Consider the following 56,793-nt stretch of genomic DNA (forward strand, 5'->3'; position numbering starts at 1 on the left):
GATCGGTCAGTGCCTGCGCGTTTGCTGCAAGCGCATCGGGATGATCGATCCGCTGCATGATCTGCCAGGGCGCGGCCGCCGGCCGCCCCGCCACCGGCGCTGCCCCCCTCGCGCGCGGATAAAGCGGCTCGATCTTGAGGCCGTCATAGGTCTTGCCGACTAGCTTCTCGAACGGCGCGCCCTTCAGCACGCCGTCGACCAGCTTGCGCCAGTCCGCGTCCGTCGCCTTGGGAAAATCGGCGGCCAGCGGCAGATCGTCAGTCACGGAGGTCATACGGACAAGGGCTCCCGAACATCTCGACATGCGCAGGCGAATTTGCCACGGCGGCCCGCTCCTGCAAACGGTCGATTTTGGTTAACCGGTATCCGGAAGCTGCTCAATGCCTTGCGTCGAGACGCTGGCGAGGGCATGACGCACACGAATGCCCGAGATCACGCGCTCCGGTGCGATCTCGGCCAGCGGCACCAGCACGAAAGCGCGCTCGAACAGGTGCGGATGCGGCAGGGTCAGGTCGGGCTTGTTCATCGACACATCGTCATAGGCGATCATGTCGAGATCGAGCGTGCGCGGGCCCCAGCGCCGATCCTGGTCCCGCGTACGACCGAATTTCTGCTCGACTTTCTGCATCACGAACAGCAGCGCGTGCGGATCGAGACCGGTCTCGATCTCGACGCAGGCATTGACGAAGGGATCCTGGTTCTCGTCGCCCCAGGGCGGCGTCGCATAGTCCGAAGAGCGGGCGATCACCGTGGCCTGCGCCATGCCGCAGATATGGGCGATCGCCTTTTTGAATGTCGTGCGGACATCGCCGACATTGCCGCCGAGCGCGATCAGCACGCTTGCCATATCAAGGATGCCGCGAGCGCGTCAGCATGACGCCGACATCGTCGAAGATCGCCGCGATCGGCGCATGTGGCTTGTGCACGGTGATCTTCACCGCGCGGATGCGCGGAAAGTGCGACAGGATGGCATCGGCGACCGCACCGGCCGCGCGTTCCAGCAACTTGTAATTGGTGTTCTTGAACGCCGCCGTCGTCGTCGCCACCACGTCGGCATAGGAGACGGTATCGACCAGACGGTCGCTGCGCGAAGGCTCCGACAAATCGGTGTAGAGCTCGAGGTCGATGACAAAACGCTGACCGACTTCGGTTTCGTGATCCAGCACGCCGTGGCGCGCATGGATAGACAGGCCGGTGACGAAGATCGTATCGGTCATAGCTTGCTCTCGATTGCGTTGGCGACCCGCAGGGCCTGCAAGGTCTCGGCGACGTCATGGGTCCGGATGATCTTCGCCCCCTTCTGCGCGGCAATCAGATGTGCGGCGATCGAGCCGGCCAGCCGCTCTTTCGGCTCCGACGGCGACACCGAGGCGATGAAACGCTTGCGCGAGGCTCCGACCAGGATCGGCAGACCGAACATCTCGAGCTCGCGCAAGCGCGCCAGCGCGATCATGCTTTGCTCGGCGGTCTTGCCGAAGCCGATGCCGGGATCGAGCACGATCTTGTCCCGCGCGATGCCGGCCTTCGCGGCAATGTCCAGCGAGCGCATGAAGAACGCCTTCATATCAGCGACGATGTCGATGGCGGAATCGGCGCTCTCGCGGTTGTGCATGACGATGACAGGGACGCCTCTCGCGGCCAGCAGCGGCGCCATGCCGGCGTCGCGCTGCAGGCCCCAGACGTCGTTGGCGATGGCGACACCCTGGTCGAGCGCAAAGGCGACAACCTCCGCCTTCATGCTGTCGATCGAAACGGGCACGCCGAGTGCAACGATGTCTGCCAGCACCGGCTTCAGCCGGGCCAGCTCGTCCGCGGCCGTCACCGGCTGCGCACCCTTGTAGGGCCGGGTGGATTCGGCGCCGATATCGATGATGTCGACGCCATCGGCTATCATTGCCCGCGCCCGCGCCCGCGCCTGATCCGGCGCGATGAAATCGCCGCCATCGGAGAAGGAGTCGGGCGTCACGTTGAGCACGCCCATCACCGCCGGCAGCGGCCGGCCCACGAGCGTCCGCAGCACATCTGGCCCGGCCGAGCCGGCCGGCGGGACGGATGGGGAGGGCGAGGCATTCATGCGCGTGGCTTTGCGCGGTCGGGCAGGGGGAGTCAAGACGGGATTGGAGAGCAGCGCGCGCTGCTTTTTGACCGTCACCCTGAGGTGGCCGCTTCTTCAGCGGCCCTCGAAGGGCGACGGCCCGGCTGTCTCCGCCTAGCGGCAGCATGGCCGTGCATCCTTCGAGGCTCCCGGCGCGATGCCTCGCATCGCGCCACTCGCGCCTCAGGATGACGGGGAGAGTGTGTTGGTTAGTACGTAAGGGGGGCTAATACGTGATCTTCGGCGGCAGCTTCCTGGCCTTGGCGATGATGTCGCCGACCGACTTCTCGGTAGGCAGGATGCGGACAAGCTTCTTGCGGTCGTTGGCTTCGCGCATGCTTTGCGCCAATCTTGCCGGATTCCGATAGGCGAGCTCGCGCACCGTGGTGACACCGGCGGCGCGGACCAGTCCCACCTTGGCCCGGCCCATGCCGGGAATACGCATGTAGTCGGAGACGTTGGCCCACTCCAGCAGCAGCTGCTCGCTGATGCCGGTCTTGGCTGAGAGCGCCTTGCGGCCCTTGGCGGTGCTCGCGGCTTCCAGCAGTGCGTCGGTGGTGCGGATACCCTGCGCCTTCAACTTGTTGGCGGCAAAGGCAGGCAGGCCCTCAATCTCGGAGATCGGATATGTCATGATACTCGGTATGAAAAGCGTCGCTCAGGCGAACTGGCTGAGGCCCGGCGTCCCCGCGATGATCTTGCCCATCTGATCCGCTCCGATTTTGTCTCGGCCGAAGCGGAAAAGTTCACGGGCAATGGTCTGGATGTCGGACATGCCAAGCCCGAGGCCCATCAGGCGCGTGCCGACCGCCATCAGGCCGCCGCCCATCAGCCGCGACAGCCCGCCGCTGCTCCTGGACGCCTCGATCGCCCCTTCCGCACCAGGAATCTGGTCGATCAGGGCCTGCACGCTGTCGGAAGGACCTTCACTGCGGAGGAATCCCAGAATAATGCCGACGGTCTTTTCAGCGACAGCACTATCTATGCTGGCGTTTGTCGCCAGTCGTCCGATCAGCTCGTCCATATTGACCCGCCCCTCAGCCGGTTCACATGCCGGAGATTATTTTCGAAAAGTGATCTTGAGCCCGTGCGATGTGAAATACAAGCAATGAACGCATGCAACACTCTCGAAGACAGGAGAAGTGTTGCAGCAATGCAAGAGCGGAGACGAAATTCACGAGAAATCGCCGCGGTTCGATGCGCGCGTCCGACTTTTGGCGCCTGCCGCGCGCGGAGTCTCCGACGATGTCGCATGTCGACGGCGCCCTGAAAGGTTTCAATCGGCGTGCGACATGCGTTAAACTGCGGAACTGGCGGGTTCGAGTTTTCGATACGCGAAACCAACGATAGAACCGACAATAGAGAGTGTGATGACGGCGCAGGACAACAGGCTCGGCGATACCGACGACAAGATTTTCGTCGGCAAGGGAGACGAGCTGGCCTGGCTGACGCTGGCGCTCGCCAATCGCCACGGCCTCGTCACAGGAGCCACCGGAACCGGCAAGACGGTGACGCTGCAAGTGATGGCGGAAGGATTTGCGCGGGCCGGTGTTCCAGTGTTCGCAGCCGACATCAAGGGCGACCTCTCCGGTATCTCCGAGGTCGGGGAGGCAAAAGACTTCATCGTCAAGCGCGCCAGCGAGATGGGACTGAATTTCCAGCCCGACCAGTTCTCGACGGTGTTCTGGGACGTGTTCGGCGAGCAGGGCCATCCAGTGCGGGCCACCATTACCGAGATGGGGCCGCTGCTGCTCGCGCGCATGCTCGATCTCAACGACGTTCAGGAGGGCGTGCTCAACGTCGCCTTCCGCGTCGCGGACGACAATGGCCTTGCCCTGATCGACCTGAAGGATCTGCGGGCGTTGCTCGATGCCATCGTGCCCGACAGCGGCAAGAAGGGGCCGGACGCGGAAGAGGATCCGCTCGCGCCCATCCGGAAAGCGGCGCAAGGGTTCGGCAACGTCACCAAGGCCACCGTCGGCACCATCCAGCGCCAGCTCCTGGTGCTGGAGAACCAGGGTGGCACCAAGTTCTTCGGCGAGCCGGCGCTGACCTTGAAGGACTTCATGAAGACCGACCGCGACGGTCGCGGCATGGTCAACATCCTCGTCGCCGACAAGTTGATGCAGAGCCCACGGCTTTACGCGACATTCCTGCTGTGGATGCTGTCAGAGCTGTTCGAGGAACTGCCCGAGGCCGGCGATCTGCCCAAGCCCAAGCTGGTGTTCTTCTTCGACGAGGCGCATCTGTTGTTCAACGATGCGCCGAAGGCGCTGATGGACAAGATCGAGCAGGTGGTCCGCCTGATCCGCTCCAAAGGCGTCGGCGTCTATTTCGTCACACAGAACCCGATCGACGTGCCCGACCGTGTGCTCGGGCAGATGGGCAACCGGGTGCAGCACGCCTTGCGCGCCTTCACACCGCGCGACCAGAAGGCGGTCGCCGCTGCCGCCCAGACCTTCCGGCCCAATCCGAAGCTCGACACCGCCAAGGTCATCATGGAGCTCGGCAAGGGTGAGGCGCTGGTGTCATTCCTCGAAGGCAATGGCACGCCGGCGATGGTGGAGCGGGTCATGATCCGGCCGCCATCGGCCCGCATCGGGCCGATCACCCCGGAAGAGCGCAAGGCGATCATGGATGCAAGCCCGCTCAAGGGCAAATACGACACCGCCGTTGATGCCGAGTCGGCCTATGAGATCATCCAGAAGCGGATCGCGGGCACCGCGGCCCCGGCCGATGGTCAGGCGGGGAGCGGTGGCGGTCTCCTCGGCCAGATCGGCTCGATCGTCGGCACCGTCTTCGGCACCAATACCGGGCGTAACCGGCTGACGACCGGCCAGCGCATCGCGCGCGACGTCACGCGCACGGTCACCGACAAGGTTGTCGGCGGCGTCGTGGCCGATCTCGGCAAATCGGTCGGCGGCCAACTCGGCAGTTCGGTCGGCCGCGCGCTGGTCCGCGGCGCGCTCGGCGGACTGCTCCGACGGTAGGCAGGCAAGGACATAATTGAAGCGGATTTCTGGGCCGCTGCAGCTCCCCTCGCCGCCTGTGAGGAGAGGGACAGACTTGCGGCCTGTGTCTGGGTCGACATATATCGACACTCTCCCGGCCGCAGATTGAAGGCATTGTGACCACAGCCCATTCGCCCAACAAACCCGGCGCACTCCGAGCTCTTTCGCTACGTGCGCCGCTCGACCTGCTCTTCCTGTTCTGCTGCCTGATCCTGACCGCCGATGTCCTCGGGCCGGAGATCTTCGGTCACGGCAAGACCAAGGACTATGCCCTGTGGTACTGGGCCGGGCAGCAGGTGCTGCATGGCGGCGCGCTCTATCCCAGCGACATCCGCAACCAGTTCGAGTTCATCTATCCGCCATTGCCTGCGATCCTGCTGGCGATCCCGAGCTGGTTCGGCAAGATCCCGCTCTACGTCGTGCTGTCGATCCTGAACGCCGTGGCGTGGTGGTACACGGGGATGCTCTCCAATGCGATGACCGGGGCGGACCGCAAGCCGGGCCCGTGGCTCGAAGCGCTGCCGGCACTGGTCACCGTGACTTTCGTGTTCGACATGTTCGATCTCGGTCAGCCGAACCTCGTTCTGCTGGCGATGATGCTGTGGGGCTTCCGGTTGTTACAGCATCGGCGGTCCTGGTCTGCGGGCTTCATGTTCGCGCTCGCCACCGCCATCAAGGTGTTTCCGGTCGCGGTGCTGCCTTATCTGGTCTGGCGCCGGCAATGGGCGGCGGTCGTCAGCATGCTCGCCTTCATCGGCATCCTGCTCTACATCGTGCCGGCACCGATCCGCGGCTTCGAGCGCAATGCCGCCGAGCTCAACACCTGGTACCAGGGCATGGTCGGCTCGAGCTCGGAAAAGGGCTTTGGCCAACGCGACGAGCAGAACTGGTCGTGGGTCAACCAGTCCATCATCGCCGTGACGCATCGCCTGGTCCGGCCGATCAACTTCAATCTGGAGGATCCCAGCAAGCCGGTGCGCACGATGAATATCATCGACGTCGACTACAAGACGGCGAACTGGATCGTGCTCGCGGTATCGGTGTTGCTCGGGCTCGGCTTCATCGCAGTGATGCCGTCACAGCGGCAACGAACGCCGCGATCGGATGCCGAGGAGCTTGGCATTCTGTTCTGCCTGATGACGGTGGCCTCGCCGCTGGCACGACAATATTACTTCATGTGGCTGTTCTTCCCGCTGACTGTGCTGATGCATCGGGCCGCCTTCGACGTGAGGCCGAAGGTGCAGCTGGGAACCTGGCTTGCGCTTGGCGCGGCCGGCATCCTCATGCTGCTGTCGCTGCCGCCATTTCCCAATGCCATTCAGGCCTGGGGCAACAACCTTGCTGCCACGGCAATTCTCGCCGTTACGCTCGCCTGGCACATCGGGCATCCGCCTGATGCGGCTAGCTCCGACGCTGCGGCAGAGCTAAAATCACAGCCATCTTGAGACTCCAGCAAGCGGAACATCCGACCATGGCCAATGCGCAGCTTCAATCCGTGCTCGACCACATCGACAAGGACTTCGACAACAGCCTCGAGCGCCTGTTCTCGCTGCTGCGGATCAAGTCGATTTCCGCCGATCCGGCCTTTTCGGGGGATTGCAAGGCAGCAGCCGAGCATCTGGCCAAGGACATTGCGAGCCTCGGCGTCGCGACCGAGGTGAGGCCGACCGCCGGCCATCCCGCTGTCGTCGGCAAGGTCAAGGCGGGCGGACGGCCGCATGTAATCTTCTACGGCCATTACGACGTGCAGCCGGTCGATCCGCTCGAGCTCTGGCACCGTCCGCCGTTCGAGCCTGCAGTCACGGATCACGCGGACGGCCGCAAGATCATCGTCGCGCGCGGCGCCGAGGACGACAAGGGCCAGGTGATGACCTTTGTCGAAGCCTGCCGAGCCTGGAAGACAGTGACGGGCTCGCTGCCGATCGACGTCACATTCCTGATCGAAGGCGAGGAAGAGGTCGGCTCCAAGAACTTCGTGCCGTTCGTTGAGGCCCACAAGGACGAGTTCAAGGCCGATTACGTTCTGGTCTGCGACACCGGCATGTGGGACCCCAGCACGCCGGCGATCACCACGGCGCTGCGCGGCCTGCTCTATGAAGAGGTGAAGATCACCGCGGCCAGTCGCGATCTGCATTCCGGCGTATTCGGCGGCACCGCGATGAACCCGATCCGCGTGCTCACCAAGATCCTGGGCGGGCTGTTCGACGACGACAATCGGATCACGATTCCCGGCTTTTATGACGGCGTGAAGGATACGCCGCCGGAGATCCTGGAGCAGTGGAAGAAGCTCAACTTCACGCCCGCGACCTTTCTCAAGCCGGTCGGCCTGTCGATTCCCGCGGGCGAGAAGGGGCGCTTGATGGTCGAGCAGGCGTCCACGCGTCCGACCTGTGACGTCAACGGCATCTGGGGCGGCTATATCGGCGAGGGCTCCAAGACGGTGATCCCGTCGCATGCCTCGGCCAAGGTCTCGTTCCGACTCGTCCAGGGACAGGACCCGCAAAAGATCCGCAGGGCCTTCCGCGATTACGTCACCGCCCGGATTCCCGGCGACTGCAAGGTCGAGTTCGGCGACCATTCCGCCGCGCCCGCCGTGGCGCTCGACTGGAACATGAAGCCGCTGGCTGCGGCCAAACAAGCGCTGACCGAAGAATGGGGCAAGGAGACCGTGCTGATGGGCTCCGGCGCCTCGATCCCGATCGTCGCCGATTTCAAGCGAGCTCTTGGGCTTGACTCGCTGCTGGTCGGCTTCGGCCTCGACGATGACAACATCCACTCGCCGAACGAGAAGTACGATCTGCGCAGCTTCCAGAAGGGCATCCGCTCCTGGGCGCGGATCATCGCGGCGCTGGCGGAGGTGAAGTGACCACGTAGCGGTCGTTCCGGGGCGCCTCGGAGAGGCGAACCCGGAATCTGGAGATTGTAGCGAGTGCTGTAGGGTGGGTTAGCCATGCGACTGCGCGAAGCGCGGTTGCAGGGCGTAACCCACCAACCTGGTTCGGCGGGCGTGGATGCATGGTGGGTTACGCCTTCGGCTAATCTTACTGCGTCATGGGCGCCGACGACCATTCGATGCTGCGCGGGCGCCACAACAGGGACATCGCGGCAGAGTTTTGATGAGCGCACGGATCAGTCGGGCGCGCATGGTTGCGATCGAGTTCGTGACGTGGCGTTCAGGCCGCACGGGCGGAGCCTCTGGGTCGATAATCTTCGGGTAGATCAGGCACCGCGATTGGCGCGGTGGAACGAGGTCCTGAGGGGGGAATCGTCGCCTGCTCGGCGATCAAGAAGGCGTAGGCCGCGATGCACAGAGTGGCGTGGTGATGGAAGCCACGCCAGCCGCGTCCCTCGTAGTGGCCGAGCCCGACCTCCTGCTTGAGCTCCTGATAGTCGCGCTCGATGCGCCAACGCAGCTTGGCAAGATCGACGAGCCGCTCAAAGCTGATGGTCTCCGGCAGCGTTGCGAGCCAGTATTTGGTGGGCTCGGCTTCACCCTCCGGCCATTCGATCAGCAGCCACTCCGGCGACAGCTTTTCGGGGATCAGCTTGTTGTACCCGACACGGACGCGCACACGCGCAAAGCGCGAGGACAGCTGGTCGGCCGAGCCTTCCCGCCACGTCACCGTGCGCCAAGCCTGCTTCGGCAGAGCAAGCATCACTTCCTTGGCCGAGACCAGATCTGGCTCGTCGCGTCGACCGGTGTTGTTCATCGGCCTGTCCTTGCGCCGCGGGCCGGTGCCGGGTCGCCACATCAAGGTGTTCGGCAAGATACCGGCCACATAGAGCACGCCCAAAGCCGTCATGCCCGCGCGGAGCCGCGAGTCATTGCCATAGGCCGTATCCATCAGGCCGACGCCGCGCGGCAAGCCGGCTTCGCAAGCCCAACGTATCTGCTCCAGCGCGATCTCCGGTTTGGTCCTGAACTTGATCTCCTTCGGAACACCCGCCTTCTTCCGGCGTGCGCGATCCTTCGCCCAGGGTTCCGGCAGGTACAGCCGATAAGTCACGGGAAGACTGGCGGTATGGTTGGCAATCGACAGAGACACGGCCACCTGGCAATTGGCCTGCTTGCCGAGCTGACCGCAATATTGGTGGTGAACGCCAACCGAATGCTTGCCTTGTTTGGGGAACGACGTGTCGTCGATGATCCACGCCTCGATCGGCCCGCACTTCTCAATCGCTGGCAGAACCATCTCGCGCACCTTGGCCAACACATCCTCGTCCGACCAGGTCGCGTTGCTGACAAAACGCAGCAATGATTGGTGCTGTGCGGCCGTCCGTGCCGGCGCCGTTCGAGCCGCCATCGGCTCGACGCTCTTGCGCTCGCCCGGCAGCATCAAACCCGTGCAATAATCACGCAGGGGCCTCATCCGCGCTGCCTGACCTATTACACTTCCGAGCCCCGCTACATACGCGGCAAACCGTGCCTCGCTGTCTCCAACCCGATTGAGATCCATCTGGCCCTCCGCGTGCCAAATAATGAATCTCTTCAAATATTTGATTCTCTGCCCTTGCGGGGCGCGGCCGAATGACTCAGTAAGACTAACCCACCCTACAAAGCTCAACAAAATAAAAACGCCGCCCGTGATTGGACGGCGTTTCATTCCAGAATGTGCAGAGGTAGTTCGACAAAGACACTACCTCACATTCATGAAAATCTCAAGACCGGTAGCCCGGACTCTCGCGGTCGAGCTTGCGCAGCAGCGGCGGCCAGACGAGGTTGTTAGCGCGCAGCTCGGCGCGGTCGCGGTTGGCGAGCAGCTCGGTGTTCTTCTCGATCGCGATCTGCTCGACCGGATAGACTGGCGTCCCCAGCGCACGCGTGCGCACCTGCATCGAGCAGGCGCGCTCGAGATGGTACATGCGCTCGAAGGCGGAGGCGACCGAGCGGCCGACGGTCAGCGTGCCGTGATTGCGCAGCAGCATATGGTTGTGATCGCCGAGATCCTTCTGCAGCCGCGGCCGTTCGTCATGATCGAGCGCGATGCCTTCATAGTCGTGATAGGCGAGGTCGTGGGTGACGAGCTGCGCGGTCTGGTTGAGCGGCAACAGGCCTTCGGCGCTGCTCGACACCGCGGTGCCGTCGAGGGTGTGGAGATGCAGCACGCAGATGGCGTCCTCGCGCACCTCGTGGATCGCCGAATGGATGGTGAAGCCGGCCGGGTTGATGCTGTACTCGCTCTCCGAGAGCTGGTTGCCGTGCAAATCGACCTTGACCAGGCTCGAGGCCGTGATCTCGTCGAACATCAGCCCGTAGGGGTTGATCAGGAAGTGATGATCAGGGCCGGGCACGCGCGCGGAGATGTGGGTGTCGACCAGATCGTCCCAGCCATACAGCGCGACGAGGCGATAGCAGGCGGCGAGATTGATCCGTTGCTGCCACTCGGCCTCCGTCATATCAGACGGCACTTCCTTCAGGCGGGCTTCCGCTGGCGACATGGCAAATCTCTCCGAACCTCGTTATTGTGGAGAGGGAGCCTAGTCGCGGCTGAGGCCGGCAGCAAGGTGACGAAATCGCAGCAGCCAAGCGCAGCCCGCATGCATGTCCGCCGTAGCTCGAAGAGCGAAGGCGGAGAGCGAGACGGCCCAGGAGACGAATTTTACGGCGCCGGGATCGACAGCAGGCTGGAAATGCTGCGGCCGCGGATGTCGTAGACGCGGGCGAACACCACGTCGTCGCGCTTGATCTCGACCATCACGGGGGCGGTGAGTCCCTTGCAATAGAACTCGCCGAGCGTCATTGCGAAATCCGCCGCGTGGGAATCCCACCCGATGGTGAAATCAGGACCGAGCGCGACCTGCGCCGGGCGCTGCGGACCGCACACCGCGACCTTCCATTTGCGATTGCGCGGCGGAACTTCCTGGCGCTCGACCAGCTGCTCGCGCAGTTCGTCGGAGGCCTGCTTCAAGGCGAGGCCCCAATAGTCCAGCATGAAGCGGTCGTCGGCGGCGCGCACGGTACCGGCGATGTGGTTGAAGTGGGTGTATTGATAAGGATGCAGCCGGATCATCTCGGCCAGCGGCAGCGCGAGACCGAAGCAGAACAGTGCGAGCATGGCCGGCTGCCAGGCGCGATGGTTGGTGCGCAAGCGCTCCATGGTCCAGGCGAAGGCGACGCCGCCAAGCACCGCCATGGGCGGGATCACGAACACGAAATGGCGGATGCCATTGTAGAGCGCCGGCCGCTTCACCATCGCGATCGCGAGCGGCAGGGTCGCCGCCAGCGTCAGCATCAAAAGGATGGTCTTGCGGCGCGCCGGAACCTCGCGGCGCGGCAGCATGGCGAAGGTGCTGAACATGGCGCCGGCCATCAACACCAGCATCACTTCGGGAAGTTGCAGGGCAAACAGCGTCGGCAGATACGACCATGGCATGTCGGGCACGGACACGATCGCGCCGTCGAACATTTCCTTCCAGGGCTTCTCGAAGAAGTGCGAGAAATAGGTCAAGGCCTCGAAGGGATTGCCGGGCTCCATGATCGACCACGGCCAGATCAGGCCCATCACGAGATAGCCCAGCACAAGGCCGGGCAGCAGCACGTAGACGACATGGGCAAAACGCCTGACAGCCTCCCGGACGCCCTCGCTGCGCAGCTCCTCCAGGAACAGGGGCACGAAGCCGATCATGGCATAGACCAGCGCGAGCCCACCGAGAATGCGCGAGCCGATCGAGAGGCCTGCTCCCAGGCCGACGATCAGGATCGTGCGCGGCGAGGGCTTTGGATATTCCTCGGCGAGCCTGACGAGGCCGAGCATCAGGATGATCATCGCCACCGCGAAGGGCGCATCCTTCGGGTTCATGAACATGTGGCCGTAGAAGATCGGGCAGAGCGCCAGCAGCAGCAGCGCGGCGAGGCCGGCAAGAGGTCCGCCGATGCGACGTCCCAGCCGCCACGTCACTGCAAGGCCGATCACGCCGACAACAGCGCCGACCAGGCGTCGCGTCTCGAACAGCTCGAGCGGAATGATCTTGTGCAGCAGCGCCGCGGCCATGTCGAAGCCGCCGCCATACATATAGAGATTGGCGAAGGAGAGGGCGGAGGTGTCGCTGAAGCCGGAGCCATACATGCGCAGCAGCAGGTCGGCATATTCTGCGTGGGTGTAGTCGTCCCAACCGAGCCCGTAGTCGCGGAAGGTCAAGCCTGCGATGACGGCGACGGCAGCCAGCACCAGCATGGCAAGGTCGTCGCAAGTCCGTTCAACCGAGCGCCGCTGAGGCGTGTCGATCGCCGAAGTCGTGATGGATGTCATGGCAATTGGTGACCCGGAATCCCCTCGTGGCCCAGCTGGTGCGCGCGGGCCTCAACCCCGGACTCCCTATAGCGCAGTTCCATGACCAAGTAATTGGGCATTATGGCTAAATTCCTGATGCGACGCAGCAATTTCCAACTTGGCACCCCTTCAGAGCTAGCGGAGCATTGCTGAAGGGAATGTGAATAAGTCCCTGATATCCTTCCCTTTAGGAACAGTGGCGGCAATTTGGTCGTTGGCGTGGAACGCAGTAAGACGGTATCGTGGCGTAGCGGGTATCGCGCATGGTTGCGCGCCGGGGGTGTGTTCGATGAGTGTGGCTCTGTTGATCGCTGGGATTTTCGCCATTCTGGCGGGCCTCCTTGCGATCGCGTTTGGCTATTCCATCAGGGATTTCAGCCTCGGCAGCACGCTCATAACGAGCGGAACGATCGGCGTCTGCTCCGGTATGCTACTGATAGGCCTCTACGTCGTGCTGCTTGAGCTGCGGGCCATCGCTCGCAGGCTGGCCGGCGCAGCCGCGGCCTCGGAGGTTCGCGTCAGGCCGGTGCTGCCGCCGGGCCTGGCATCGCCCAACGGGCTCGGTGCGTCTGTGCCGGAACCCGCTCCCGCAATGCGGGTTGAGTCGCCGCCATCGCCGGCCGCGCCGCCAACTCTGGCTGCGCCGCCTTGGCAGGCCGAAGCGGCCGCGCGCCCCCGTGTCGAGCCGCCGGCCGAGCCGGAAGCACCTCCGCTACCCTCAGCAGCGCCGGAAACACCGCGCAAGCGGAACCTGCTGTTCGCCTCGAGCTCGCGCAAGGAGCGTGAGCGTGCCGAGGCGAAAGCCGCCGAGAGCGCACCGCCGCAGGCATCTCCTGCCCCCGCAGAGCCCGCCGCGCCGGATGCGCCGCATGCAAGCTTCGACGATGCCTGGCCGAAGCCGGACCGCGCGCGGCCGCCGGAGCCACCGGTGGCGCGTCGTCCACCGCCGCCGCCCCCGCCGCCCCGCCCGTCATCGACCTTCGAGCCGGCGGCGCCTCAACCCACCGCAGCTTCGCCTGCGTCCGAGCCGCCAGCCGAACAGCCGCAGGTGACGGTGCTGAAATCCGGCATCGTCGACGGCATGGCCTATTCGCTCTATTCCGACGGCTCGATCGAGGCGCAGATGCCCGAGGGCATGATGCGCTTTGCCTCGATCGACGAGCTGCGCGCCCATCTCGACCAGCGCGGTGGCTGAAGGTATCTCGCATTTCAAGTAAAGCCTCGCCGCTATTGTTGCCAGATCAGTAATCGGCTCATATTCGCCAGTCGTCGTATTTCGGCCAAACGTATTGTTGACAGAGAATACTTCATCGCCGCCAATGCAGCGCGACGGAGCCGGATTGGAGAGAGGTCGCGCCATGTCGGATGCCGCGGGCAAGAATTTCATCGAGCTGACGGCGAACATCGTCTCGGCCTATCTCAGCAATAACCCGACGCCGGCCGGCGAGATTCCGAACCTGATCAGCCAGGTGCACGGTGCGTTGACGCGGGTATCGTCGGGCCGCGTCGAGGCGCCGCTCGAACCGGCAAAGCCCGCGGTGTCGCTGAAAAAGTCGATCGCGCCGGACTATCTGGTGTGTCTGGAAGACGGCAAGCGCTTCAAGTCGCTGAAGCGCCATCTGCGCACCCAGTACAGCATGACGCCCGAGCAATATCGCGAGAAATGGGGCCTGCCGGCCGACTATCCCATGGTCGCCCCGAACTACGCGGTGGCCCGTTCGCAACTGGCAAAGAAGATGGGCCTGGGACAGCAGCAGCGGAAGAAGGGGAAGTAGGGCGGCGCCCAAGATCTCGTAGTGTGGGCAAAGGCGCACTTGCGCCGTGCCCACGAATTCTCTCCGTCACACGCAAAGGGTGGGCACGCTTCGCTTTGCCCACCCTACGGCAGCTCACAATGAGGCGCTAAGATGCCTCCGCCAGCGCCTCTCTCGCATCGGTCTTGATCCGCTCCACCATCGAGCGCAGGCCGTTGGAGCGCTGCGGCGTCAGATGATCGCGGAAGCCGAACTCATTGAACACGGAAATCGCATCGGTCTCGAGAATCTGCTGCGGCGTGCGGCCGGAATAAAGCGCGAGCACGATCGCGACGAGCCCGCGCACGATATGCGCGTCGCTGTCGCCGCGATACCGCAGGATCGGTGCACCACCGTCGGGTTCGACCAGCTTCTGGAGCCAGACCTGGCTGACGCAGCCCTGCACCTTGTTCTCGGCCGAATGTTCCGCCTCGGGCATCGGTTCCAGGGTGCGGCCGAGCTCGATGACGTACCGGTAACGGTCGTCCCAATCGTCCAGAAGCTCGAAATTCTCGCGGATATCGTCGATCGAAGTCATTGATGGCCCGTGGTTCCCGTTCAGGCCAATATAGGCACGCGAAGCGTCGAAATCGATAGGATTCGGGCCTAATTCGCCGTCGCCTCGGGGCCGCGCCATTCCAACGCAAGATCGTCCTGGGTCAGCGTGTCGCGAGGCGCCTCGCTCGCCATGGCGTCGCCTTCGCCGGCCACCGCAATCGAGCCGGTATGGTCGGGCGCCTTCTTGTCGGTCTTCTCATTCTTGTCGTTGGTGATCTGCTCCTTCTTGTCGTTGATGATCTGGTAGATCTTCTTCGCGCCGTCCTGCGCCCGCTGGCCGATGATGGTTGCGGCCTGTCCGCCGACCTCGCACGCCGCTGGCTGGCGCTTGCAGAACTGGCTCACGTCGGAGACGGCCGCCGTCGCGGCCTGCACCGCGTCGGCAGCGCCGATGTTCGGCAGCTTGCCCGATTCGGGCGTCTTGTCCCGCGGCAGGAGCACCAGCACCAGCCCGAGCCAGAATGTGATGCGAAGCAGAAAGCGCATCTTATCGACCTGTAGTTAGATCTGGCACGCGGCGATCTCCGCGCGGCGCCAGCGACCTAGCAGCTCTCGATAAATCGCAAGTGATTGCCTTGAGCTTAATTCGCGGAAAATTTACGCAAAAAACTTCGCAGGGCGGGGTCGCGTCAATTTTCGATTGATCGGCCCGTCCGTGGTGTCCGGGACCTGCACATCCACCAATTCGAAACCATGAAGGGCAAGGCGAAACCCTGTGTTCACCATCACCGATGAATGACATCGCCAAATCGCCTAAAAATCTCAACGAAAAGACGGCGTCCTGCCGCGCGCCGATCCGCCTTAGCACTCGTTTAAGGTCGCTCTGACACGGTGGCTCAACGACAAGGAGGCGTTCCGGCGCGTCTTTTGACGAGTGAGCCGAAGCGCGAGACCCGTGACAGTTTTGAGTATCATCCGCGATTGTCTCGATGCACTGCTGCATCCCTCCGCGCGTTACGATGCGCTGACGCGTGCGCGGCATCGGGCCTTCATGGCCCCGCGGCTTCTTGGAAGCCTGGCCGCTTTTGCCGCATTTCCCGTTTATCTTGTCCTGCGCGGCGCGCCGAGCGCGATCGAGGTCGCGGCCCTCGCCTGGCTGATCGCGCCGATTCTGCTGTCCTGGTTCCTGTCGCGCACCGGGCGCTATGAGGGCGCCCATGTGCTGTCGTCGCTGGCGCTTGCCGGGCTGATCATGGCAATCGCGGCCACGACCGGCGGTATCGAATCCTTCGCGGCGATCTGGCTGGTCGTGGTTCCCCTGGAAGCCGCCTTGTCGGCCTCGCGCCGTGTCGCGGCCTTTGCCTCGCTGCTCGCATTGTCCTGCGCGGCCGTCCTGATCCTACTCAGCTTGCTCGGCTGGCCGCCTTCTGGCGAGCTCAGCGGAACCCAGCGCGGCGTGATGATGGCGTTCGGCGTTGCCTCGGCGACGCTTTATGCCGCGGGCCTTGCTTTCGGCGCCGAGTCGCTTGCGCGCACCAGCGTCACGCTGCTCTCGCGCGAGGAGGAGCGCTATCGCCTGCTCGCGCGCAACATGAGCGACGTGATCTCGCGGCATCAGCGCAACGGCGCGGTGCAGTTCATCTCGCCGGCTGCGGAAGCCATGCTCGGCATGCCGGTCGCGCAACTGCTCGGCCACGGCCTGTTCGATCGCGTCCATGTCGCCGATCGTCCGGCCTATCTCACCGCGCTGTCGGACGCCGCGCGTGGCGAGGTCCGCAGCGTCGAATTCCGGCTGCGTCGCGATCCCACCGGTTCCGAGCGCGGCCAGATCGACTTCATCTGGGTCGAGATGCGCTGCCGTCCGCTCGACCAGGATCAGCGCCAGAATTCTTACAGCGACGTCACCGCCGAGCTCGAAGTCGTCGCGGTGATGCGCGACGTCACCGATCGCAAGCTGTCGGAGCAGGCGCTCGATCAGGCTCGCAGCGCGGCGGAAGCCGCCGACGCCGCCAAGACGCGCTTCCTCGCCACCATGAGTCATGAGCTGCGCACGCCGCTCAACGCCATCATCGGCTTCTCCGAGATGATCGCGCAGGAGCAGACACTGATGCTGGCCGCCAGCCAGCGCAAGGAATATGCCGAGCTCATCAACGCTTCCGGCCAGCATCTGCTGTCGGTAGTGAACGGCATCCTCGACATGTCGAAGATGGAATCGGGCAATTTCGAGATCGCCTCCGAGCCGTTCGCGCCGCGCGCAGCGCTGATGCATTGCTGCAATCTGCTCGCGCTTAAGGCGCGCGAGAGCGGCATCGACCTCATCACCGACGCGCCGCAGGATCTGCCTGTCATGACCGGCGATCCCCGCGCTTTCAAGCAGATCGTGCTCAATCTCGTCGCCAACGCCGTCAAGTTCACCGAGCGCGGCGGCCAGGTCACGGTATCAGCATCGGCATCGGCTTCGCAGCTGACCCTGCGCATCAGCGACACCGGCGTCGGCATCGCGCCCGACGATCTCAAGCGCATCGGCGCGCCGTTCTTCCAGTGCGGCAAGACCTATGAGCGCCGGCACGAAGGCACTGGCCTTGGGCTTTCGATCGTGAAGAGCCTGGTGGCGTTGCATCTCGGCGAATTGACGGTACAAAGCAAGCTCGGCGAGGGCACCGCCGTCACGGTCAAGCTGCCGCTCGTCTATACGCCGCCGCAAGCCAAGCCGGTGGCGAGCAAGATCGCGACGTTGACGCCGGTGCTGCGTCATGACGTTCAGGACCAACCTGCTCTGGTGAAGAAAAGTGCCTAAGAAGTCTGCCAACGACGAAGCCGCTCCGCGCCGCCGTGGCGCCAAGGCCAAGGCTGCGGTCATCGATGTCGAGACCGAGCGCAACCTCGTCTTGCGCGTGCTCTTGCATAGTCCCAAGGACACGCTGGCCGGCCTCGTCGCCGCCGCCACCATCAGCGCTATCGTTGCCAACGCGCTGTTCCTGCAGACCGGCCGGCATCCGGCGCCGATGTTCGGCACCGTGATCAATCTTCCTGCGCCGTCGCCGGCGTCGCTCTCAAGCCCCATGCCGCGCCCGCGCCCCGTCGGCGCCGATACCTCGCCGCTCGAGCCGAAGGCGACCGAGTTTCGCGTCGAGGCCAAGCCTGCCGAGAAGCCGCCGGAGAAACCCGCCGAGACGACCGCCTCGACGCCGCGCTCGGGCGATCCCATGACCAATCTGGTGCTCAAGGCCACGGCACCGACGCCGGCCCCGTCCTCGGTTGCCGTCGCGCGGCCACCGGCGCCGATCCCGCAGCAGAGCCCGGCGGCGCGTCGCCTCGCCGGCGTGCAGCGCGCGCTGTCCGAATACGGCTACGGCAATTTGAAGATCACGGGCACGATGAGCGGCGAGACCCAGTCGGCGATCCAGACATTCGAGCGCCAGCACAAATTGCCCGTCACCGGCCAGGTGTCGGACCGCCTGCTGCGCGAGCTCGCCGCCGCGATCGGCCATCCCGTCGAATAATCGTCGTCGCTTGTCAAAGGCTCAAGGCTGGTGCTGCTTGCAGCACTGGCCTATCGTGCGCCCATGCGTTTGAAATCGAATATCTGGGTCTCAGCCTACTTGCGCCGGTGCCAGACCGAGGGCGTGTTCGGCGCGGTGCGCCATCGCGGCGCCGAGGAGGCGGGCGCGGTGTTCGTCAAGGTGTCGCTGCTCGACGGCAACGCGATGCTTTACGTGCCGGCTCCGCAGACCTCTTATGACGACGGCCGCCCGGTCGATCGCTTCTTCGTGCCGATTGCGCCGCAGCCTGTGCCTGAGTCTGCCGTCGAAGAACGCCTGACCAAGGAGCTCCGCTTCGATCCGGATGCCTGGATCGTCGAGACCGAAGACCGCGCCGGGCGGCACTTTCTGGAATTGGCGAAGACCTGATCCATCCTCACCGTCATTGCTTCGCTGCGCTCGCAATGACGACGTGGAAAGTTTAGCGTTCTGATCCGCTAGAACCCGTGCGCACCGCCGGGCTCGATCCGGGCTGCACGCTCGGCCGCGACGGGCTGGACGCGCCGCGTGCGCGCTGCCGGTCGCTGTCATGCAGCGACGGCTGATATTTCGTGCGCGTGACGGCGAGCGTCGAGCCGCGCCAGGCTGCGAGCATCACCAGCGCCGAGCGGTCGCTGATGCGGTCATAGAGCCGCGACAGCCGATAGACCTCGTTCACGGAGGTGCCGATCGCGGGCTTGAAGAACAGCAGGATGCGCTGGAAGTTCGGGCTCGGCATGTCGAGCGCGCGCGCGGCAACCGCCAGCGCCTCGCCGCCGGCATCCTCGACGATCTCAGTTGCGACGCGCGAGGGCAGGATCAGGGTGTCGCCGAGCTCGTAGGTGAAGCTGTCGACATCGCCCGCGATCGCCGCCATCTCCAGGACCTGGATCGCGCGCTTGGCATGCACGGTCGGAATCCGCGGCGCGGCCTTCAGCGGCGTCTGCGCCAGGTTTTGCAGCATCAGCGCGCGCTGGCTCGCATCGGCGCCGAAGAACATGTCGTGGATCTCGGCCGCTTCCTTCGGCTGCATCGCCATGTTGGCGGCCATGCGCCCTTCCGTGTCCGTCGGCGTGCGGGCGGGCGAGGGGCCAAGCGCAGCTTCCGGGATTGTGCGCGCGAGCGGCACGCGGCGGCCTTCCTGCGCCGCGACCAGGCCGAGCTTTTGCAGTACGGGCACGGGCGTGTGCGGATAGATCGCAAGCTTCGCCTTGACGGCCGCGCGCGTCGCGTCGTCGACCTGATCGATCAGCCGCGTCGCAAGCTCGATGAATTGACGCTGCTCGTCCTCGGTGTGGGTGCTGGCCTGGACATAGAGATCGGTCAACACGCGCAGCAGGGTGGGGCGAACATCGACGCCCTCGCGGCGGGAGAGTGTCATCAGCCCGTCGAATCCGGGAAACAGCGACTTGGTCATGGAGGCGTACGCAACTTCGGAAGAACTGTCGTCACAGCCTATCAAGGGTTCCTTTAAAGGTTGCTTAAGGAAAACGAAATGTGAAGCAAACCCGCTCAATTTTAGCCATCTCGTCTCGCTGCGGGACGGCGGCGAGGGCAACGGTCCGTGCGGTTACGGTCCGAGAGCCGCGTTTACACCCCGTTAACCATAAACTGATCCTAATGACCCCCATGTTGCCGGGGCGCGTTCGGTCGCGCGGCAGTCGAGAGAGCTGACATGGGGACCATCATCGAATTTCCGGCCGGTCGCCGGGTGGGCTCGTCGGGGGACGTCACACCGCGCGCGGACATGGGAACGATCCTGATCCTTCCCGTCATCCGCATCGAGCGCGACAGCGACGAAACCAGCGGCGACCGTGGACCGGAGCAGGGCACCGCGCCGGGGCGCCGCCGCCGCCGCCGCTGAATTGCGGCTTTTGCAATGCCGGGCTCCATCCATCAGATCCGCACCATTCGATCGGCCATTCTGTTCGCAGCCCTGGGCACCGCGCTCGCTGGCTGCAGCGGCGGTGATTTCGGCCGCACCCGCGCCGACATGCGCAGCGACGATATGCACAGCTGGCTCGGCCTTGAGGCCACCGGCAGCCTCGGCCTGAAGTCCTCCCAATTCCAGTTGACCGACGAGGAACGCCAGCTTCGCGACCTCGCCTATCCCATGATCGAGCCGCCGCTGTCCCGGCCGGCCTGGAAGAGCGTGTTCGGCGATTACAAGGCCCTGCCGGCACCGTGGCGCCAGAAGGTGGTGTTCGACCGCACCATGTACGGCCGTACGCTGATCGACGAGCCGCATCGCTCGCACGCCTCGCGCTATGCGCAGCTGATCGAGGACGTGCGCAACGACATCACCCGCTTCGAGCCGTTCTTTGCCTGCGCGATCCGCGTCATCGATCTCGACAGGAGGCGGGACGCCAGCATGGCGCGCGTCTCCGCGCTGTCGCCACGGGAAAAGGCGGACGCCGTCGCGCGCATGCAGGAGAACTCGCTGATCGTCCAGTGGGTGCAGCAAAGCCTCGAGCAGCGCGTCTCGTCCTATCGCTGGGCGCTGGAGCGGCTGGTGATCCAGGCGCCAGACGGCATGGCCGCCGACGCCGACCGCCTGATCGGCGAACTCGCCGCGCAAACCGCCAATCCGCCTGTCATCTCGCAGCCGCCTTACGGCCGCGCGGTCGTCTCGAAGGGCTGAGCGCGGGGCCGCGGCCGCCGTCCGGGCACGAGCAGCCCGACAATCCGCGCGATCAACCCGCGCCGCCCCTGCTGGCACGTCCGCCCGGGGAACCGGTGCCCACGGCTGCCGCCACCCCTCTTAAGCATTCCGCCACCCTACCGATTGGTGATTGTCCTGTCGCGCAATAGGGGTAGGATCAGCTCGTTTCTTCAAGTGATTTCACTCAAAGGTCCTTCGCGATGAGCCTCAACGCCGCGAGTCCGGTCAAGAGCCGTCTGGAAGTTCCCCTGCCGCGAAAAGTGCTGGTCCTCGCCGTTCTCCTGGGATCGACCGGGACGGCTGCCGCGCTGACCAAGGAGGCGGCGATCGAGAATTGCAGGATGACCGTCGGCAAGCCGATCGTGCAGGCCTGCATGCATGCGGGCGGCGGTGCCGATCGGGAAGCATGCCGCGCCAAGGCCTCGCCGCAGGTCAAAGCCTGCGTGATGGCGGCGCTCAATGCCGCCAACGGCCGCGCCAATGTCGCGGTCGAGGTACCGAAGGAAGAGGCGCCCAAGCTGGCGCCGGGGACTGCGCTGCCCAAGGACTTCATCGCGCCGCCGCGCACCATCTCCGACATCACCGCGATCCTCGACAGCGAAAAGCCGAACGAGAAGCTGATTGCGGAGCTGAAGGCGGACGCGGATTCGACGCCCACGGGCAAGGAGTCCCGCGAGGATCTCGCCCAGTTCTATTTCGATCGTGCCAATGCGCGCGCCCAGCTCGGACGGCTTGCCGAAGCCATCGCTGACGCCAACAAGGCCATCGAGGTCGGACGCGGCGCCATCAGCGCAAACATGATGGGTCGGCTGACACAGCTTGCCGCCCTGCAATATTCGAACGCCGGCGATCCGAAGCGCGCATTCGAGATCATGCAGAGGCAGTTGCGCGAGGTCGCCACTGCGCCGGGCGCGAAGGGGTATCTGTTCAACGCCAATCGCTCGATCGCAGGCATTCTCATTCAAATGGGCGACATCCCGCAGGCCGAAGCCTATCTGCGCCGCAGCCTCGCCGGGATCCAGGAGGCTCGCACCAGCGGCCTTCCCGGATGGCGCGCCTCCTATGCGAAGATGGGGCAGAATTGGGAGGGTGAAATCGAGGGCACCCGCGCCATGATCTTCGAGGCGCGCGGGCAGTTCAAGGAAGCCGAAGCCTCCTATCGTCTGGCCGAGCAGCGCAAGCGCGCCGGCATGAAGGCCGTGATGGAGTCGGACAATCCTCCCGCTGAAACCGTCGTCTTGCAGACCATCGACTATCTGGTTCTGAGCCAGGCGCGCATGAAGGCGCGGCAGGGCAGGCTCGCCGAAGCCGAGGTCGACGCGCGCCGGGCGCTGTTGTCGCGCCTGAAGGACACTGGCAAGTACAATCCGGTGATGCCGCGTTATGTGATGGGATTGGCCGGCATCCTGGTCGATGAGGGCCGTTACGAGGAAGCGGAGCAGCTCGGCCGCGTCGCGCTGGAGATCAACAAGACGGTCGGCGTGCCGGAAGACTCGCAAGCGACCGTGCAGCTGCTGTCGCAGCTCGCCGGTATTCTCAACCTGCGGCGCAACAATGCCGAAGCCAGCGACATGTTTGCGCGGATCGACAAGGCGGTCGCCAATTGGGATCCGCAGCGCCGCCAGGTCATCGAGCTCAATCCGGCGCGCATCCTCGCGCTCTACAATTCCGGCCAGCTCGACGCCGGCATCGCCGCCGCCGAGCAACTGGTCAAGAAGCAGGTCGGGCGGGTCGGCGAGAACCATTTCGATGCGGCGTCGGCGCGTGGCACCCTGGCGATCGGCCTGATGCGCGCACGGCGCGATGCCGACGCCATCAGGGAGTTCAAGGCCGCCATTCCGATCATGATGGCGAACGCGAACGAGAACGCCGACGACGAGAACACGACCGTAGTGGCCGCGCGCAGCCAGCGGCTGCAGGCCATCGTCGAGAGTTACCTGCTGCTGCTGGCGCGGGCCGAGGGTACCAGCGGCGCCGTGGGCGAGGAGACGTTCAGTCTTGCCGATGCCATCCGTGGCCGCTCCGTGCAGCAGGCGCTCGCGGCCTCAAGCGCGCGTGCCGCCGCCAAGGATCCCGCGCTCGCCGAGCTCGTGCGCAAGGAGCAGGATCTGACAAAACAGGTCAACGCCCAGTTCGGCACCCTCAACAACGTCCTCGCCATTCCCTCGGCGGAGCGCGACGAGAAGGGCGCGCAGCAGATCCAGGCGTCGATCACGGCCTTGCGCGGTGAACGCGACAAGGCGCGCCAGGAGATCAAGCAGAAATTCCCTGTTTATGCCGATCTGGTTTCGCCGAAGCCGCCGAGCGTTGCCGAGATCCGCGCGACCTTGTCGGACAACGAAGCGATGTTGTCGTTCTATTTCGGCCAGAACGGCAGCTTCGTCTGGGCTGTGCCGAAATCGGGCCCGGTGGCCTTTGCCGCCGTCAATGCCAGGGGCGGCGACATCGAGACCAAGGTCCGCAAGCTGCGCGAGGCGCTGGAGCCGCAGGCGGCAATGATCTCGGACATTCCGCCATTCGACCTGAAGCTCGGTTACGAGCTCTACGAGCTGTTGCTGAAACCGGTCGAGAGCGGATGGAAGCCCGCCAAGAACCTGATCGTGGTGACCAACGGCGCCCTCGGCCTGCTGCCGCTGTCGCTGCTGCCGACCGCAGCGGCGGAGGTAGCGGCCGAGGAGGATCCGCTGTTCGTCGGCTATCGCAACGTGCCCTGGCTGGCGCGGACCCATGCCGTGTCGACGGTGCCGTCGGCTGCGGCCCTGCGCACGCTGCGGCAGCTGCCGCCCGGCAAGCCCGGCCGCGGCGATCTTGTGGCGTTCGGCGATCCCTATTTCAACAAGGATCAGCAGGCCGAGGCAGAAAGCGCCGACGGCAAGGTGCAGGTCGCCGATGTCGGCGGCAACGTCACCCGCGGCATGCCGCTGAAGCGTCGCAGCAGCCCGAAGCTCGAAGGCGTCGACAGCGCCGAGCTCGGGCTCTTGCCGCGTCTCCCTGATACGGCCGACGAGCTCAAATCGATCGCGCTGGCCCTGCAGGCAGATCCCTCGAAGGTGCTGTTCCTCGGCAAGAATGCGACCGAGAGCGCCGTGAAGACGATGAATCTCTCCGGCTTCAGGATTCTGGCGTTCGCTACCCACGGTCTCGTGCCGGGCGAGCTCAACGGTCTGACGCAGCCCGCTCTTGCCTTGTCGTCGCCGGCGGTGACGGGCGAGGGCGGAGACGGCCTCCTCACCATGGAGGAGATCCTCGGCCTGAAGCTCGACGCCGACTGGGTGATCCTGTCTGCCTGCAACACCGGCGCCGGTGCAGGCGCCGGCGCGGAGGCCGCCTCCGGCCTTGGCCGTGCATTCTTCTATGCGGGAACGCGCGCGCTGCTGGTGACCAACTGGTCGGTGCATTCGCAATCGGCCCGCCAGCTCGTGACCGATCTATTCAAGCGGCAGGCCGACGATCCAAAACTGTCGCGGAGCGAAGCGCTGCGGCAGGCAATGATGGCTCTGGTCGATGGTCCCGGTTACCTGAACGGCGAGGGCAAGACCGAGTTCGCCTACGCGCACCCGCTGTTCTGGGCGCCCTATACGATCATCGGTGATGGCGGCGTGCGATGATTGACACCGGAAGGTTGGGAAGAACAATGACGCGGAATTTCTTGCTGGGGCTGGTTGCGGCAGGTCTTTTGTTTTCGGGAGCCTCGCGGGCGACGCAATTGATCACTGAAGAGGAGGCCAAGCTGCCGCCACCGAAGGGCGCGGTCGCGGCGGACCGGCGCGGCATCCTGCGCGGTCCCAAGGTGGAGTTCGTCTCGCCCGGAGAGTCCGTCGCCTCTCCCTTGAAGCTGCAGCTGAAATTCGAGTCGTTCGGCGGCGCCAAGATCGATCCTGATTCGGTCAAGGTGATCTTCCTGCGCACGCCGAACGTCGATCTGACGCCCCGCATCAAGCCGTTCGTCCAGGCCGACGGCATCAACATACTGGACGCGGAATTGCCGCCCGGCGATTACACCATGCGGGTCGATATCAAGGACAGTGACGGGCGGCCCGGCACGGCCATCTTCACCCTCAAGGTCGCACCCAAGTGATGTGTCCCTACTGCCAGGCCGAGAATGCCGATCGCGCGCTGGTCTGTGCGTCCTGCTCGCGCGACATCGCCGTGCCCGCGACACTGATTGCCGAGCGCGACGATCTCCTGCGCAAGCGCGACCAGCTGCGCGATGAGCTGGCGCGCGCCAGAGACGAGATCGAGACCATCATGCGGCGCAGGACGTCGCGCTGACGATGGAGTGTCCATTCTGCGCCGAGACGATCAAGGACGAGGCCATCGCGTGCAAGCACTGCTCGCGCGATCTGCGCGTGGTGAGACCGACGCTGCTGGAGATCGACGACATCGTCGCCGAGCTGGACAGGCTGAGGCGCGATCTCGATCGCGTCAATGTCCGGCTCGAGCGCTACAAGAATCCGCTGCGCTATTACGGGACGCATGCCGTTCTCTACGTCGTCATTCCGTCCGTCCTGCTCACGCTCGCGCATGTTCTGGTCACCATCACCTTCAATCTGTCGCCAATTCCGCTCCGCATCGCCTCGATCGTCATCCCGCTGCTGTTCGGGTTCGCAGCCTATCCCCTGCATCGGGTCTCGACATGGGGGGCGTTCGTGCTGGCGCTGCTGCTCGCCAGCCTCAGCATCCAGGCGATGCTGACGGTGACCGGATTCCACGACGACGTTCCGATCCTGCCGACGGTGTGGGTCGAGTGGCGCGAAGTGTTCGAATACGGCGCGAGCATCCTGCTCGCCTTCGTGTCCGGAAACATATTGGGGGTCGTGATCTTTCAGGTCTTGCCGCGCGTCCTGGGCCAGGGCGGCAAGCCCAATGCGTTCGCCTTCAAGATGGCGCGCCTGCTCGGGCAGCATGTTGGCGAGGAACAGCTCCGCCGCCGCGCCCGCCTGATTCAGGACCTGATGCAGACCATCGGCCCGCTGGCCGGCGTCGCCGCGACCGCGGTGGGCTCGATCTATGCCGGCCTGAAGGGCTTGCTCGGATAGTTATTGCTGGTTGCGCCGGCGGCTGGACTGGTTGCGGGGCTTTGCGCGCCCGCGCTGCAGCTTCCCGACAAAATCCTTCAACGCGTCCGCCAGTGGCACGGATGCGCGATAGGCGAGCCCGACCTCGCGCTTGATCTTCACTTCGATCGGCCTGATGGCGACATCGGAAACGCCTTTCGCCACGCCTTCCGGGATGATGGCGACGCCGACGCCGGCCGCGACCAGCGCCATCGCCCAGTCTTCCGATTGCGCGATCGCCGCAGATTGGCGCCGCTGCGCCGCCCGGCCGAAGAACGCGCTCTGCTCGCAATGGCAGCGGTCGATCATCGGCACGTCGGCGAGATCGGCGGCGCGCAGCTTCTCCTTCAGCGTCAGCGGATGCGAGGCCGGCAGCGCCGCGACATAGCGCTCGCTCCAGAGCGGGACGAAATGCTCCTCCTCGCGCAGCATGCTTTTCGAGATGATCCGTGCATCCGCACGTTCGTCGCTGCCGACGAGTCGGAGCGCGATGTCGCTGCGCGCCGTCAGCGGCTTCAGCAGCGCGATCGTCCTGGGGACGTCGAGCGTCCGCATCAGGCCCAGCGTGACGGAGGTCTTGGTGCTGGGCTTGCGGAACAGCTTTCGCGCGGCGTCGGCCTCGTCGATGATGCGGCGGGCGACGGTGTGAAACTGCTCGGCCGAGGCCGTCGGCGCGACGCCCTTCTTGTGCCGGATGAACAGCGTGGTGCCGAGCTCGGCCTCCAGATTGGTGATCGCGGTCGAGATCGACGGCTGCGACACGAAGCAGGTGCGCGCCGCGGCCGTGAGGTTGCGTTCGCGATAGACGGCGGCGAAGTAGCGGAGCTCGCGGATGTCCATAGGATAGGCCTAGAGATACCATCAATATCAGATATTTTACCTATGGATTGGAGGATGACAAGAAGGCGCTGTCCACAACAGGCGAGCGTCATCCATGAAGATCCATCACCTCAACACCGGCACGATGTGCCCCATGGGCGGTCGGCTCGTGAACGGCACCGGCGGCCTGTTCCAGCGCGCCCGCATGGTCTGCCATTGCCTGCTGATCGAAACCAATGGCGGCCTCGCGCTGGTCGACACCGGCATCGGGCTCGGCGATATCGCCGCGCCCGAAAGGCTCGGGCGGCGTTGGCTGCGCCAGACGGCGCCGAGGCTCGATCCGGCCGAGACGGCGGTGCAGCAGGTGAGGGCACTCGGCTATTCACCCCATGATGTGCGCCACGTGCTGCTGACGCATCTCGATCGCGACCACGCCGGCGGCGTGCCCGACTTTCCCCATGCTGCGATCCACGTCCATCGCGCCGAATACGACGTGGCCGTGTTGCGCAAGCCGGCACCGCCCGAAGGGCGTTACGTCACGGGCCAATGGAGCCACGGGCCGAGCTGGAGTTTCTACGGCGAGACCGGCGAAGACTGGTTCGGCTTCAAGGGCGTGCGCGCGCTTGGCGACCGCGATGCTGATATCCTGATGATCCCGCTCGCCGGCCACACGCTTGGTCATTGCGGCATCGCGGTCCGCTCCGGCGACGCCTGGCTATTGCATGCCGGCGACAGCTATTTCCATCACGGCCAGCTCGACGCATCGCCGCGCGCGCCGCTGATGCTCCGCTATTTCCAGCGCAAGGTGGATATGGACCGCAACGCCCGCATCGCCAACCAGGCGCGCCTGCGCGAGCTGAAGCTGAACCATGGCAAGCGCGTCACGATCTTCAACAGCCACGATCCCGTGGACTACGAGAACTGCCGCTGCGGCACGAATTAGCGCAGCTCGCGCGAGGCCGGTTCCGTGCTAGTCATCAGTCACGTTGCAATCGCGAGAAGCGGAAATTGCAATGGCTCGCGCCGCCGGCCAGCGTTTGCGTCCGTTCCAGGCGGATGCCACGGGTGGCATAGGCGTCGAAATCAAGCCCGCAAATGTTGGGCAGGATCTCCCTGTCGCCATGGCGGCCTGCGAACTTGCAGAAGCCACAGGCCCGATAATTGATGCCGAATTCAAAACTGTCATTCGGGGCCGGCTCGACGAAATCGTAGACAAAATCCTCCGGAAATTCGGCCTGGTGGCTTTCTGTGACGCTTCTCGCCGCCTGCTCGCGCAGCAATATCTGGTTCTCCGCCGACATGAAGTGATCTCCCGCGGCGAGGCGTTCCGCCTCCGGTTGAGTGAGCAGCTGTGCCTTGTAGGTCTGCCGCTCGATCTCGCCGATCACGGTCACCGGCACGCCGCGCCGGCGCAGCACGCGGCTGATGGCCATGAAGCCGGTGAGGCGCATGAAGAAATCGCTCATGCGGCTGGCGGCGCCGCCGACATAGGGCATCTGGGTCAGCACGATTGCGAACTCGTCCATCACCTTCTGCCTGACAGCGTCGACGTCGGACAAATGCGCGCGCTCGCGCAGCATCGGCTCGGCCAGGTCGAGGCGCTGGCGCATTGCGGATTCCATGTCATCGCGATGGGCCTCGTAGAAGGGATGGATCTCGGCCATAAGGGACCTCCTGATGTTGCGGACCGACCGTATCCGGCGACATCACTGCGGTGCAAAGCATCATTCCTGCAGTTCAGCGCAAGAAAATCTATTGCAAGAAGTCGGCCCATCGGTGTCAAACTGATGCGCCATGACCTACGCCCTTCCGCCACTCAACGCGCTCCGCGCCTTTGAGGCCGCCGCGCGCCATCTCAGCTTCAAGCTGGCCGCGCACGAACTGCACGTGACGGCAGCCGCCGTCGGGCAGCAGGTCAAGGCGCTGGAGGCGCGCCTCGGCGTGCAGCTGTTCGAGCGGCTACATAAGCAACTCATTCTGACCGCGGCAGGTCAGGCCTATCTGCCCGGGGTGTCCGAAGGCTTTCGCCACATCGCGGACGCGACCTCGCAATTGAAGCCTGAAGGTGCGGTGCTGTTGCAGCTGGGCGTCCACGCCAGCCTTGATCTGCGCAGACTTGATCTGGCGGCATTTCGGAGTGCGCATGCGGAGATTGGCTTGCGCGTGCTGCAGCCTGCCGGCCTGCATGAGCTGGTCGAGGGCAAGGTAGATCTCTTGATCGCCCGCAGCCTCGGTCATCACCCTGGTTATCGCTGTAACAGGATCGCGGAGGGGACAGGGCTCGGCGATTGGCTGATCGCACCCGAGGGCACCGCAGATTGCCCGGAGATCGTCAGCTTTCGCGAATGGCTGCGCGCTCAGGCAGTCGAGAGGGCGCGCACAGGCTGCCCGCCGCGACTGGTCGGGGGCGTCGGGGGCTGATTCTTATCGGCGATGAGACCGGCCATAAGTACGGCAGTTCGGATTGATCAGCGCTGTCCCAGAAATGCATTGAGCGGTATTTGCGCTTCGTACTGGCGAGCCTTTTCCAGGAGAACATCGCGCAATTGTCCATCCGGCAGAAGCCGCGCCTGCGCGCGGGCTTCGCGCGCAGCGTCAGCGAGCCTTTCGCTCAACGTCTTTTCCTGCCGTATTCTTCGTCGGACCTGGCTCATTTGGTCCGTAACGCAGGATAGGCCCTTGCGTTCCCAGGTCACAGGATTCGCAATACCGGAACGCCAGCTCCGCCCACGCGTTACCTTCCATATCGAAGGAGAACCTCAGGGGCGGTTTTGTATGAGCGCAAAGACGCACCGCGATATCCTGACGCCTCGGTCACGAACCCTTGATCATAATCAATGACTGGTTTCCCGACCCGGATATGGTACTGAGGCCGTGGTCCCGGCCCGAGAGGCACGTCGTTTTCGATGCAGTTTGTCCGTACCATGCTGGCCTTCGCTATCGCCGTATCCTTGGCGATGCTGCCGGTTGGCGCGTCCGCGTCTAGCATCGCGATGTCGTCGGACGACATGCAGACAACCATGCACATGAGCGGCGATGCCGACATGTCGATGGACGATTGCTGTCCCGACATGAAGAAAACGGGCTCTCATGCCGGCGGCGCCAAATGCGGTATGGGCTTCTGCTGCGTCGGCGGGATCATCATGCTCGCTGACATCAGGCCGGTCGCCTTTGCATATCTCGCTGCCGTCGCCGGCAAGATGGTCCTTCCTGAGGATCAGGTCGCCTCTTACCGTGGCGGCAGTCCTCCCTTTCGGCCTCCTCGAATCTGATCCCGCAAAGCCTGAGACGTGAGCGGCAAGCCTGCTTTCGATGACCGCTGCTCGCGACGATGACTGACGTGCGCGCGCCATGCGCCACGGCGGAAGATCAATTCATGAGGACAGAAGATGCTTTCGAAATTCAAGACCGCGGCTCTCGCCGCCACCGTTTCGCTTGCCGCTTCCGCCGCGACGGCGGGCGCGGGCGACTACACGTTCGAGCCCATCAAAGCGGAGATGAAGAAGGGCGACGACGTCACGCTCGCCGTTCGCCTGATCAACAAGCAGACCGGCAAACAGGTCCCAGATGCGGTCATTTTCAAGACCCGCGTCGATATGGCGCCCGACGGCATGGCCGAGATGGAGTCGGCGGTTGCGCCGCTGCCGTCGAAGGAGCCGGGCGTGTACGCCTTCAGGACGGACCTGCCGATGCCCGGCCGCTACCAGATGACGCTGTCCGCGAAGGTGCAGGGCGAAGCTGAGACCGTCACCGGCAAGGTGATCGTCACGGCGACCAAGTGAACCATCGGGCGCTGCGAGGCGGCGCCCGATAGTCCCTCTCCATTCACACGGACGCGCGCTCCCGGGTGCGCGAAAGACACGCCATGAAAACGCTGCGTCTTCTGACGGCTGTTGCGCTGGGCTCTGGCCTTGGCTTGATCGCTGAGGGCTATTCGAACGGGGAGTTTGCCGCGAGGGCATCGGCCGCGGACCGAACGCCGCTCTATTATCGCGATCCCAGCGGCGCGCCACTCTGGTCATCGGGTCCGAACAAGGATGACCGCGGGCGGGACTATCTGCCGGTCTACGACGACGATCGGACGACGGCATCGCAGGCGAAGCCGCCGCAGCAGGCGCTTTCCTCGCGGAAGATCCTCTATTACCGCAATCCCATGGGCCTGCCCGACACCTCGCCGATGCCGAAGAAGGATTCGATGGGGATGGACTACATCCCCGTCTACGAAGGCGAGGACACCGACGACGGCACCGTGAGGCTGTCGCCCGGCAAGATCCAGCGCACGGGCGTGAAGTCCGAGCCGGTCGAACGGCGCGCGATCCGCGTCTCGGTGAAGGCGCCCGGCACGATCCAGCTCGATGAGCGCCGCGTCTCGGTCATCGCGATGCGCGCCGAGAGCTTTGTGCAGAAGGTCGCCGACGTCACCACCGGCACCCGCGTCAAGGCCGGGCAGCCGCTGATGGACATCTACAGCTCGGCCGTCGCGTCGGCCGCTGCGGAATATCTTGCGACGATCACCTCCAAGGTGGTCGGCGGTGTCGAGATGTATGGCCGCGGTTCGCGCCAGCGGCTCGTCAATCTCGATGTGCCGGAGCCTGTCATCGCGGAGATGGAGAGGACGCGGACAGCGCCGGTCACCATCGGCTGGTCGGCGCCGCGCGACGGGATCGTGCTGGAACGCAACGCCGTCGAAGGTATGCGCGCCAATCCCGGCGATGTGCTGTTCCGCATCGCGGACACCTCGATGGTCTGGGCGCTGGTCGATGTGGCCGAGCGCGATCTCGGCACTATCGCCGTCGGGCAATCGGTGGCGGTCCGCGCGCGCAGCTTTCCCGGCCGGACGTTCACCGGAAAGATCGCGATCGTCTATCCGCAGGTCAATCGCGACACCCGCACCGTTCGTGTCAGGATCGAGCTTGCCAATCCCGATGCGATGCTGCTGCCGGACATGTATGTCGATGCCGACATCGACACCGCGGACGCCGCGCCCGTCCTGGCGGTGCCCGACAGTTCGGTGCTCGACACCGGCAGCCGGCAAGCCGTCCTCGTCGACAAGGGGGAGGGGCGCTTCGAGCCGCGGCAGGTCACGCTCGGCCGTCGCGGTGGCGGCTATATCGAAGTGCGGGAAGGGCTTGCGGATGGCGAGGCGGTCGTCACCTCCGCCACCTTCCTGATCGATGCGGAAAGCAATCTGAAGGCGGCGCTGAAGGGGTTTGACGCCGGCGCGATGGGAGATCGCAAATGATCGCCCGCATCATCGCCTGGTCGGCGCGCAATCTGCTGCTCGTCTTGTTCGGCACTGGTTTTGCGGTCGCCGCCGGATTCTATGCGCTGGTTCATCTTCCGCTGGATGCGATCCCCGATCTCTCCGATACGCAGGTTATCGTCTACACCGAATATCCCGGCCAGGCGCCGCAGGTGATCGAGGACCAGGTCACCTATCCGCTGACGACGGCGATGCTGACTGTGCCGAAATCGAAGGTGGTGCGCGGCTTCTCCTTCTTCGGCGTGTCGTTCGTCTACGTGATCTTCGAGGATGGCACAGACATCTATTGGGCACGCTCGCGCGTGATGGAATTCCTCAATGGCGCGTCGTCCAGGCTTCCCGCCGGCGTCACGCCGACCATCGGGCCCGATGCGACCGGCGTCGGCTGGGTCTACCAATATGCCGTGATGTCCAAGGAGCTGAACCTTGCGGACACGCGCACGATCCAGGACTGGAATTTGAAGTTTGCGCTGGCCAAGGCCGAAGGCGTTGCCGAGGTCGCCAGCATCGGCGGCTTTGTCAAGCAGTACAACGTGGTGCTCGACCCGCAGCGCATGCGCGACCGTGGCATCAGCATGGCAAAAATCCGTGAGGCGATCCGTGCCAGCAATGCCGATGTCGGCGGCCGCACCGTCGAGCTTTCCGAGTTCGAATACGTCATCCGCGGCAGGGGCTACATCAAGAGCATCAACGATCTCGGCAATATCGTCCTGAAGACCTCTGGCGGCACGCCGGTGCTGCTGCGGGACGTCGCTGCTGTCGAGCTTGGCCCCGACGAGCGGCGAGGCATCGCCGAGCTGAACGGCGAGGGCGAGGTCGCCAGCGGCATCGTGCTGCAGCGGTTCGGCGTCAACGCCCTCGACGTCATCGAAAACGTCAGGAAACGCTTCAAGGAGATCGCGAGCAGCCTGCCGAAATCGGTCGAGATCGTGCCGGTCTATGATCGGTCCAATCTGATCTATGCGGCGATCGATACGCTCAAGCACACCTTGTTCGAGGAGAGCGTCGTCGTCGCCCTGGTGTGCATCGTGTTCCTGTTGCATGTCCGCAGCGCCCTGGTCGCGATCCTGATGCTGCCCGTGGGCGTGCTGATGGCCTTCGGCGCCATGAAGCTGCTTGGACTCGGCTCCAACATCATGAGCTTGGGTGGCATCGCGATCGCGATCGGCGCGATGGTGGATGCCGCCATCGTCATGATCGAGAACGCCCACAAGCATCTCGAACGTGCCAGGCCCGATCAGCGGCGCATCCAGGTCCTGATCGACGCCGCATCCGAGGTCGGCCCGGCGCTGTTCTTCAGCCTGCTGATCATCACGGTGTCGTTCATGCCGATCTTCACCCTGGAATCGCAGGAGGGGCGGCTGTTCAGCCCGCTGGCGTTCACGAAGACCTTTTCGATGGCGGCGGCGGCGCTTCTGTCGGTGACATTGGTGCCGGCGCTGATGGTGATCTTCGTCCGCGGCCGGATTGTCCCGGAGAGCAGGAACATCATCAACCGCGTTCTGATCTGGATCTATCGCCCCGTCATCAAAGGTGTGCTGCACGCCAAGACGCTGGTGATCCTGGCTTCCGTCGCCGTTCTCGCCGTCACGATCTGGCCGGCGCGCCAGCTCGGCACCGAGTTCATGCCAAACCTGAACGAGGGCACGCTGCTCTACATGCCGACGACGCTGCCCGGCATCTCCGTCACCAAGGCGGCCGAGCTGATGCAGATGCAGGATCGCATCATCAAATCGTTTCCCGAGGTCGCTTCGGTCTACGGCAAGGCGGGACGCGCTGCGACTGCGACCGACCCGGCGCCGACCGAGATGTTCGAGACCGTCGTCAATCTGAAGCCGAAGCAGCAATGGCGCGCCGGCGTCACCGTCGACGGCCTGATCGCCGAGATGGACAAGGCCCTGCAGTTTCCCGGCGTCTCCAACGCCTGGACCATGCCGATCAAGGCGCGCATCGACATGCTCTCCACCGGCATCCGCACGCCTGTCGGCATCAAGGTGATGGGCACTGATCTCGCCGAGATCGACCGGCTGGCCAAGCAGATCGAACGCGTCATCAAGACCGTATCAGGCACGTCGTCCGCCTACGCCGAGCGCGGCATTGGCGGCTATTATCTCGAGATCGTCCCCGACCGCGAGGCACTCGCCCGTTACGGCCTCCTGATCCAGGACGTCCAGGACACCATCGCGGCTGCGCTCGGCGGTCAGACGGTCACCACCACGGTGGAGGGACGGCAGCGCTTCACGGTGAACATGCGCTATCCGCGCGACCTCAGAGACAACCCGAAAGCCATCGCCAGCGATATCCTGGTGCCCATGCAAGCGGGCGGCGCCGTGCCGCTCGGCGAGGTGGCCAATGTCGAGCCCGCGCGCGGTCCGACCTCGATCCGGACCGAGAACGGTCAGCTCGCGACCTACATCTATGTCGACATCAGGGATCGCGACATCGGCAGCTACGTCGCTGACGCGCAGCGCGCCGTGACGGAAAGCATCCGGTTTCCCGCCGGCTATTACGTGGTCTGGAGCGGGCAATATGAATATCTCCAGCGCGCCGCGGCCCGGCTCAGAATCGTGGTGCCGGTGACGCTGACGATCATCTTCCTGCTGCTCTACCTGAATTTCCGCGCCATGACCGAGACCCTGATCGTGATGCTGTCGCTGCCGTTCGCGCTGGTCGGCGGCATCTGGATGATGTGGTGGCTCGGCTTCAATTTGTCAGTCGCCGTCGCTGTCGGTTTCATCGCGCTCGCCGGCGTTGCCGCCGAGACCGGGGTCGTGATGCTGATCTATCTCGATCATGCGCTGGAAGAGGTGAAGGCCGCGTGCAGCACCGAGGGAAGGCCGTTGACGCGCCACGATCTCCATGAGGCCATCATGGTGGGCGCGGTCGAACGGGTGCGGCCCAAGATGATGACGGTGGTCGCCATCATGGCCGGTCTGCTGCCGATCATGTGGAGCACCGGGGCCGGATCGGAAATCATGCAACGCATTGCGGTGCCGATGATCGGCGGTATGATGTCGTCGACGCTGCTGACGCTCGTTGTGATCCCCGCCATCTTCGGCCTGGTGAAAGGGCGGGGGCTTCCTCCGGGGGAGCGGCCGGCTCTTCATGACGATCGTCCCGTGCAGGCCGCGCAGGCGGCCGAATAGACCTATCCCTCGAGCATGATCCGGAAAAGTGTGAAACGGTTTTCCCTCGCGACATCAGCGGAACGCGTTTGCGCGGGGATCATGCTCAAATAAAGAGCTAAAGCGCGATGACGAGTCACCCCAATCTCATCGCGCTTTAGGTCACGGCGATGTCGCCACTGCGTCAGTTGTCCACACCCACGATAGGCAGTGGCGGCCTCCGGATCCGACCTACCAGCAATCGATAATTTGCCAACGCGCGTTCACATTGCTTTGATCGCGGCATGAGCACCAAATCACGTGAGGTCATCTGGAGCGGCCGCATCATGGGGGCGGAGATTTCCGCCAAGCATGCGCGCGCGGAGGCGAAGAAGGCGGTGCGCGAGGCCGATCGTGCCGAGGCCGAAGCCTGGTCGGTGCGCATGGAAGGTTACGGCGGTCCCGCGCAGCCCTCGCCGACCATCGGGCAGTGCCTCAACGGCGGCATGGGCTGGCTCGAGGTCGAGTGCGTCAGGTGCAAGTCGCGCGCGAGCCTGCCGCTCGATGCGATCCGCCGTCCCCGCGATACGCCGATCTGGAAGCTGGAGGCTTCGCTGAAGTGCCGCTCATGTTGCAAGGGCCGGTCGGCGCCGCGCGTCCACATGATCAAGCTCACGCAAACGCGGAGCATCACGCCGTACAAATGGGTGCATCCGACCGAGGAGCGGTAGGATGAGACGAAGCAGAGGCTTATCTGTACAGCAGGGATCCGAGGCACATGATGAGCATCGCGGTGCTCAGTGCGATCGTCACGAGGGCTCGCTCTGCCTTGCTGGATAGATCGTCTTCTGACATTACGCGCCCCGCTGCGATGGCGCGAGGTCAACTTAACAAATGTCAAGTTGTTCCTCAGCGGTATCATTCTATCGGTTATCGAGGCCTCCCGGGGGCAGAAGAGCCCGCAGAAATCCGGGAACTCGTCAGCCCGCGGCGAAGGCAGAGCCGGAACACAGTTCCTAACGGACCGCCATCCAGATCGCCATCGCCACCATCATCAGGTTCTCGGTGAGCGAGACGAAGCCGAGGGGCACGCTGCTGCTGCCTCCGACACAGGCGCATTTGAGCTCGCGCCGGTCGATATAAACTGCCTTGAAGACCGAGATGGCTCCGATTCCGCCGATGAAGAGTGCGATCGGGATCGCGATCCACTTGAAAGGACCGCCCGCGATCATGAACACGCCTGAAATCGCTTCGCCGAACGGATAGAGATAGGCATAGCGGACGACGCGCTGCGCCAGGAGGTCGTAGCCGAGAAACATGTTCGAGAACGTGTCCAGATTCTGCAGTTTCAGGATCGCGAGAATGCACATGCTGAAGGCGATGAACCATTCCCCTGCGCGAACCGTCATCACTGTGCCCATGGCTGCCCAGCTCGCCGCCAGTGCCATCGCGAGTGCCGTGGCGAAGACCGCGATCACAGGCTGGTAGCTCGTCGCGTTGGGATCGGCCACGGGTTTATGGAAGTATCGGCGCAGGTCGTCGTAGCCGCCGACGCGACGGCCATCGATGAATGTCTGCGGCGTCGTATCGACGTGCTGAGATGCCATGAAGGCGTCTGTTTCGGCTCTGCTCTTCAGTTGATGGTCCTCGACCGCGAAGCCCTCCCGCTGCAGCAGATCGAGCGATTTGAGGCCGAAGGGGCAAATGTGCTCGGGCGTCACCATGCGGTAGAGCGCCGCGGTCTTGGGAAGTGGCTGATCCATGTTGCCTGTTTCCTTGATAGGAACCGAAGCTGCAGATGTCTGCCATGAGGAGCGCCATATAGACCCGCGTCTCGCTGAAGCGCAGACAGGACCTCGGCCCCCCAGAGCAGACGCATTGACCTTCGTGCGGTTCCTCGGCAGGTGTTCATTGACGGCACCGCGGTTCATGATCATGCCGACCGTGACGCGGACCATCGCGCCCTACAAAGGGAAGCCACCGGGATGAAGAGCGCTAGGAATCGTTGCGGGCTCTTTCACGGATCCGAATTCGCGCGTCCCGTCGGCCGCAACGAAGGCTCTGGACCCGGATGCCGCACCATGGCGGTGCGTGCAACGCTCATGCAGCCCTCGCGCGGACGTCAAATTTGAGTCGAGTGATTGGCTACGATCGACCGGTGATGCGATAGACTCGTGCGTTACCTTCCACGCCGCGCAGTGGCGCATCGAACTCCTCGACGTCGTGTCCCGTCAGCAGCTGGCGGACATCAGGCGCCGTGTAGAGCGCTTCCGTCAGACAGATTTCACCGGCATCCGCGAACGACTGCACCCGCGCCGCTATGTTCACCGTTTGGCCGAAATAGTCGAGATTTTCATTGAGGGTCACCGCGATGGATGGCCCGCAATGTGCGCCCATTTTGAGGATGATGGCGGGCTGGTCTCGCTCGAAGTTGAACTGGCCGATTCCTTGCAGCATTTGGAGCGCCGCTGCGACTGCGTCTGCCGGCCGGGAGAACGCAGCCATGACGGCATCTCCAATGGTCTTCACGATAGCGCCAGCATGCCGTTGGGCGACTGCGTCGAGCAGAGCGAAATGTTCCCTGACCAGCGCATAGGCGTTGAGATCTCCGAGATGCTCGTAAAGAGCGGTCGAGCCCTTCAGGTCGGTGAACAGGAGGGTCACCTGCCGGACGCCGAGGCCTTCCTCCTCGTCCACCCGCTCGGAGCGGAAGAGCTTGCGGAAAGTCTGCCGCGTCAGCAGCATGCCGCCAGACACGTAGGGGTCAAACTCGAGTGTCGGCTTCTCTGGCATAGCTACGATCTCAGGTGGCCAGTTAATCAGGAGCACCGAGCCGCGCTTCGTGCCCGTATTGCTGATCTCGAAGACGGCACGTCCCGACGGCACAGCCGAAACAGCGGATGTGAAGCGTTGCCCATCGTAGGTGATGCGAATGACTGTCGGAGTGCCGGGCGGGGGTACCGAGGAGTCCGCGACTGGAAGTGCAAAGCCAGCCTGCGTCTGGACGTTAACGCCTGAGAGGGCGCCGGGGTTAATCTCGGTCTGCAGGGTCGTGGTCACGCCTGGTGGCAGATATGTCATGCCGCGCACGAGGGTGCGCAGAACATCAACAAATCGGGTTTGTCCGCCGGGCAGCCGCCCGCTGTCGGCAAATTTCAGCTTCCAATGCAGGTCTTCGATCGAGAGGTTGTCAACGTCGTGCAATGCGAGGCGCCGTACTTGCGGCGAGACGCAGAAGGAAGCTTGGATAAAGTCGTCGAGGTCCGTCTGACCGTCGATATCGCACAGCCCGCAGACGAAATGACTCCGGAGTGCTCGCAGCTTGCCGAAGCTTTCCAGCACCAGCCCGGAATGGGGGCATAGAATGTCCCAATGCAGGTCGACCAGTCCGGCGCGAGCGGCGTGGAGGAACAGGTCGATCGCTTCCGGCTCAGCCACGCCGCGATCCCGAGCGAACGCCAAGGGGTTAGCGCGGAAGATGCTGACCTCGTCGCCGCTCCGGATCAGGGTTTCAAACTTGGAAATGACCCGCGGACTCCAGGCCCTGGCCTGCTCGATCTGGGTCATCTTGCTTTCGAGAAGCCGTTCGTCAATGGATGTCATCGACAGCTCCTGACGGTGCCGATCTAGCAAAAGATATCAACCTCGCAGCGCGGGCGATCCGGCTGGCGATCCAAGCATAACACAATGGCAGTCCGTTGCTGTGCACTAATCCGGTCGGACAGGGCCGTCTTCGTCGCTAGAGCATGATCCGGAAAAGTGCGAAACGTTTTTCCCTCGCGACAAACGCGGAACGCGTTTGCGCGGAGATCATGCTCAAACAAAGAGCTAAAGCGAGATGACGATTCAACCCAATCTCATGGCGCTTTAGTCCGACGCGAGCTTCGATCTTCCAAGCAAATAGTCTTGATTGAACTCCGCAATGAATTCCAGCTCTGCACGCTCCAGCAATTCCAGCGTTTGGCTTTGCCAGTCGATCAAGCGCCGACGTCGTAGTTCCTGGATTGTGCGATTGACGTGCACGGTCGAAAGGCCGCAAGCATCGGCAAAGTCAGCTTGTGTGAATGGCAAGTTCATTCTGCCACCGGTTGCCAAGCCGACCTGCTGCAGTCGCGTTGCAAGTTCGCAGAGTAAATGGGCAACGCGCGGAAGGGCAGCGCGTGCCCCGAGGTTCTCCACCCAGTTTCGATAGATTGCCGCTTGGATAACGGTCTCTCCCCAGAGAGCGTAGGCGAGTGCAGGGAAATCCCGTAAGACCTGCCTCAGCGCAAGGTGGCTTACGGTGGCGATCGTCGACGGGCCCGTGCTGCACAGATCGTGATCCATGATCGGTACATGCAAACTGTGAAGATCCGGGATATCGCCGGGCACGTAAAATGCCGATATCTGATTTCGTTCTGAAATGACCCGTTGCCGCGACAGGAAGCCGGTCATTAATACGGTGCAGCAGGAGGCGCGATCACCCTGATGCACTGCAATGTCTCCGTCGGCCAGATCGCGCACGGCGTACGGCAAACCAACCAGCGCTTTCTGCTCGCCATTCGACAGTCTGCTGACTGCAAGCAAACGCTCAATGAGTTTTTGGTGCGGCATTGGCTGCGCTCCCCGTTGCAGCTGCAGGCGGGAGCACGCTCGGTCTCTCAGCCACCGACGCCTACGGCAAAGCCTGGCCGGTGGTACCGGTAAAGTAGCGCAAGTCGTACTGGTTCAAAGGACTTTCGACGGCGGCAAGGACAGCGGCGAGGCGCTCAACTTACTCATTTGGGTAAGAATACACCAAGTGCTCAAGTCGCTGTTGGGTCGAAGGCTGCCTTTGTGCAATCTGCCCCGATTTGTCGGCTTAGCGTCTCAGAGCGACGTCGTCCAAAGCCCGCGGTGGCGTCGACCGCAGGCCAGAAGCAGGTCAAGCTAGCCCGTTCGCGGTAACGCTGCTGACCTTGGGTTCATGCGCTCGAATGACTAAGCCATCGAATTCCGAGCAGTCGATATCAGGCTGAGCGCGGAGCGACCGATCCATGCGCAGGCGAACGACAACGCGCCGAGAACGAACAAGTGATAGTTTTCTGTCGCATCAGCGACAGGAACGTCGCTGACGCGAAGAGCGCCAGCAGACACCTGAAATAGATCACTCCACTTCGAATGTCGCCCGCGACCTACGGTATTTCGAATATTCTAGAAATACAGTTGACAGCCAGTCTGGACGGGCGCATGATGGTCGTCATGAAGATCGACGACGCAGCGGCGCGCTTGGAAGCTTTGGGTAACCGGACCCGGCTGCAGATTTATCGTGTCCTGGTTCGGGCAGGACACTCCGGCATGCCTGTCGGCCGCTTGCAGGACAAGCTGAAGATCCCGGCATCGACGCTGTCCCACCACATCAAGTCTCTGGTTGCGGTCGGGCTCGTCAGCCAGATCAGGGAATCCACGACCCTCGTTTGTCACGCGAACTTCGACGCGATGCGCGGGCTGGTGGATTTCCTGGCGGCGGAGTGCTGTGCGGACGAAATCGGATGCGGAGGCTCTCAATCGGCGGCCTGATTTTTTTGGTCGCTTGTTCGATGATTCTAGAATGATGGGAGTAAGGAAATGCGCCAAGCAAAGACGATTGCGATCATCGGGGCCGGGCCTGTCGGCCTCGCCGCGGCCGCGCACGTGCTGGAGCGCGGCATGTCGCCGATCGTGCTGGAGGCCGGACCGGAGGCGGGACACGCCATCCGCCAGTGGCAACACGTCCAGCTGTTTTCGCCCTGGGAATACAATGTCGACAAGGCCGCAGTGCGTTTGCTCGCGCCGACGGGCTGGAATTCGCCTGACCCCCAGGCTTATCCGACCGGCGGCGAACTGCTTGAGGGATATCTCAAGCCGCTCGCGACGAGAACGCCATTGCGCGAGGTGATCCGCACCTCGAGCCAGGTCTCGGCCGTCAGCCGCGTCGGCTTCGACAAGGCGAAGACGAAGGGCAGGGAGCAGGCGCCTTTCGAAATCCGCTACCAGAACGGCAAGGGGCCCGAGGTTCTGCGCGCTGATGCCGTGATCGATACGTCAGGCACATGGTTCTCTCCCAATCCGGCCGGCAGCAACGGCCTGCCGGCGATCGGCGAGGCGGAGTGCGCCAGCCGCGTTGCCTATGGCATGCCCGACGTGCGAGGTATCAATCGTTCCAGATATGCCGGAAAGAAAGTTGCTGTGCTCGGCGCCGGCCACTCCGCGGTCGGCACGTTGATCGATCTTGCTCGACTCGCCGAGGAGGTGCCGGAAACGCAGCCTGTCTGGCTGTTGCGCGGCGCTGACCCGGCAAAGGCCTTCGGCGGCGGTCGCAACGACAAGCTTGCCGCGCGCGGTGAGCTTGGCAGTGCCTTTGCCGCGCTCGTGACGTCAGGAAAGATCAGGGTCGAGAGCGAGTTCGGCGTCACGCATCTCTCGGAGTCCGAGGGCCGCCTGAAGGTCTCGGCCGGCGCCGGCTGCGCTGCGCGAAGCGTGGTCGTGGACGAGCTGATCGTATCGACCGGCTTCCGTCCCGACTTTTCGTTTCTGTCCGAGCTGCGCCTGCGGCTCCATCCGGCCATCGAGGCGCCGGTCGCACTGGCGCCGCTCATAGATCCCAACGAGCATAGCTGCGGCACCGTGCGCCCGCATGGCGCGCGCGAGCTCTCCCATGATGAGCCGGGCTTCTACCTCGCCGGCATGAAGTCGTATGGCCGCGCGCCGACCTTCCTGATGATGACCGGCTATGAGCAGGTGCGCTCGATTGCGGCCGACATCGCCGGCGACAAGAAGGCCGCGGCGAGAGTCGAGCTTGTGCTGCCGGAAACCGGTGTCTGCACCCGCGGCGGCGTCGAGACGACGAGTGCCGCGGGATGCTGCGGCGGGCCGGCGAAGCAAGAGGCGTCGGCCTGCTGTGCCGCCGATGAAACGGCAAAGAAGGCCGGCGCATCCGGTTGTGGTTGCGCATGAGCCATGCCAGTTGGGACGCCGTCGTCTTGGTCGTAAGAGGGGGAAGCTATTCATAGTCTGAGCGGTCGGTCTCTGATCGCGGTAATGTGCATCGGCCAGGTCGGCAATTTGCTGCCGCATGTCACGTTGTCCGCGAATCTGGCGCAGCATCTGATGCCGGCGTGGGGACTCTCCGCCGCCGAAGGTGGATTGATGGCGAGCGGTTATGCCTTCGGCTACATGCTCGCGGTGCCCTTGCTGACAACGTTGACCGACCGCATCGATGCGCGGCTTGTGCTGCTCTGGGGCTCGATCGCGAGCGGGCTTGCGACCGTGGCGTTTGGCATCTTCGCGCAAGGATTCTGGTCGGGCGCGGCGATCTGGTCCCTCGCAGGACTCGGATTTGCTGGCGCCTACATGCCGGGTTTGAAGGCGTTGACGGACCGGCTGCCAGCCGGCGACACCTCGCGGGCCGTCACGTTGTACACGTCGAGCTTTTCGGTCGGCGTCGGCCTGTCGTTCCTGGCGGCGCAGCTGATCGCCGATCGTTGGGGATGGCGGACCGCCTTTGTGGTGACCGGGCTCGGTCCGGTCGCGATGGTCGTGGCGTGCCTTTTTTTGCTGCGGGAGCAGCAACCCGCCCCGAAGGCAGGGCGATTGCTCAACTTCGTGCCCGTCTTCGCCAACCGCGAGGCGCTCGGTTACATCTTCGGCTACGGCGCGCATTGTTTCGAGCTCTACGGCATCCGCACCTGGCTGGTTGGCTTCTGGACCTTCGTCGTTGCGCGTCAAAGCGCACCCTCGTGGTTGACGCCCGTGCTGATGAGCTTTTGCTTTGCTGTGATCTCGATGCCGGCCAGCATCCTCGGCAACGAGGCCGCATTGAAATTCGGACGACATCGCGCCATCACGATCGTGATGCTTGCGTCGGCCTGCGTCGCGATCATCATCGGTTTCAACGCGTCCGCGCCGGCGTGGGTGGTTGCGTTGTTGCTGATGATCTATGGCCTGACGGTCCCGGCGGATTCCGGCGCGTTGACGGCCGGCATGTCCGCTGCGGCCGTGTCCGAGCATCGTGGCGCCACGCTGGCCCTGCATTCCACCGTCGGCTTCGGACTCTCTGCCCTCGGTGCCTGGGGGACAGGCGTCGCGCTCGACGCCGCAGGCGGCCCGCAGAGTGCGCGTGGCTGGCTGCTGGTTTTCGTCGTTCTTGCTGCTGGAATTCTGCTCGGACCATTGGCGCTGCTGTGGGCGCGAATGGCTCGCCGGGAAAAGCAGCCATCGTGAGTGCGGGGCTCTGAAATGAAGACACCCGCGACGGACTTCTCCGCGCGGGTGTCAAAATCTTTCGATGATGCCATTCTGCCAGTGTTTTGCCCGACGTGTCAAAGCGGAAAAATGCGGCGGGCAGGGCGATGCGCCGACCCTGCAAGCGCCTGCCCGGCGCGAGGTCGAAATTGCCAATCGCTTCAATGTCCCCGCTACTGTGCATGGGGTTGTTTTCGAAAGTCTGGCGTCGAGGGCGTCTCAACGCCCGCGCGTCAGCGCCGGCCGCGCGGCGTCTCTGCCTTGGTCGGCGCCTCGGTCTGCGGCGCGCAGGTCGCAGCGGCAAGAGTCGCCTGCGCCTGCGGCATCAGGCCGGGCTCGGCGGCCAGCGCCTTCATCAGGATCAGGCCCGTCGTGCTGGGAGAGTCGATGATCAGGCGGTCGGCCGCGGTGATCTCTTCGTCCTCGGGCAATGCATCGTGCTGCGCCTGCGTCATCAAATCGAGCTCGATCACCTTCTTGCCGGCCGAGCGGTCGTTGATGGCGTAATAGGCGATCTCGTTGCGGGTGTAGAACGACACCGACGTGTAGGCCTGGCTCACCGGCACGGTGAGCTTGATCGGCCCGCCCGAAAGATCATAGCGGCAGATCGCGAGCGCGAAGGCCGGGTCCATGAACGGCATCGGCGAGGTCTGCGGATCGGCCAGCGGCAGCTGGGTCACGCCGTTGAGCTTGGTCATCGGCGTCAGGCGCGAATAGGCGTCCTGCGTCGCGATCCGCGGCAGCGCCAGCACGCTGACGAGATGGACCACGAGGCCCAGCACCACGCCGGCAATAATGGTGAACGCGAGGCGGATCATGAGCAGCCCACCGTGGCGATGCTGGGCATCGGCGCATCGCGCTGGGTGCGCGTCGCAACGCCAACCGGCGTGTCGTAGAGGCGGAACATCAGCGCGTAGCGCTCGATGCCGCCGGTCGGCAGCCAGTTGCCGGCGCGCGAGCGTGCGGCGATGTGGATCTCGAACGAGCCGTCGGAGGCGCGCACGATCTCCTGGCTGGTGAAGCCGTAGCGGGCAAGCGAGTTGGCGACGAGATGGCCCTTGCGATCGTACAGCGTCAGCGTCCAGAACCGCGCCGGCGGGGTCACGCCCGACACGACGACGTCGCAGCGGCCGTCGAGCGACTTCTTCTTGTCGTCGGTCGTTGCGGTGAAGGCGACGCCGTCGCCGGTGCCGATCGGCAGCTCGCCGTTGCGCACGATGGTGGCGCGCGAATAGGGATCGACGTCGGCGGTGCCGGTGCGCGGACGCGCGGTCCAGGCGCCGATGGTCAGCGCGCCGATCTCGGTGCCGCGCGTCGTCGTCATCCAGGTCGCACCCAAGCCGACCACGGTCGCGAGCAGCAGGGCCGTCAATGTGATCAGGAGCAGCCGCACGGGATCAGATCAGTTCTTGCGCGGGGTGGATGCGCCCGCGTTCTCCTCCGCCGCATAATTCTGCGGGAAGGCAAGCGCGCTCGTCGACGATGCCGGCTTGGCCGGCTGGCTGGTGTTGTCGGTTGATTTGGTCGCGGTCTTGGCCGCGTCGTCGAGCAGCTTCTCGACGCGCACCAGGATGTCGGCGCCGCGCTTGGTCAGCACCGGCGGCGGACCGGGCTTGGTCTCGAGCACCTTCGGTCCTGCATTGGCCTGCGCGTTCGCAATCTGCTGCGGCGGCAGCTTCTGGCCCATGCCGATGCCGGGGATCTCCCTGACCTCGACGCCCTGATGCGCGGCGACCATGATGTCGTGCCAGGTCTGCGCCGGCAGCGAGCCGCCGGTCATGCGGTTGGTCGGCGAGTAGTCGTCATTGCCGTACCAGACTGCGCAGGTGAAATTGCCGGTGTAGCCGACGAACCAGGCGTCGCGATACGCGTTGGTCGTGCCGGTCTTGCCTGCGGTCGGAATGCCGTCGAGCGCGGCGCGGCGCGCGGTGCCTTCGCTGACGACATGGCTCATCATGCCGGCCATGTCGGCGGCGATATTGGCGGGAATGGCCTGCTTCGGCTTCGGACCATCGCGGTCCCAGCGCCAGACGAGATCGCCAGCGCCAGTGCGCACTTCCAGCACCGAATGCGGCGTCACCGACTTGCCGCGGTTCGGGAAGGTCGCATAGGCCACCGCGTGCTCGACCACGGTGACTTCGTCCGAGCCGATCGGCAGCGACGGCGTGTCGGGCAGGGGCGCCTTGATGCCGAAGCGGCGCGCCACCTCGACGATCTTGGCGCGGCCGATCTTGGCCGGGTTCGGCGCCTTCGGCTGCTCCTTCTGGCCGATCGCGATCGACAGCTTCACCGGCACGACGTTGATCGAGCGGGTGATCGCCTGCGTCAGCGTCACCGCGCCGGAATAGGAATGGCCATAGTTCTGCGGACACCAATTGCCGATGCAAACAGGGCCGTCGACTACGACCGAGTTCGGCGTGAAGCCGTTCAGGAGCGCGGTGGTGTAGACGTAAGGCTTGAACGACGAGCCAGGCTGGCGATAGGCGTCGGTGGCGCGGTTGAACTGGCTCGCGCCATAATCGCGGCCGCCGACCATGGCGCGGATGCCGCCGTCGAGATCGGCGACGACGGTCGCGGCCTGCGTTGCGTGGTAATCGCGGCCGAACTGGCGCAGCTGGTTCTCGATCGCGTCTTCCGCCGCCTTTTGCACGTTGGTGTCGATGGCGAGGCGCACGACGAAGACGCGCTCGGTGTAGGATTTCGGGAAGGTGTCGACCAGCTTGCGCATCTCGTCGAAGGCGTAGTCGAGATAATAGTTCGGCGAAGCCTCGTCGCGGCGGTCGACGGCGAAGGCGGGGTTGCGGCGGGCGCCGAACACCTGGCCCTCGGTCATGAAGCCGGCATCGACGAGGTTGTCGAGCACGACGTTGGCGCGGGCGCGCGCGGCGGGCAGGTTGATGTGGGGCGCGTATTTCGTCGGCGCCTTGAACAGGCCGGCGAGCATTGCCGCCTCGGCCAGCGTCACGTCGCGCGCCGACTTGTTGAAGTAGAAATGCGCAGCGCCGTCGACGCCGAACGTGCCGCCGCCCATATAGGCGCGATCGAGATAGAGCTTGAGGATCTCGTTCTTGGTCAGGCGCCATTCCAGCCAGACCGCGAGGAAGGCCTCGTTGATCTTGCGCTCGATGGTGCGCTCATTGCTCAGGAACAGGTTCTTGGCGAGCTGCTGGGTGATCGAGGAGCCGCCCTGGCGGACGCCGCCGGCTTGCGCGTTGGTGACGAGCGCGCGCGCGGTGCCGGCGATGTCGATGCCGAAATGCTCGTAGAAGCGGCGGTCTTCGGTCGCCAGCGTCGCCTTGATCAGGACGTCAGGAAAATCTTCCAGCGGGATCGAATCGTTGTGCTTGATGCCCCGGCTGCCGATCGGATTGCCGTAGCGGTCGAGGAACGTCACGGCGAGGTCCGACTTCTTCAGCCAGTCCTCGTCTGCGGTCTCGCGGAAGGCGGGGATAGCGAGGATCAGCATCAGCACCATGCCGCCGAGGCCGATGGTTGCGGCTTCCGACAGCGGCTCGACGAACACCCAGCGCTTCCACCGCCCGACATAGAAGCGGTCCATGAAGGTCGAGTAGCGCTCGTAGAGCTCGCGGATGCCCTTCGCCGAGGAGAACAGCGAGGAGTCGATGCGTGCATCGAGGTCCAGGAAGAAGTTCCTGATACGACTCTTCCAGTTGGATGGTGTGTTCTGGACCACCTAGAACCCTTGAGGCTCGGTTCGAAAGCGTTCAAGCACCCGGCCGGGGCGGCATCGAGACGTCTTGCGGAATTGTTGCGGCAAACCCAAGGCGCCCGGTTTCGCGCACCAAAGGGGACTTGCTGTTCTTCTAGCCGAGCGGGGCCTATAAACCAATGGTCAGGCTCGCAATTTTGAACAACAGGCCTAATTGAACCCCGGTTCAATACGGGCCCCGCAAGGGTGTTCCTTGCAGTCTCACGGCCGCGCGCCCTACATGGCGCTCGCCCCAGCTCTTTGGATCAGTATCAGTCGCATGACCGCAGCACGTAAACCACCTTCGGACCAGGATGGATTCTTCTGGAAAACCAAGAAGATGGAGGAGATGTCGACGGCCGAATGGGAGAGCCTGTGCGACGGCTGCGGCCGCTGCTGCCTGAACAAGCTCGAAGACGAGGATACCGGAGATATCTATTTCACCGATGTCAGCTGCAAGATGCTCGATTCCTGCACGGCGGGCTGCAAGGACTACGCGAATCGCTTCGACTTCGTGCCGGACTGCGTTGTCATGACGCCGGAAAAGGTCCGAACCTTGTCCTGGCTGCCGCCGAGCTGCGGCTACAGGCTGGTCGCGCAAGGCCGCGATCTCTACTGGTGGCACCCGCTGATTTCAGGCGATCCCAATACGGTGCACGAGGCCGGCGTCTCCGTGCGCGGCCGCGTCGCGGGCACCGAGGACGAGATTCCGGACACCGAGCTCGAGCACTATTTGGTGCAATGGCCGGGGCAGGTGCCGAAGCGGGCACGCCTGAAGCGACGCCCCAAGGACTGATCAGGCCCGGCCCACTCTCATCACGTGTTCGGGATGGCCGCGACGCGGGATGCACCCATGCGCCGCGATGCCTGCCTGAGGAGAAGTTTGCTGTTTAGATTGTTCTGATAGAACGAATCCTTCGCGGCATTGCACCGCAACACGCCCGATCCGACAGCCCGAGATGAACCAGTTCACACGGCAAAGCAGCCAGGCTGCCGATATCCAGACGTTGCCCGACGACATCGCCGAGGAACTGGCCCGTCTTCCGGGCGAGGTCATCAGCATCAGCGAGGCGCCCCCGATCTCGCCGCCGGCGCCGCTGACCTCTGATGAGGTTCGCACCATCGTCATCAGCCTGATGCTGACGATGTTCCTGGCCGCCCTCGACCAGACCATCGTCGCAACCGCGCTGCCGACCATCGGGCGCCAGTTCCAGGACGTCTCGAACCTGTCCTGGGTGATCACCGCCTATCTGCTCGCCTCGACCGCGGTTGCGCCGGTATTCGGCACGCTGAGCGACATCTACGGCCGCAAGGCCATGATCATCGTGTCGCTGAGCCTGTTCGTCGCCGGCTCGATTCTGTGCGCGATCGCGCCGAGCATGCCGATGCTGATTCTCGCGCGCGGTCTTCAGGGACTGGGCGGCGGTGGCATCATGCCTGTCGTGCAAACCGTGATCTCCGACGTCGTCTCCCCGCGTGAGCGCGGCCAGTACCAGGCCTATTTCTCCAGCGTCTGGATGGTGGGCGGCATTTTGGGCCCCGTCATCGGCGGCGTGTTCGCCGAGCATCTGCACTGGTCGATGATCTTCTGGATCAATCTGCCGCTCGCAGCCGCAGCGCTCGCGCTCCTGCTGCCGAAGATGAAGAAGATCCCGGTGTTCCACCGCAAGCGCAAGGTCGATTGGCTCGGCGGCGTGCTGCTGATGGCCTCCGCTGTCGTCTTCATGCTGGTGCTGACCTGGGGCGGCACGCGCTATAAGTGGTTGTCGCCGACCGTGCTGTCGATGGTGGGCGGCGCAATCGCGCTCGCGTTCACCTTCGTCTGGCACGCGCGCCGCGCCGACGAGCCGTTCCTGCCGTTGCCGTTGCTGAGTGGATCGGTTGCGCCCTTTGCGCTGACCGCAGGCGGCTGCGGCCTCGGCGCCATCACCGGCCTCACCGTGCAGTTGCCGCTTTATTACGAGTCGGTCTATCACCTCAGCGCCAGCGAGGCCGGCCTTGCGCTGATTCCGCTCGCTGCGGTTTCGACCATAGGTGCGGCGGTTGCCGGTCGCACCATGGCGCGCGCCAAGCACTACAAGCGCGTCGCCATCATCGGCACGTCCTGGGCCGCGATCTGCGCACTCGGCCTCACGCTGACGACCTTGCCGTTGTGGGGCCTCTTGACGCTGATGGCCGCGTTCGCGCTCGGCCTCGGCACGACATTTCCGGTCTGCGTGGTCTCGCTGCAGAACTCCGTCGCCCGTCCGCTGGTCGGCACCATCACCGGCGCGATGAATTTCTTCCGCTCGCTGATGTCGTCCTTCACGGTCGCAGCCTTCGCCGCCATCCTGCTGATCGCGCTCGGCGCCGACATTCCGCTGGCCGGCGAGCATCACGCCGCAGGCAGCATCCCGGCGATCCCGGCCGACGACATGCGGCATGCGTTCCGGTACGTCTTCGCCGCTGCGACCGCGCTGATGGCCACCGCCTCGCTCTGCCTGATCCTGATGGAGGAGCGGCCGCTGGCCGGTCCCTCCAAGGCGCAACCGGTGGAGATGGCGGAGTAGGGCGCTTTATCCGCCGCGATCGGGATCGTCGCCAGGTGCCTGTCGTGCTCGGGCAGCAAGATGGCTCTTGAGCTTCGCCAGCGCCTCAGCCGACCAATCATTGACATCAGTGACCGCGACCCAGGCATCGACGTAATGCTCGGGCGCGTAGACATGGCCAAAGCCCATCGGGGTGTGCGTTGCGACCGCCATGTCGAGCGCGAGCTGCAGCATGGTGACGATGGGATACCATCGCAGCTCCGGTGCCACGTCGGGCCCGCGCGGCGCGTTCATCCAGGCAGGCGCCCGATAGGCGTCGCGGTAGGCGAAGAACGTGATCGCGTCGCTGGCATATTGCAGATAGACGACCCGCATCGCTCCCCAGGGCCTATCCGGCGGCACCGTCGGCCCGTTCTGGTTCATGAAGCGCACGAAGCGGCTGTCGCGGAATTCCGGCAGCCAGGCCGGCGTATCAGGATTGCGGTTGTCGGTGATCGAGCGCCAGATGCGGCTCTCGAACGGCGCGCCGCTCCACAGCGCGCCGGCAATGGGATCGCCGATCGTCTCGAACAGCTCTGCTGATTTCTCCGAGTTCATGGCGCCGAGGCTGAGCCCATGCAGATACAGCTTCGGCCGCTGGTCCTTCGGCAGCGTCGTCCAGTAGCCGTAGATTTCGGCGAACAGGGCACGCGCGGCTGCTGCGCCGTATTCGGGCTGAAACAGCAGCGACAGCGGACTATTGAGATAGGAGTATTGCATGGCGACGCTCGCGACATCGCCATGATGGAGATACTCGACCGTATCCATCGCCGCCGGATCGATCCAGCCCGTGCCGGTCGGCGTGATGACGATCAGGATCTTGCGTTCAAAACCGCGCTGGCGCTTGAGTTCGTCGAGCGCAAGCCGCGCGCGTGCCTGCGCCGTCTCGCGGGCCGCGAGGCCGACATAGACGCGCACCGGCTCCTGCGCGGGATGCTCCGTGACGGTGCTGATCTCGGCTGCGGTCGGACCCGAGGCAATGAACCGGCGCCCCATGCGCCCGAGCTCCGTCCACTTCACCAGGGATGCCGGGCTTCCTGTCTTGCCGGCCGCGGTCGGCTGCGCCCGCTCGGGCTCAAACAGGACGTCGAGCTCGCGGAAGGAGGAATCGAGGGCATTGAAGGCGGTGCGGATCAGGAGATTGTTCGCGATCGACCAGAACAGCAGGCCTGCGACGATCACGCCGATGACAGTGGCGACCTTGCGCGGAATGATACGCCGCGCGCCGACAGCGAGGATGTAGGCCAGAAGTGCGAACAACCGCCCCAGCACCAGCAGCACGACGAACGTGATCAGCGCGATGAGGCACACTTTGAGCGGATGCGCGGTTTCGACCGGCGCCATCTTCATCACGCCGCGGATCGCGTTCTGCCATGCGGTCGTGCGCCAGAGCGCGGCGACGACGACGAGCAGGCAGCCGGAGGCGACAAGCGCGTTCGCGACGGACCTTGCGCGCGCCGACGGCTCGGGCAGTTCGAGATAATGCCACAGCCGGCGCCACAGCACGCCGGCGAAATAGCCGATCGCAAAGCAGCCGCCGGCCAGCGCTCCTTGCGTGAGATAGCTGCGCGGGATCAGCGTCGGCGTCAGCGCTGCTGCGAAGAACAGCGCGCCCAGCATGAGGCCGACGCCGGACAGCGAGAGCAGTTGTCGCCGAACCGTCAGCGCCAGATTCACCAGAGCCCTCCCGGGCGACGCTATCCCGCCTGCGCGAACCGCGCGTCGATCTCCTCGCGCAGCAGAGCGAAGTCGATCGGCTTGGTCAACAGCCCGCTTGCGCCGCGGGCCAGCGCCCTGCCGCGCGTGTCGGCATCGCCATAGGCCGTGATCATGATGACGGGCACGTCGGGGCGCATCTCCTTCACCTTCGGCAGCATGTCGATCACCGTCACGGCTAGCCTCTGGTCTCGTGAAAATTACTTTTGCGCGGCAATCGGATCGTGAACTCGGTAAATTCGCCCGGCAGGGTTTCGACGTCGATTGTGCCACCATGCTGTTTCACGATGATGTCGTGGCTCATGGACAGGCCAAGCCCGGTTCCCTCGCCGGCAGGCTTGGTGGTGAAGAAGGGGGTGAACATCTTCTTGCGGACGTCTGGAGGAATGCCGGCGCCGTTGTCGCGAATGCGGATTTCGACATGGCTGCCGTGCCCGCGCGTCTGCGCGATCAGGGCCGGCTCGTAATCCCCCGTTCCGTTCTCGGACTTGCGCTTGACCACCGCGTAAAACCCGTTGGAGATCAGGTTCAGCAGCACGCGGGTGATCTCCTGCGGGAACACTTCGATCGTGCCGGCCGCGGGATCGAGGTCGCGCTCGATCGTGACGTTGAACTGCGACTTCTCGGCGCGGGCGCCGTGATAGGCGAGGTTGAGGCTCTCCTCGACCAGCGTGTTGACGTCGGTCGGCCGGTGCTCGCCGCTGCCTTCGCGCGAATGCAGCAGCATGTTCTTGACGATGGAATCGGCGCGCTTGCCGTGCTGGACGACCTTTTGGAGATTGTCCTTCAGCAAATGCGTCAGCTCGTCGACCTCCTCCCTGGTTTTGTCGTTGAGTGCGGTGGCCTGCAGCAGCTCGTTCAGCTCGTCGATCAGCTCGCTCGACAGCGCCGCGAAATTGTTGACGAAGTTGAGCGGGTTCTTGATCTCGTGGGCGATGCCGGCCGTGAGCTGGCCGAGCGAGGCCAGCTTTTCGGTCTGGACCAGGCGGTCTTGCGTGGCGCGCAAATCTTCGAGCGATTTCGACAGCTCGGCCGTGCGCTGCTGGACCTCGTCGAACAGCCGCGCGTTCTCGATGGCGATCACGGCCTGGTCGGCAAATGTCGAGACGAGTTCGATCTGACTGTCGGAAAACGGCCGGATGACTGACCGGGTCAAGGTCAGGGCGCCGATCGGCGTCCCCTCGCGCAGCAACGGCACCCCGAGAAAGGTGCGGGGATTGCCACTAAGCTGCTGCCCTTCGAAATCATACTCGGGATCGGCGAGGACGTCGTGCACGTGAACGATGCGTCCCTCCAGCAGCGTCCTCCCGGTGATGGTACGACGTTCGGGATTGACGGGCGTTGACCTGGCGTATTCGACGAATTCATGCGGGAAGCCGTACGAGCCGGCTCTGTAGAAGACCTCGCCACTTTTCCGGGTGATGGCGGCCATATCGGCTTCGCAGAGACGCGCCGCGGATTCGACAAGCGTATCCAACACGGCCTGCAGGTCGAACGCCGACCGGCTGATCACCTTGAGCACGTCGGCAGTGGCGGTCTGCTGCTGGAGTGATTCCCGCAGATCGTCCGTGCTTGTGCGCAGTTCGCGAAGCAGTCGCGTGTTCTCGATGGCGATGACGGCTTGCGCAGCAAACTGCTTGAGCAGCGAAATCTGCTTGTCTGAAAAGCGCCGGTTCTCCTGCCGGAAGATCATGACGTTGCCGACCACGCGCTCGTCCTTGACGAGCGGGACGGCCAGCACCGCCCGCGCGCCGCCGAGATCGACCAGCGCGCGACGGTTGGGTTCGCCCGTGCGATAGGCCTCCGAATCCATGAGGTCGACCAGTTCCACGTAGGGCTCGCCTTGCAGCAGGCGCACCGGCGCGGTACCCGGGCCATAATCGAGGGGGCGGCTCCCGCGGTATTCGTCGTAAGCGGGCGGAAGCCCACGGGTGGCGGCAGTTTCAAAGCGCTCGCCATCAAACGTGTTGAGGACGCCAAAGTCCGCACCGCACAGCTGCATGGCCTTGCCGAGCATGGTGTCGAACACCGGCGCGAGGTCGCCGCCGGAACTGCTGATGATGCGCAGGACTTCCGACGAGGCGGTCTGTTGCTCCAGCGCTTCCCGCGCTTCGTTGGAGAGCCGCGCATTGGCTGCCGTACTCGCCTGCAATTGCTGCTCGAGCTCGGCAATCCTGGCTTTGAGCTCGGCCACCACGTTCTGCACGAGGGCGGTCATCCGGAAATCCATCGGGCCGACTCCAGCGGGGCCCCATTCGCTGAAAGCCGGATTATTCCATTCCCGCACCGTCTCGACCAGCCCTGTCGCAGTGCATATCGAAAGCAGCCCCCTGGAACCGCTCACGTGCCCGGCCGCGACACCTCGGTCTCCTTGCTGGTGATGAACTCCAGCAGCACCGGCACGCCTTCCCTGGTCTTCTGGATACCGCGCTTGATCGCGGGGATGATGTCCTCGGGCCTCGTCACGCGCTCGCCATGGCCGCCAAAGGCGCGCGCCATCGCGGCGTAGTCGCCGGAGATGTCGGTCGAGCGATATTTCTCGGTCGAGATCGGCATCACCTTGAGCTCGATCGCCATCGAGAAATTGTTGAGCAGGATCGACATGATCGGGATGCGCTCGCGCACTGCGGTCTCGAAATCCATGCCCGTGAAACCAATGGCCGCATCGCCCCAGACGTTGATGCAGAGCTTGTCGGGCCTTGCCAGCTTTGCACCCATCGCAAGGCCAAGGCCGTAGCCGAGCTGCGTCGTCTTGCCCCAGCCAAGATAGGAGAGCGGCGTCACCGCTTTCCAGAACGGCGAGAGCTGGTCGCGCGGGCTGCCGGCATCATGGGTGATGATGGTGTTGTCGATGTCGACGGTATGTTGCAGATCCCACAGCACGCGATAGGGATTGAGCGGCGCGTCATTGCTGGCGAGCTTTGGCATCCATTTGGCCAGCCACTCCCTGTGCGAAGCTGCGATCTCGGCCGCGACCGCCGAGGCATCGCGGTCCGTCGTGATGGTCTTGCCGATCTCCTCCAGCAATGCATCGAGCACGAGGCCGGCATCGCCGACGAGGCCGATCCTGGCTTCGACATCCTTGTTGAGATGGTTCGGATCGAGCGTCGAATGGATGATGGTCTTGCCCTTTGGCATCGAGATGCCAAAGCTGGTCTCGGTGAAGGAGCAGCCGATGCCGAAGATGACGTCGGCTTCAGTAAGGAATTTGGGCACCGCGCGCGGCATGGCGAGGCCACTGGAGCCGAGCGAGAGCGGATGAGTCTCGGGGAATGACGATTTGCCCCCCAGGCTGGTGGTGACAGGAATGGCCAGCCGTTCCGCCAATCGCTTCAGTTGCGGCCACGCCTGCGCGTAATGCACGCCCTGGCCGGCATAGATCACCGGACGCTTGGCATTGAGCAGCAGGCTTGCTGCTTCCTTCACATGCACGGGGTCGGCGCCGCAGCGGGTGCGCAGCACCGGCGTGTAGTTCAGCGGCTCCGGCACCTCCTCATTCCACATGTCGGCCGGAATTTCGACGATGACGGGACCGCCGCGGCCGTTCTTCAATTTGGTGAAGGCGCGACGAAAAATGTTGGCGACTTCGGCGGCCAGGATGATCGGCTCGGAGGATTTCGCGAACGGCTTCATCGCCTCGCTGGAATTGAAGTTCGGCTCGATATGCGCAAGCCGGCGCTGATAGCCCATCGGCAGCACCAGCACGGGAACAGATTCGCCGAAGCACTGCGCCACGCCGCCCATTGCATTCTCCGCGCCGGGGCCGTGCTGCATGCAGAACGCGCCGATCATACGCCCCGACGTCACGCGTGAGATGGCATCCGCCATGTGCACGCCGACGCGTTCCTGCCGCACCATCACGGGCCGGATCTCGGCGTTGGCCGCGTGCTCGATCAGATGATTGACGGGATACCCGCAGAGGATCTCGATCCCCTCGCGCCGCATGATTTCCGCAATGGCGGTGCCGAGCTTCATGGCGTCTCTCTCCCTGGGCCTGGCCGGTTGCTCCGGCTGTTGGGGAGAGAGGATCAGGAAATGCCGGGAGGGTAAAGCGGAGGCGGGGGACGTTCGCGGTAGGTCAGCCATGCAGTGCGCTGCTGTAGCCCGGATGGAGCGCAGCGTAATCCGGGACGGCTGCGCCCGCCAGCTCCCCGGATTTCGCTTCGCTCCATCCGGGCTACAAGTTTGGCGACCGGTCCTATTTGCAGTTCTTGCAAATCGTCAGCTTGCGCTTCAACGCCTCGTCTTCCTGATCGACCAACGACTGCGCGTCGAGGCCGTTTGCCGCCCGCGACCTCGCAGGCGGCGTCACCTGGCTCGGTGCGTCGCGGTCGTCAGTACCGACGCTGAAGCCGTCGTAGTCGGCGGCGGCTGCAGGGCTCGGCAGTTGCGGAAGCCCGCTGGTCGGAGGCGTCGACGGCACGCCGGCGGACGTTCGCGGCGAATTCTTCGTCCCCGCATGCGGCGCCGACGCATTGGGCGGAGCCAACGAAACCGGCGGCGTGGCCGAGTTCTGTCCTGTCGCGCGATCTTGTGACCAGGCGCCGATCAAGATGAGGCTGAGAGCCAGGAGCAAATTGCGTCTCGTCTGCATCTTTCAAATAGCCTTGGTTCAGCGATTGAGGGGTTCATCGAGCCGCGCCGGGAAGAATAACAGCCGTGACATGCGCGTCAAACTTGACGGAAATGGGAGCGACCCGAACGGGATGTCGCTTGTCGCGCGGAACGTTTGACCCACGTCAAGCCGGTGGCTGGTTGCGGCATGGCAAGATGACGGTGGTGATGCGGATGACACGTCCTCATCGAGCAAGGACTCTGGGAACTTCAATGAAACCGCCGGCGATGCAGGGGCTGACCGCGTCCGAAGCACAGGCCCGGCTGACGGCCGACGGCTTCAACGAGCTGCCGCGCACGGGCCGGCGGACGATCCTGCGTCTCATCGTCGAGGTGCTGCGCGAGCCGATGCTGCTGTTGCTGCTGGCCGGCGGCCTGATCTATTTCGTTCTGGGTGATCTTGCCGAGGCGTTGCTGCTTCTTGCCTTCGCATCGATCTCGATCGTCATCACCATCGTGCAGGAGGCCCGCACCGAGCGTGTGCTCGACTCGCTACGCGATCTGACCAGCCCGCGCGCACTGGTCATCCGGGGCGGCGAGCGTATCCGGATTCCCGGTCGTGAGGTCGTTCGCGGTGACCTGATCGTACTCTCCGAGGGGGATCGCGTGGCCGCCGACGCCACGGTCGTTCAAACCACCGATCTCCTGCTGGATGAATCGCTGCTGACGGGGGAATCGGTTCCAGTCAGAAAACAGGCCTTGCCGTCCCCCGAAACATCGATAGCGCCGCACGCCGGCGGCGATGACCAGCCATTCGTGTTCTCCGGCACGCTTGTGGTTCGCGGCAGCGGGGTGGCCGAAGTGACCTCGACCGGCGTCCTGAGCGAGATCGGCAAGATCGGGCAATCGCTG

Annotated in this window: 51 protein-coding genes and 1 pseudogene (2 of these 52 only partly in view); 27 read left to right on the plus strand and 25 right to left on the minus strand. The window is 64.2% G+C overall.

Annotated features, from left to right (window positions below; translation table 11 throughout):
- From HYH07_RS18355 to HYH07_RS18380, 6 genes are all read right to left on the minus strand, one after another.
- Positions 1-274, minus strand: the beginning of a protein-coding gene (locus HYH07_RS18355; protein WP_220003800.1) for a methylmalonyl-CoA mutase family protein. It extends 1,598 nt beyond the left edge of the window; the window shows 274 of its 1,872 coding nt (coding positions 1-274); its start codon is at positions 272-274; the stop codon falls past the left edge of the window.
- An 81-nt stretch (positions 275-355) separates the two neighbouring features.
- Positions 356-847 carry a 2-amino-4-hydroxy-6-hydroxymethyldihydropteridine diphosphokinase gene (folK, locus tag HYH07_RS18360; protein WP_220003801.1) on the minus strand — a complete coding sequence of 164 codons (492 nt, stop codon included), beginning with the start codon at positions 845-847 and terminating at the stop codon, positions 356-358.
- A gap of 1 nt (position 848) precedes the next feature.
- Positions 849-1,217, minus strand: coding sequence for a dihydroneopterin aldolase (gene folB / locus HYH07_RS18365; RefSeq protein ID WP_220003802.1), 369 nt, complete (start codon positions 1,215-1,217; stop codon positions 849-851).
- Positions 1,214-2,074, minus strand: coding sequence for a dihydropteroate synthase (gene folP, locus HYH07_RS18370; RefSeq protein WP_220003803.1), 861 nt, complete (start codon positions 2,072-2,074; stop codon positions 1,214-1,216). Before folP ends, folB begins: the two co-directional genes overlap by 4 nt.
- A gap of 247 nt (positions 2,075-2,321) precedes the next feature.
- Positions 2,322-2,729 carry a DUF4332 domain-containing protein gene (locus tag HYH07_RS18375; protein WP_220003804.1) on the minus strand — a complete coding sequence of 136 codons (408 nt, stop codon included), beginning with the start codon at positions 2,727-2,729 and terminating at the stop codon, positions 2,322-2,324.
- 24 nt (positions 2,730-2,753) lie between these two features.
- The gene (locus tag HYH07_RS18380) at positions 2,754-3,119 is read right to left on the minus strand and encodes a DUF2267 domain-containing protein (RefSeq protein ID WP_220003805.1); all 366 of its coding nucleotides are present in this window, start codon (positions 3,117-3,119) and stop codon (positions 2,754-2,756) included.
- A gap of 346 nt (positions 3,120-3,465) precedes the next feature.
- On the opposite strand from HYH07_RS18380, the gene HYH07_RS18385 reads away from it, so the two are divergent.
- The 3 genes from HYH07_RS18385 to HYH07_RS18395 all read left to right on the plus strand — a co-directional run bounded on the left by HYH07_RS18385 (position 3,466) and on the right by HYH07_RS18395 (position 7,972).
- The gene (locus HYH07_RS18385; protein WP_220003806.1) at positions 3,466-5,085 is read left to right on the plus strand and encodes a helicase HerA-like domain-containing protein; all 1,620 of its coding nucleotides are present in this window, start codon (positions 3,466-3,468) and stop codon (positions 5,083-5,085) included.
- A gap of 137 nt (positions 5,086-5,222) precedes the next feature.
- Complete coding sequence (locus HYH07_RS18390) at positions 5,223-6,551, plus strand: glycosyltransferase family 87 protein (RefSeq protein ID WP_220003807.1); 1,329 nt, start codon at positions 5,223-5,225, stop codon at positions 6,549-6,551.
- A 26-nt stretch (positions 6,552-6,577) separates the two neighbouring features.
- A complete protein-coding gene (locus tag HYH07_RS18395; protein ID WP_220003808.1) occupies positions 6,578-7,972 on the plus strand; it encodes a M20/M25/M40 family metallo-hydrolase in 1,395 nt (464 codons plus the stop codon).
- 307 nt (positions 7,973-8,279) lie between these two features.
- On the opposite strand, the gene HYH07_RS18400 is transcribed toward HYH07_RS18395, so the two are convergent.
- The 3 genes from HYH07_RS18400 to HYH07_RS18410 all read right to left on the minus strand — a co-directional run bounded on the left by HYH07_RS18400 (position 8,280) and on the right by HYH07_RS18410 (position 12,356).
- Positions 8,280-9,563 (minus strand): IS701 family transposase, encoded by a 1,284-nt coding sequence (locus HYH07_RS18400; protein WP_220003809.1) that lies wholly within the window; start codon positions 9,561-9,563, stop codon positions 8,280-8,282.
- Positions 9,564-9,765: 202 nt separating this feature from the next.
- Positions 9,766-10,545 carry a class II aldolase/adducin family protein gene (locus HYH07_RS18405; RefSeq protein ID WP_220003810.1) on the minus strand — a complete coding sequence of 260 codons (780 nt, stop codon included), beginning with the start codon at positions 10,543-10,545 and terminating at the stop codon, positions 9,766-9,768.
- Between the two features lie 161 nt (positions 10,546-10,706).
- Positions 10,707-12,356: a glycosyltransferase family 39 protein gene (locus HYH07_RS18410; RefSeq protein WP_220003811.1), complete on the minus strand. Its 1,650-nt coding sequence runs from the start codon at positions 12,354-12,356 to the stop codon at positions 10,707-10,709.
- Positions 12,357-12,666: 310 nt separating this feature from the next.
- On the opposite strand from HYH07_RS18410, the gene HYH07_RS18415 reads away from it, so the two are divergent.
- Entirely contained in the window at positions 12,667-13,572 is a 906-nt protein-coding gene (locus tag HYH07_RS18415) for a DUF308 domain-containing protein (protein WP_220003812.1), read from the plus strand.
- 163 nt (positions 13,573-13,735) lie between these two features.
- Positions 13,736-14,152, plus strand: coding sequence for a MucR family transcriptional regulator (locus tag HYH07_RS18420; protein WP_057753042.1), 417 nt, complete (start codon positions 13,736-13,738; stop codon positions 14,150-14,152).
- 127 nt (positions 14,153-14,279) lie between these two features.
- On the opposite strand, the gene HYH07_RS18425 is transcribed toward HYH07_RS18420, so the two are convergent.
- The gene (locus tag HYH07_RS18425) at positions 14,280-14,708 is read right to left on the minus strand and encodes a SufE family protein (protein WP_220003813.1); all 429 of its coding nucleotides are present in this window, start codon (positions 14,706-14,708) and stop codon (positions 14,280-14,282) included.
- 68 nt (positions 14,709-14,776) lie between these two features.
- Positions 14,777-15,214: a DUF5330 domain-containing protein gene (locus HYH07_RS18430; RefSeq protein WP_220003814.1), complete on the minus strand. Its 438-nt coding sequence runs from the start codon at positions 15,212-15,214 to the stop codon at positions 14,777-14,779.
- Positions 15,215-15,623: 409 nt separating this feature from the next.
- On the opposite strand from HYH07_RS18430, the gene HYH07_RS18435 reads away from it, so the two are divergent.
- The 3 genes from HYH07_RS18435 to HYH07_RS18445 all read left to right on the plus strand — a co-directional run bounded on the left by HYH07_RS18435 (position 15,624) and on the right by HYH07_RS18445 (position 18,579).
- Entirely contained in the window at positions 15,624-17,465 is a 1,842-nt protein-coding gene (locus HYH07_RS18435; protein WP_220003815.1) for a PAS domain-containing sensor histidine kinase, read from the plus strand.
- Positions 17,458-18,171 (plus strand): peptidoglycan-binding domain-containing protein, encoded by a 714-nt coding sequence (locus HYH07_RS18440; protein ID WP_220003816.1) that lies wholly within the window; start codon positions 17,458-17,460, stop codon positions 18,169-18,171. Before HYH07_RS18435 ends, HYH07_RS18440 begins: the two co-directional genes overlap by 8 nt.
- Positions 18,172-18,234: 63 nt before the next feature.
- Positions 18,235-18,579 carry a DUF1491 family protein gene (locus HYH07_RS18445; protein ID WP_057753107.1) on the plus strand — a complete coding sequence of 115 codons (345 nt, stop codon included), beginning with the start codon at positions 18,235-18,237 and terminating at the stop codon, positions 18,577-18,579.
- Positions 18,580-18,631: 52 nt separating this feature from the next.
- On the opposite strand, the gene HYH07_RS18450 is transcribed toward HYH07_RS18445, so the two are convergent.
- Positions 18,632-19,606: a DUF2336 domain-containing protein gene (locus tag HYH07_RS18450; protein WP_220003817.1), complete on the minus strand. Its 975-nt coding sequence runs from the start codon at positions 19,604-19,606 to the stop codon at positions 18,632-18,634.
- 258 nt (positions 19,607-19,864) lie between these two features.
- Between HYH07_RS18450 and HYH07_RS18455 the strand changes: the two genes are divergently transcribed.
- From HYH07_RS18455 to HYH07_RS18480, 6 genes are all read left to right on the plus strand, one after another.
- Positions 19,865-20,053 (plus strand): hypothetical protein, encoded by a 189-nt coding sequence (locus tag HYH07_RS18455; RefSeq protein ID WP_057753048.1) that lies wholly within the window; start codon positions 19,865-19,867, stop codon positions 20,051-20,053.
- Between the two features lie 15 nt (positions 20,054-20,068).
- Complete coding sequence (locus HYH07_RS18460) at positions 20,069-20,830, plus strand: hypothetical protein (protein WP_220003818.1); 762 nt, start codon at positions 20,069-20,071, stop codon at positions 20,828-20,830.
- A gap of 221 nt (positions 20,831-21,051) precedes the next feature.
- Positions 21,052-24,459 (plus strand): CHAT domain-containing protein, encoded by a 3,408-nt coding sequence (locus HYH07_RS18465; RefSeq protein ID WP_220003819.1) that lies wholly within the window; start codon positions 21,052-21,054, stop codon positions 24,457-24,459.
- 26 nt (positions 24,460-24,485) lie between these two features.
- The gene (locus tag HYH07_RS18470; protein ID WP_220003820.1) at positions 24,486-24,929 is read left to right on the plus strand and encodes a hypothetical protein; all 444 of its coding nucleotides are present in this window, start codon (positions 24,486-24,488) and stop codon (positions 24,927-24,929) included.
- Positions 24,929-25,123 (plus strand): hypothetical protein, encoded by a 195-nt coding sequence (locus HYH07_RS18475; protein WP_057753052.1) that lies wholly within the window; start codon positions 24,929-24,931, stop codon positions 25,121-25,123. The genes HYH07_RS18470 and HYH07_RS18475 overlap by 1 nt, the downstream gene beginning before the upstream one ends.
- Before the next feature lie 2 nt (positions 25,124-25,125).
- The gene (locus HYH07_RS18480; RefSeq protein WP_220003821.1) at positions 25,126-25,890 is read left to right on the plus strand and encodes a hypothetical protein; all 765 of its coding nucleotides are present in this window, start codon (positions 25,126-25,128) and stop codon (positions 25,888-25,890) included.
- Here the strand turns inward: HYH07_RS18480 and HYH07_RS18485 are convergent, their stop codons facing one another.
- The gene (locus HYH07_RS18485; RefSeq protein ID WP_220003822.1) at positions 25,891-26,748 is read right to left on the minus strand and encodes a LysR family transcriptional regulator; all 858 of its coding nucleotides are present in this window, start codon (positions 26,746-26,748) and stop codon (positions 25,891-25,893) included. It abuts the gene before it with no gap.
- 94 nt (positions 26,749-26,842) lie between these two features.
- On the opposite strand from HYH07_RS18485, the gene HYH07_RS18490 reads away from it, so the two are divergent.
- Positions 26,843-27,670 carry an MBL fold metallo-hydrolase gene (locus HYH07_RS18490; protein ID WP_220003823.1) on the plus strand — a complete coding sequence of 276 codons (828 nt, stop codon included), beginning with the start codon at positions 26,843-26,845 and terminating at the stop codon, positions 27,668-27,670.
- Positions 27,671-27,704: 34 nt separating this feature from the next.
- On the opposite strand, the gene HYH07_RS18495 is transcribed toward HYH07_RS18490, so the two are convergent.
- Complete coding sequence (locus HYH07_RS18495) at positions 27,705-28,391, minus strand: L-2-amino-thiazoline-4-carboxylic acid hydrolase (protein ID WP_220003824.1); 687 nt, start codon at positions 28,389-28,391, stop codon at positions 27,705-27,707.
- 130 nt (positions 28,392-28,521) lie between these two features.
- On the opposite strand from HYH07_RS18495, the gene HYH07_RS18500 reads away from it, so the two are divergent.
- From HYH07_RS18500 to HYH07_RS18525, 6 genes are all read left to right on the plus strand, one after another.
- Positions 28,522-29,148 (plus strand): LysR family transcriptional regulator, encoded by a 627-nt coding sequence (locus HYH07_RS18500; RefSeq protein ID WP_220003825.1) that lies wholly within the window; start codon positions 28,522-28,524, stop codon positions 29,146-29,148.
- A 485-nt stretch (positions 29,149-29,633) separates the two neighbouring features.
- Complete coding sequence (locus tag HYH07_RS18505; protein WP_220003826.1) at positions 29,634-29,999, plus strand: hypothetical protein; 366 nt, start codon at positions 29,634-29,636, stop codon at positions 29,997-29,999.
- Positions 30,000-30,116: 117 nt separating this feature from the next.
- Positions 30,117-30,509, plus strand: a complete 393-nt coding sequence (locus HYH07_RS18510; protein ID WP_220003827.1) for a FixH family protein — start codon at positions 30,117-30,119, stop codon at positions 30,507-30,509.
- Positions 30,510-30,592: 83 nt separating this feature from the next.
- Entirely contained in the window at positions 30,593-31,969 is a 1,377-nt protein-coding gene (locus HYH07_RS18515) for an efflux RND transporter periplasmic adaptor subunit (protein WP_220003828.1), read from the plus strand.
- Entirely contained in the window at positions 31,966-35,136 is a 3,171-nt protein-coding gene (locus HYH07_RS18520; protein WP_220003829.1) for an efflux RND transporter permease subunit, read from the plus strand. The genes HYH07_RS18515 and HYH07_RS18520 overlap by 4 nt, the downstream gene beginning before the upstream one ends.
- A gap of 263 nt (positions 35,137-35,399) precedes the next feature.
- A complete protein-coding gene (locus tag HYH07_RS18525) occupies positions 35,400-35,825 on the plus strand; it encodes a hypothetical protein (RefSeq protein WP_220003830.1) in 426 nt (141 codons plus the stop codon).
- A gap of 285 nt (positions 35,826-36,110) precedes the next feature.
- Here HYH07_RS18525 and HYH07_RS18530 read toward each other — a convergent pair whose 3' ends face one another.
- From HYH07_RS18530 to HYH07_RS18540, 3 genes are all read right to left on the minus strand, one after another.
- The gene (locus HYH07_RS18530) at positions 36,111-36,857 is read right to left on the minus strand and encodes a MauE/DoxX family redox-associated membrane protein (protein ID WP_220003864.1); all 747 of its coding nucleotides are present in this window, start codon (positions 36,855-36,857) and stop codon (positions 36,111-36,113) included.
- Positions 36,858-37,239: 382 nt separating this feature from the next.
- The gene (locus HYH07_RS18535) at positions 37,240-38,697 is read right to left on the minus strand and encodes an adenylate/guanylate cyclase domain-containing protein (RefSeq protein WP_220003831.1); all 1,458 of its coding nucleotides are present in this window, start codon (positions 38,695-38,697) and stop codon (positions 37,240-37,242) included.
- A gap of 264 nt (positions 38,698-38,961) precedes the next feature.
- Positions 38,962-39,687 (minus strand): Crp/Fnr family transcriptional regulator, encoded by a 726-nt coding sequence (locus tag HYH07_RS18540; protein ID WP_220003832.1) that lies wholly within the window; start codon positions 39,685-39,687, stop codon positions 38,962-38,964.
- 627 nt (positions 39,688-40,314) lie between these two features.
- Between HYH07_RS18540 and HYH07_RS18545 the strand changes: the two genes are divergently transcribed.
- From HYH07_RS18545 to HYH07_RS18555, 3 genes are all read left to right on the plus strand, one after another.
- Entirely contained in the window at positions 40,315-40,632 is a 318-nt protein-coding gene (locus HYH07_RS18545) for a helix-turn-helix transcriptional regulator (RefSeq protein WP_220003865.1), read from the plus strand.
- Positions 40,633-40,680: 48 nt separating this feature from the next.
- Entirely contained in the window at positions 40,681-42,048 is a 1,368-nt protein-coding gene (locus HYH07_RS18550; RefSeq protein ID WP_220003833.1) for an NAD(P)-binding domain-containing protein, read from the plus strand.
- 84 nt (positions 42,049-42,132) lie between these two features.
- Positions 42,133-43,314 carry an MFS transporter gene (locus HYH07_RS18555; RefSeq protein ID WP_220003834.1) on the plus strand — a complete coding sequence of 394 codons (1,182 nt, stop codon included), beginning with the start codon at positions 42,133-42,135 and terminating at the stop codon, positions 43,312-43,314.
- Between the two features lie 254 nt (positions 43,315-43,568).
- On the opposite strand, the gene HYH07_RS18560 is transcribed toward HYH07_RS18555, so the two are convergent.
- Genes HYH07_RS18560 through HYH07_RS18570 form a run of 3 tightly spaced genes read right to left on the minus strand, consistent with a single transcriptional unit; the run spans position 43,569 to position 47,029 of the window.
- Positions 43,569-44,153, minus strand: coding sequence for a DUF1254 domain-containing protein (locus tag HYH07_RS18560; protein ID WP_220003835.1), 585 nt, complete (start codon positions 44,151-44,153; stop codon positions 43,569-43,571).
- The gene (locus HYH07_RS18565; protein WP_220003836.1) at positions 44,150-44,728 is read right to left on the minus strand and encodes a DUF1214 domain-containing protein; all 579 of its coding nucleotides are present in this window, start codon (positions 44,726-44,728) and stop codon (positions 44,150-44,152) included. Before HYH07_RS18565 ends, HYH07_RS18560 begins: the two co-directional genes overlap by 4 nt.
- Positions 44,729-44,737: 9 nt before the next feature.
- Positions 44,738-47,029: a transglycosylase domain-containing protein gene (locus HYH07_RS18570; protein ID WP_220003837.1), complete on the minus strand. Its 2,292-nt coding sequence runs from the start codon at positions 47,027-47,029 to the stop codon at positions 44,738-44,740.
- A gap of 295 nt (positions 47,030-47,324) precedes the next feature.
- On the opposite strand from HYH07_RS18570, the gene HYH07_RS18575 reads away from it, so the two are divergent.
- Both HYH07_RS18575 and HYH07_RS18580 read left to right on the plus strand, forming a co-directional pair.
- The gene (locus HYH07_RS18575; RefSeq protein WP_220003838.1) at positions 47,325-47,840 is read left to right on the plus strand and encodes a YcgN family cysteine cluster protein; all 516 of its coding nucleotides are present in this window, start codon (positions 47,325-47,327) and stop codon (positions 47,838-47,840) included.
- A gap of 163 nt (positions 47,841-48,003) precedes the next feature.
- Complete coding sequence (locus tag HYH07_RS18580; protein WP_220003839.1) at positions 48,004-49,593, plus strand: MDR family MFS transporter; 1,590 nt, start codon at positions 48,004-48,006, stop codon at positions 49,591-49,593.
- Positions 49,594-49,599: 6 nt separating this feature from the next.
- Here HYH07_RS18580 and HYH07_RS18585 read toward each other — a convergent pair whose 3' ends face one another.
- The 5 genes and pseudogenes from HYH07_RS18585 to HYH07_RS18605 form a co-directional block, all read right to left on the minus strand.
- Positions 49,600-51,231: an alpha/beta-hydrolase family protein gene (locus HYH07_RS18585; RefSeq protein WP_220003866.1), complete on the minus strand. Its 1,632-nt coding sequence runs from the start codon at positions 51,229-51,231 to the stop codon at positions 49,600-49,602.
- A gap of 77 nt (positions 51,232-51,308) precedes the next feature.
- Positions 51,309-51,494, minus strand: a pseudogene (locus HYH07_RS18590) (response regulator); the annotation flags it as partial.
- Positions 51,495-51,505: 11 nt separating this feature from the next.
- A complete protein-coding gene (locus tag HYH07_RS18595; protein ID WP_228749629.1) occupies positions 51,506-53,545 on the minus strand; it encodes a GAF domain-containing protein in 2,040 nt (679 codons plus the stop codon).
- Between the two features lie 122 nt (positions 53,546-53,667).
- Positions 53,668-55,413 carry a thiamine pyrophosphate-requiring protein gene (locus tag HYH07_RS18600; protein WP_283842828.1) on the minus strand — a complete coding sequence of 582 codons (1,746 nt, stop codon included), beginning with the start codon at positions 55,411-55,413 and terminating at the stop codon, positions 53,668-53,670.
- A 112-nt stretch (positions 55,414-55,525) separates the two neighbouring features.
- Positions 55,526-55,921 carry a hypothetical protein gene (locus tag HYH07_RS18605; RefSeq protein ID WP_220003842.1) on the minus strand — a complete coding sequence of 132 codons (396 nt, stop codon included), beginning with the start codon at positions 55,919-55,921 and terminating at the stop codon, positions 55,526-55,528.
- Between the two features lie 233 nt (positions 55,922-56,154).
- Here HYH07_RS18605 and HYH07_RS18610 point away from each other — a divergent pair, with 233 nt between their 5' ends.
- Positions 56,155-56,793, plus strand: partial view of a cation-translocating P-type ATPase gene (locus tag HYH07_RS18610; protein WP_228749630.1) — the start only. Its footprint extends 1,932 nt past the window's final position; the window shows 639 of its 2,571 coding nt (coding positions 1-639); it begins with the start codon at positions 56,155-56,157; its stop codon lies beyond the right edge, outside the window.

Source organism: Bradyrhizobium sp. BR 10261 (assembly GCF_019455395.1).
GTDB classification, from domain to species: Bacteria; Pseudomonadota; Alphaproteobacteria; order Rhizobiales; family Xanthobacteraceae; genus Bradyrhizobium; species Bradyrhizobium manausense.

Excerpts from the sequence above, each read along its gene's own strand:
- folK (WP_220003801.1), bottom strand. The coding sequence starts at position 847 with ATGGCAAGCGTGCTGATCGCGCTCGGCGGCAATGTCGGCGATGTCCGC.
- folB (WP_220003802.1), bottom strand. The coding sequence starts at position 1,217 with ATGACCGATACGATCTTCGTCACCGGCCTGTCTATCCATGCGCGCCAC.
- folP (WP_220003803.1), bottom strand. The coding sequence starts at position 2,074 with ATGAATGCCTCGCCCTCCCCATCCGTCCCGCCGGCCGGCTCGGCCGGG.
- HYH07_RS18375 (WP_220003804.1), bottom strand. The coding sequence starts at position 2,729 with ATGACATATCCGATCTCCGAGATTGAGGGCCTGCCTGCCTTTGCCGCC.
- HYH07_RS18380 (WP_220003805.1), bottom strand. The coding sequence starts at position 3,119 with ATGGACGAGCTGATCGGACGACTGGCGACAAACGCCAGCATAGATAGT.
- HYH07_RS18385 (WP_220003806.1), top strand. The coding sequence starts at position 3,466 with ATGACGGCGCAGGACAACAGGCTCGGCGATACCGACGACAAGATTTTC.
- HYH07_RS18395 (WP_220003808.1), top strand. The coding sequence starts at position 6,578 with ATGGCCAATGCGCAGCTTCAATCCGTGCTCGACCACATCGACAAGGAC.
- HYH07_RS18400 (WP_220003809.1), bottom strand. The coding sequence starts at position 9,563 with ATGGATCTCAATCGGGTTGGAGACAGCGAGGCACGGTTTGCCGCGTAT.
- HYH07_RS18405 (WP_220003810.1), bottom strand. The coding sequence starts at position 10,545 with ATGTCGCCAGCGGAAGCCCGCCTGAAGGAAGTGCCGTCTGATATGACG.
- HYH07_RS18410 (WP_220003811.1), bottom strand. The coding sequence starts at position 12,356 with ATGACATCCATCACGACTTCGGCGATCGACACGCCTCAGCGGCGCTCG.
- HYH07_RS18415 (WP_220003812.1), top strand. The coding sequence starts at position 12,667 with ATGAGTGTGGCTCTGTTGATCGCTGGGATTTTCGCCATTCTGGCGGGC.
- HYH07_RS18420 (WP_057753042.1), top strand. The coding sequence starts at position 13,736 with ATGTCGGATGCCGCGGGCAAGAATTTCATCGAGCTGACGGCGAACATC.
- HYH07_RS18425 (WP_220003813.1), bottom strand. The coding sequence starts at position 14,708 with ATGACTTCGATCGACGATATCCGCGAGAATTTCGAGCTTCTGGACGAT.
- HYH07_RS18430 (WP_220003814.1), bottom strand. The coding sequence starts at position 15,214 with ATGCGCTTTCTGCTTCGCATCACATTCTGGCTCGGGCTGGTGCTGGTG.
- HYH07_RS18445 (WP_057753107.1), top strand. The coding sequence starts at position 18,235 with ATGCGTTTGAAATCGAATATCTGGGTCTCAGCCTACTTGCGCCGGTGC.
- HYH07_RS18450 (WP_220003817.1), bottom strand. The coding sequence starts at position 19,606 with ATGACCAAGTCGCTGTTTCCCGGATTCGACGGGCTGATGACACTCTCC.
- HYH07_RS18455 (WP_057753048.1), top strand. The coding sequence starts at position 19,865 with ATGGGGACCATCATCGAATTTCCGGCCGGTCGCCGGGTGGGCTCGTCG.
- HYH07_RS18460 (WP_220003818.1), top strand. The coding sequence starts at position 20,069 with ATGCCGGGCTCCATCCATCAGATCCGCACCATTCGATCGGCCATTCTG.
- HYH07_RS18465 (WP_220003819.1), top strand. The coding sequence starts at position 21,052 with ATGAGCCTCAACGCCGCGAGTCCGGTCAAGAGCCGTCTGGAAGTTCCC.
- HYH07_RS18470 (WP_220003820.1), top strand. The coding sequence starts at position 24,486 with ATGACGCGGAATTTCTTGCTGGGGCTGGTTGCGGCAGGTCTTTTGTTT.
- HYH07_RS18475 (WP_057753052.1), top strand. The coding sequence starts at position 24,929 with ATGTGTCCCTACTGCCAGGCCGAGAATGCCGATCGCGCGCTGGTCTGT.
- HYH07_RS18480 (WP_220003821.1), top strand. The coding sequence starts at position 25,126 with ATGGAGTGTCCATTCTGCGCCGAGACGATCAAGGACGAGGCCATCGCG.
- HYH07_RS18485 (WP_220003822.1), bottom strand. The coding sequence starts at position 26,748 with ATGGACATCCGCGAGCTCCGCTACTTCGCCGCCGTCTATCGCGAACGC.
- HYH07_RS18490 (WP_220003823.1), top strand. The coding sequence starts at position 26,843 with ATGAAGATCCATCACCTCAACACCGGCACGATGTGCCCCATGGGCGGT.
- HYH07_RS18495 (WP_220003824.1), bottom strand. The coding sequence starts at position 28,391 with ATGGCCGAGATCCATCCCTTCTACGAGGCCCATCGCGATGACATGGAA.
- HYH07_RS18500 (WP_220003825.1), top strand. The coding sequence starts at position 28,522 with ATGACCTACGCCCTTCCGCCACTCAACGCGCTCCGCGCCTTTGAGGCC.
- HYH07_RS18505 (WP_220003826.1), top strand. The coding sequence starts at position 29,634 with ATGCAGTTTGTCCGTACCATGCTGGCCTTCGCTATCGCCGTATCCTTG.
- HYH07_RS18510 (WP_220003827.1), top strand. The coding sequence starts at position 30,117 with ATGCTTTCGAAATTCAAGACCGCGGCTCTCGCCGCCACCGTTTCGCTT.
- HYH07_RS18515 (WP_220003828.1), top strand. The coding sequence starts at position 30,593 with ATGAAAACGCTGCGTCTTCTGACGGCTGTTGCGCTGGGCTCTGGCCTT.
- HYH07_RS18520 (WP_220003829.1), top strand. The coding sequence starts at position 31,966 with ATGATCGCCCGCATCATCGCCTGGTCGGCGCGCAATCTGCTGCTCGTC.
- HYH07_RS18525 (WP_220003830.1), top strand. The coding sequence starts at position 35,400 with ATGAGCACCAAATCACGTGAGGTCATCTGGAGCGGCCGCATCATGGGG.
- HYH07_RS18530 (WP_220003864.1), bottom strand. The coding sequence starts at position 36,857 with ATGGATCAGCCACTTCCCAAGACCGCGGCGCTCTACCGCATGGTGACG.
- HYH07_RS18535 (WP_220003831.1), bottom strand. The coding sequence starts at position 38,697 with ATGACATCCATTGACGAACGGCTTCTCGAAAGCAAGATGACCCAGATC.
- HYH07_RS18540 (WP_220003832.1), bottom strand. The coding sequence starts at position 39,687 with ATGCCGCACCAAAAACTCATTGAGCGTTTGCTTGCAGTCAGCAGACTG.
- HYH07_RS18545 (WP_220003865.1), top strand. The coding sequence starts at position 40,315 with ATGAAGATCGACGACGCAGCGGCGCGCTTGGAAGCTTTGGGTAACCGG.
- HYH07_RS18550 (WP_220003833.1), top strand. The coding sequence starts at position 40,681 with ATGCGCCAAGCAAAGACGATTGCGATCATCGGGGCCGGGCCTGTCGGC.
- HYH07_RS18555 (WP_220003834.1), top strand. The coding sequence starts at position 42,133 with ATGTGCATCGGCCAGGTCGGCAATTTGCTGCCGCATGTCACGTTGTCC.
- HYH07_RS18560 (WP_220003835.1), bottom strand. The coding sequence starts at position 44,153 with ATGATCCGCCTCGCGTTCACCATTATTGCCGGCGTGGTGCTGGGCCTC.
- HYH07_RS18575 (WP_220003838.1), top strand. The coding sequence starts at position 47,325 with ATGACCGCAGCACGTAAACCACCTTCGGACCAGGATGGATTCTTCTGG.
- HYH07_RS18580 (WP_220003839.1), top strand. The coding sequence starts at position 48,004 with ATGAACCAGTTCACACGGCAAAGCAGCCAGGCTGCCGATATCCAGACG.
- HYH07_RS18585 (WP_220003866.1), bottom strand. The coding sequence starts at position 51,231 with ATGCTGGGCGCGCTGTTCTTCGCAGCAGCGCTGACGCCGACGCTGATC.
- HYH07_RS18595 (WP_228749629.1), bottom strand. The coding sequence starts at position 53,545 with ATGACCGCCCTCGTGCAGAACGTGGTGGCCGAGCTCAAAGCCAGGATT.
- HYH07_RS18600 (WP_283842828.1), bottom strand. The coding sequence starts at position 55,413 with ATGGCTGACCTACCGCGAACGTCCCCCGCCTCCGCTTTACCCTCCCGG.
- HYH07_RS18605 (WP_220003842.1), bottom strand. The coding sequence starts at position 55,921 with ATGCAGACGAGACGCAATTTGCTCCTGGCTCTCAGCCTCATCTTGATC.